The 56,749-nt window shown below is 40.0% G+C and carries 59 protein-coding genes and 1 tRNA gene (1 of these 60 cut by a window edge); 31 read left to right on the top strand and 29 right to left on the bottom strand.

Annotated features, from left to right (window positions below):
• Positions 1 to 1,263: the 3' portion of a DNA primase gene (dnaG, locus tag AB9K32_RS01895; RefSeq protein WP_369884183.1), read on the top strand. Its footprint begins 711 nt before the window's first position; only the last 1,263 of its 1,974 coding nucleotides appear in the window; the start codon falls outside the window, past its left edge; it ends in the stop codon at positions 1,261 to 1,263.
• A gap of 68 nt (positions 1,264 to 1,331) precedes the next feature.
• Here the strand turns inward: dnaG and AB9K32_RS01890 are convergent, their stop codons facing one another.
• A complete protein-coding gene (locus tag AB9K32_RS01890; RefSeq protein ID WP_224837541.1) occupies positions 1,332 to 1,961 on the bottom strand; it encodes a response regulator transcription factor in 630 nt (209 codons plus the stop codon).
• Positions 1,962 to 2,120: 159 nt separating this feature from the next.
• Positions 2,121 to 2,909, bottom strand: a complete 789-nt coding sequence (nadE, locus tag AB9K32_RS01885; protein ID WP_252080384.1) for an NAD(+) synthase — start codon at positions 2,907 to 2,909, stop codon at positions 2,121 to 2,123.
• A 66-nt stretch (positions 2,910 to 2,975) separates the two neighbouring features.
• Between nadE and gldB the strand changes: the two genes are divergently transcribed.
• On the top strand, positions 2,976 to 3,965 hold the full coding sequence (gene gldB, locus AB9K32_RS01880) for a gliding motility lipoprotein GldB (RefSeq protein WP_369884182.1): 990 nt from the start codon (positions 2,976 to 2,978) through the stop codon (positions 3,963 to 3,965).
• Positions 3,966 to 4,307 (top strand): gliding motility protein GldC, encoded by a 342-nt coding sequence (gldC, locus tag AB9K32_RS01875; RefSeq protein WP_224837544.1) that lies wholly within the window; start codon positions 3,966 to 3,968, stop codon positions 4,305 to 4,307.
• Here gldC and AB9K32_RS01870 read toward each other — a convergent pair.
• The 3 genes from AB9K32_RS01870 to AB9K32_RS01860 form a co-directional block, all read right to left on the bottom strand.
• Entirely contained in the window at positions 4,304 to 4,801 is a 498-nt protein-coding gene (locus AB9K32_RS01870) for a hypothetical protein (protein ID WP_252080382.1), read from the bottom strand. The two genes, gldC and AB9K32_RS01870, sit on opposite strands and share 4 nt — an antisense overlap.
• 187 nt (positions 4,802 to 4,988) lie before the next feature.
• Positions 4,989 to 5,603 (bottom strand): ribosome biogenesis GTP-binding protein YihA/YsxC, encoded by a 615-nt coding sequence (gene yihA / locus AB9K32_RS01865; protein ID WP_252080381.1) that lies wholly within the window; start codon positions 5,601 to 5,603, stop codon positions 4,989 to 4,991.
• 2 nt (positions 5,604 to 5,605) lie between these two features.
• Positions 5,606 to 6,370 carry an alpha/beta fold hydrolase gene (locus AB9K32_RS01860; protein WP_224837547.1) on the bottom strand — a complete coding sequence of 255 codons (765 nt, stop codon included), beginning with the start codon at positions 6,368 to 6,370 and terminating at the stop codon, positions 5,606 to 5,608.
• Between the two features lie 266 nt (positions 6,371 to 6,636).
• On the opposite strand from AB9K32_RS01860, the gene AB9K32_RS01855 reads away from it, so the two are divergent.
• The 15 genes from AB9K32_RS01855 (at position 6,637) to AB9K32_RS01785 (ending at position 22,711) form a co-directional block, all read left to right on the top strand.
• Entirely contained in the window at positions 6,637 to 7,092 is a 456-nt protein-coding gene (locus AB9K32_RS01855; protein ID WP_224837548.1) for a division/cell wall cluster transcriptional repressor MraZ, read from the top strand.
• On the top strand, positions 7,085 to 7,987 hold the full coding sequence (gene rsmH, locus AB9K32_RS01850; protein ID WP_338196337.1) for a 16S rRNA (cytosine(1402)-N(4))-methyltransferase RsmH: 903 nt from the start codon (positions 7,085 to 7,087) through the stop codon (positions 7,985 to 7,987). The genes AB9K32_RS01855 and rsmH overlap by 8 nt, the downstream gene beginning before the upstream one ends.
• 40 nt (positions 7,988 to 8,027) lie before the next feature.
• Complete coding sequence (locus tag AB9K32_RS01845; protein ID WP_369884181.1) at positions 8,028 to 8,345, top strand: FtsL-like putative cell division protein; 318 nt, start codon at positions 8,028 to 8,030, stop codon at positions 8,343 to 8,345.
• Complete coding sequence (locus AB9K32_RS01840; RefSeq protein ID WP_369884180.1) at positions 8,345 to 10,354, top strand: penicillin-binding protein; 2,010 nt, start codon at positions 8,345 to 8,347, stop codon at positions 10,352 to 10,354. The genes AB9K32_RS01845 and AB9K32_RS01840 overlap by 1 nt, the downstream gene beginning before the upstream one ends.
• Positions 10,351 to 11,814 (top strand): UDP-N-acetylmuramoyl-L-alanyl-D-glutamate--2,6-diaminopimelate ligase, encoded by a 1,464-nt coding sequence (locus AB9K32_RS01835; RefSeq protein ID WP_369884179.1) that lies wholly within the window; start codon positions 10,351 to 10,353, stop codon positions 11,812 to 11,814. The genes AB9K32_RS01840 and AB9K32_RS01835 overlap by 4 nt, the downstream gene beginning before the upstream one ends.
• A gap of 8 nt (positions 11,815 to 11,822) precedes the next feature.
• Positions 11,823 to 13,043: a phospho-N-acetylmuramoyl-pentapeptide-transferase gene (gene mraY, locus AB9K32_RS01830; RefSeq protein ID WP_338196328.1), complete on the top strand. Its 1,221-nt coding sequence runs from the start codon at positions 11,823 to 11,825 to the stop codon at positions 13,041 to 13,043.
• Positions 13,043 to 14,377, top strand: coding sequence for a UDP-N-acetylmuramoyl-L-alanine--D-glutamate ligase (gene murD / locus AB9K32_RS01825; RefSeq protein WP_369884178.1), 1,335 nt, complete (start codon positions 13,043 to 13,045; stop codon positions 14,375 to 14,377). The genes mraY and murD overlap by 1 nt, the downstream gene beginning before the upstream one ends.
• 3 nt (positions 14,378 to 14,380) lie before the next feature.
• The gene (locus AB9K32_RS01820) at positions 14,381 to 15,586 is read left to right on the top strand and encodes an FtsW/RodA/SpoVE family cell cycle protein (protein ID WP_293296445.1); all 1,206 of its coding nucleotides are present in this window, start codon (positions 14,381 to 14,383) and stop codon (positions 15,584 to 15,586) included.
• A complete protein-coding gene (gene murG / locus AB9K32_RS01815; RefSeq protein ID WP_369884177.1) occupies positions 15,573 to 16,661 on the top strand; it encodes an undecaprenyldiphospho-muramoylpentapeptide beta-N-acetylglucosaminyltransferase in 1,089 nt (362 codons plus the stop codon). The genes AB9K32_RS01820 and murG overlap by 14 nt, the downstream gene beginning before the upstream one ends.
• A complete protein-coding gene (gene murC, locus AB9K32_RS01810; RefSeq protein WP_369884176.1) occupies positions 16,658 to 18,007 on the top strand; it encodes a UDP-N-acetylmuramate--L-alanine ligase in 1,350 nt (449 codons plus the stop codon). The genes murG and murC overlap by 4 nt, the downstream gene beginning before the upstream one ends.
• Positions 17,997 to 18,716: a cell division protein FtsQ/DivIB gene (locus AB9K32_RS01805; protein WP_369884175.1), complete on the top strand. Its 720-nt coding sequence runs from the start codon at positions 17,997 to 17,999 to the stop codon at positions 18,714 to 18,716. Before murC ends, AB9K32_RS01805 begins: the two co-directional genes overlap by 11 nt.
• A 3-nt stretch (positions 18,717 to 18,719) precedes the next feature.
• Entirely contained in the window at positions 18,720 to 20,057 is a 1,338-nt protein-coding gene (gene ftsA, locus AB9K32_RS01800) for a cell division protein FtsA (RefSeq protein ID WP_338196312.1), read from the top strand.
• Positions 20,058 to 20,084: 27 nt separating this feature from the next.
• The gene (gene ftsZ / locus AB9K32_RS01795; RefSeq protein ID WP_369884174.1) at positions 20,085 to 22,076 is read left to right on the top strand and encodes a cell division protein FtsZ; all 1,992 of its coding nucleotides are present in this window, start codon (positions 20,085 to 20,087) and stop codon (positions 22,074 to 22,076) included.
• 99 nt (positions 22,077 to 22,175) lie between these two features.
• A complete protein-coding gene (locus AB9K32_RS01790) occupies positions 22,176 to 22,628 on the top strand; it encodes a GatB/YqeY domain-containing protein (protein ID WP_369884173.1) in 453 nt (150 codons plus the stop codon).
• A gap of 9 nt (positions 22,629 to 22,637) precedes the next feature.
• A tRNA-Arg gene (locus AB9K32_RS01785) sits at positions 22,638 to 22,711 on the top strand.
• Positions 22,712 to 22,722: 11 nt separating this feature from the next.
• Here the strand turns inward: AB9K32_RS01785 and AB9K32_RS01780 are convergent.
• Entirely contained in the window at positions 22,723 to 22,968 is a 246-nt protein-coding gene (locus tag AB9K32_RS01780) for a hypothetical protein (protein WP_369884172.1), read from the bottom strand.
• 85 nt (positions 22,969 to 23,053) lie between these two features.
• Between AB9K32_RS01780 and AB9K32_RS01775 the strand changes: the two genes are divergently transcribed.
• A complete protein-coding gene (locus tag AB9K32_RS01775; protein WP_369884171.1) occupies positions 23,054 to 23,296 on the top strand; it encodes a hypothetical protein in 243 nt (80 codons plus the stop codon).
• 36 nt (positions 23,297 to 23,332) lie between these two features.
• Here the strand turns inward: AB9K32_RS01775 and AB9K32_RS01770 are convergent, their stop codons facing one another.
• The 8 genes from AB9K32_RS01770 to AB9K32_RS01735 form a co-directional block, all read right to left on the bottom strand.
• Positions 23,333 to 24,235, bottom strand: coding sequence for a TolB family protein (locus AB9K32_RS01770; RefSeq protein ID WP_369884170.1), 903 nt, complete (start codon positions 24,233 to 24,235; stop codon positions 23,333 to 23,335).
• Positions 24,236 to 24,244: 9 nt separating this feature from the next.
• Complete coding sequence (locus AB9K32_RS01765; protein WP_369884169.1) at positions 24,245 to 25,198, bottom strand: hypothetical protein; 954 nt, start codon at positions 25,196 to 25,198, stop codon at positions 24,245 to 24,247.
• A gap of 48 nt (positions 25,199 to 25,246) precedes the next feature.
• Positions 25,247 to 25,687 carry a GyrI-like domain-containing protein gene (locus AB9K32_RS01760; RefSeq protein WP_369884168.1) on the bottom strand — a complete coding sequence of 147 codons (441 nt, stop codon included), beginning with the start codon at positions 25,685 to 25,687 and terminating at the stop codon, positions 25,247 to 25,249.
• Between the two features lie 14 nt (positions 25,688 to 25,701).
• Complete coding sequence (locus AB9K32_RS01755; RefSeq protein WP_369884167.1) at positions 25,702 to 26,304, bottom strand: short chain dehydrogenase; 603 nt, start codon at positions 26,302 to 26,304, stop codon at positions 25,702 to 25,704.
• Between the two features lie 10 nt (positions 26,305 to 26,314).
• Positions 26,315 to 26,746, bottom strand: a complete 432-nt coding sequence (locus AB9K32_RS01750; protein ID WP_369884166.1) for a GNAT family N-acetyltransferase — start codon at positions 26,744 to 26,746, stop codon at positions 26,315 to 26,317.
• A gap of 120 nt (positions 26,747 to 26,866) precedes the next feature.
• Positions 26,867 to 27,106 carry a hypothetical protein gene (locus AB9K32_RS01745; protein ID WP_369884165.1) on the bottom strand — a complete coding sequence of 80 codons (240 nt, stop codon included), beginning with the start codon at positions 27,104 to 27,106 and terminating at the stop codon, positions 26,867 to 26,869.
• Positions 27,107 to 27,178: 72 nt separating this feature from the next.
• Positions 27,179 to 27,919, bottom strand: coding sequence for a WD40 repeat domain-containing protein (locus AB9K32_RS01740; protein ID WP_369884164.1), 741 nt, complete (start codon positions 27,917 to 27,919; stop codon positions 27,179 to 27,181).
• Between the two features lies 1 nt (position 27,920).
• Positions 27,921 to 29,177: a S41 family peptidase gene (locus tag AB9K32_RS01735; protein ID WP_369884163.1), complete on the bottom strand. Its 1,257-nt coding sequence runs from the start codon at positions 29,175 to 29,177 to the stop codon at positions 27,921 to 27,923.
• 211 nt (positions 29,178 to 29,388) lie between these two features.
• Here AB9K32_RS01735 and AB9K32_RS01730 point away from each other — a divergent pair, with 211 nt between their 5' ends.
• The 7 genes from AB9K32_RS01730 (at position 29,389) to AB9K32_RS01700 (ending at position 35,591) form a co-directional block, all read left to right on the top strand.
• Positions 29,389 to 30,513, top strand: coding sequence for a sensor histidine kinase (locus tag AB9K32_RS01730; RefSeq protein ID WP_369884162.1), 1,125 nt, complete (start codon positions 29,389 to 29,391; stop codon positions 30,511 to 30,513).
• Positions 30,510 to 31,208 (top strand): LytR/AlgR family response regulator transcription factor, encoded by a 699-nt coding sequence (locus tag AB9K32_RS01725; RefSeq protein WP_369884161.1) that lies wholly within the window; start codon positions 30,510 to 30,512, stop codon positions 31,206 to 31,208. Before AB9K32_RS01730 ends, AB9K32_RS01725 begins: the two co-directional genes overlap by 4 nt.
• Positions 31,209 to 31,633: 425 nt before the next feature.
• The gene (locus tag AB9K32_RS01720) at positions 31,634 to 32,116 is read left to right on the top strand and encodes a RidA family protein (protein ID WP_369884160.1); all 483 of its coding nucleotides are present in this window, start codon (positions 31,634 to 31,636) and stop codon (positions 32,114 to 32,116) included.
• Positions 32,117 to 32,797: 681 nt separating this feature from the next.
• A complete protein-coding gene (locus tag AB9K32_RS01715) occupies positions 32,798 to 33,241 on the top strand; it encodes a YHS domain-containing (seleno)protein (RefSeq protein ID WP_369884159.1) in 444 nt (147 codons plus the stop codon).
• A 107-nt stretch (positions 33,242 to 33,348) separates the two neighbouring features.
• Entirely contained in the window at positions 33,349 to 33,834 is a 486-nt protein-coding gene (locus tag AB9K32_RS01710) for a DinB family protein (RefSeq protein ID WP_293296433.1), read from the top strand.
• Complete coding sequence (locus tag AB9K32_RS01705) at positions 33,822 to 34,541, top strand: NRDE family protein (protein WP_369884158.1); 720 nt, start codon at positions 33,822 to 33,824, stop codon at positions 34,539 to 34,541. The genes AB9K32_RS01710 and AB9K32_RS01705 overlap by 13 nt, the downstream gene beginning before the upstream one ends.
• A 6-nt stretch (positions 34,542 to 34,547) precedes the next feature.
• Positions 34,548 to 35,591 (top strand): D-alanine--D-alanine ligase, encoded by a 1,044-nt coding sequence (locus AB9K32_RS01700; RefSeq protein ID WP_369884157.1) that lies wholly within the window; start codon positions 34,548 to 34,550, stop codon positions 35,589 to 35,591.
• A 6-nt stretch (positions 35,592 to 35,597) separates the two neighbouring features.
• On the opposite strand, the gene AB9K32_RS01695 is transcribed toward AB9K32_RS01700, so the two are convergent.
• The 7 genes from AB9K32_RS01695 to rpsO all read right to left on the bottom strand — a co-directional run bounded on the left by AB9K32_RS01695 (position 35,598) and on the right by rpsO (position 42,234).
• On the bottom strand, positions 35,598 to 36,071 hold the full coding sequence (locus AB9K32_RS01695; RefSeq protein WP_252080353.1) for a glutathione peroxidase: 474 nt from the start codon (positions 36,069 to 36,071) through the stop codon (positions 35,598 to 35,600).
• A gap of 2 nt (positions 36,072 to 36,073) precedes the next feature.
• On the bottom strand, positions 36,074 to 36,493 hold the full coding sequence (locus tag AB9K32_RS01690; RefSeq protein WP_252080352.1) for a hypothetical protein: 420 nt from the start codon (positions 36,491 to 36,493) through the stop codon (positions 36,074 to 36,076).
• A gap of 92 nt (positions 36,494 to 36,585) precedes the next feature.
• On the bottom strand, positions 36,586 to 37,566 hold the full coding sequence (locus AB9K32_RS01685; RefSeq protein WP_252080351.1) for a YpdA family putative bacillithiol disulfide reductase: 981 nt from the start codon (positions 37,564 to 37,566) through the stop codon (positions 36,586 to 36,588).
• Positions 37,566 to 38,225, bottom strand: a complete 660-nt coding sequence (gene rpe / locus AB9K32_RS01680) for a ribulose-phosphate 3-epimerase (RefSeq protein WP_369884156.1) — start codon at positions 38,223 to 38,225, stop codon at positions 37,566 to 37,568. The genes AB9K32_RS01685 and rpe overlap by 1 nt, the downstream gene beginning before the upstream one ends.
• Before the next feature lie 188 nt (positions 38,226 to 38,413).
• Positions 38,414 to 39,277 carry an RNA polymerase sigma factor RpoD/SigA gene (locus tag AB9K32_RS01675; RefSeq protein WP_100817395.1) on the bottom strand — a complete coding sequence of 288 codons (864 nt, stop codon included), beginning with the start codon at positions 39,275 to 39,277 and terminating at the stop codon, positions 38,414 to 38,416.
• Between the two features lie 237 nt (positions 39,278 to 39,514).
• Positions 39,515 to 41,746 (bottom strand): polyribonucleotide nucleotidyltransferase, encoded by a 2,232-nt coding sequence (locus tag AB9K32_RS01670; protein ID WP_252080349.1) that lies wholly within the window; start codon positions 41,744 to 41,746, stop codon positions 39,515 to 39,517.
• A 218-nt stretch (positions 41,747 to 41,964) separates the two neighbouring features.
• On the bottom strand, positions 41,965 to 42,234 hold the full coding sequence (rpsO, locus tag AB9K32_RS01665) for a 30S ribosomal protein S15 (protein ID WP_224837571.1): 270 nt from the start codon (positions 42,232 to 42,234) through the stop codon (positions 41,965 to 41,967).
• 152 nt (positions 42,235 to 42,386) lie between these two features.
• Between rpsO and AB9K32_RS01660 the strand changes: the two genes are divergently transcribed.
• Positions 42,387 to 43,262 carry a hypothetical protein gene (locus AB9K32_RS01660; RefSeq protein WP_369884155.1) on the top strand — a complete coding sequence of 292 codons (876 nt, stop codon included), beginning with the start codon at positions 42,387 to 42,389 and terminating at the stop codon, positions 43,260 to 43,262.
• Positions 43,263 to 43,309: 47 nt separating this feature from the next.
• Here the strand turns inward: AB9K32_RS01660 and accD are convergent, their stop codons facing one another.
• Genes accD through AB9K32_RS01645 form a run of 3 tightly spaced genes read right to left on the bottom strand, consistent with a single transcriptional unit; the run spans position 43,310 to position 47,903 of the window.
• Positions 43,310 to 44,170, bottom strand: coding sequence for an acetyl-CoA carboxylase, carboxyltransferase subunit beta (gene accD, locus AB9K32_RS01655; RefSeq protein WP_224837573.1), 861 nt, complete (start codon positions 44,168 to 44,170; stop codon positions 43,310 to 43,312).
• Between the two features lie 27 nt (positions 44,171 to 44,197).
• Positions 44,198 to 45,265 (bottom strand): class II fructose-bisphosphate aldolase, encoded by a 1,068-nt coding sequence (gene fbaA / locus AB9K32_RS01650; RefSeq protein ID WP_224837574.1) that lies wholly within the window; start codon positions 45,263 to 45,265, stop codon positions 44,198 to 44,200.
• A gap of 52 nt (positions 45,266 to 45,317) precedes the next feature.
• On the bottom strand, positions 45,318 to 47,903 hold the full coding sequence (locus tag AB9K32_RS01645) for a BamA/TamA family outer membrane protein (protein WP_369884308.1): 2,586 nt from the start codon (positions 47,901 to 47,903) through the stop codon (positions 45,318 to 45,320).
• 24 nt (positions 47,904 to 47,927) lie between these two features.
• Between AB9K32_RS01645 and AB9K32_RS01640 the strand changes: the two genes are divergently transcribed.
• Positions 47,928 to 48,647, top strand: a complete 720-nt coding sequence (locus AB9K32_RS01640) for a TrmH family RNA methyltransferase (protein WP_369884154.1) — start codon at positions 47,928 to 47,930, stop codon at positions 48,645 to 48,647.
• Positions 48,648 to 48,652: 5 nt separating this feature from the next.
• Here the strand turns inward: AB9K32_RS01640 and AB9K32_RS01635 are convergent, their stop codons facing one another.
• Together AB9K32_RS01635 and ubiE are read right to left on the bottom strand one after the other, a co-directional pair.
• Positions 48,653 to 49,351 carry a porin family protein gene (locus AB9K32_RS01635; protein WP_224837576.1) on the bottom strand — a complete coding sequence of 233 codons (699 nt, stop codon included), beginning with the start codon at positions 49,349 to 49,351 and terminating at the stop codon, positions 48,653 to 48,655.
• A gap of 4 nt (positions 49,352 to 49,355) precedes the next feature.
• On the bottom strand, positions 49,356 to 50,084 hold the full coding sequence (gene ubiE, locus AB9K32_RS01630; RefSeq protein ID WP_369884153.1) for a bifunctional demethylmenaquinone methyltransferase/2-methoxy-6-polyprenyl-1,4-benzoquinol methylase UbiE: 729 nt from the start codon (positions 50,082 to 50,084) through the stop codon (positions 49,356 to 49,358).
• 194 nt (positions 50,085 to 50,278) lie between these two features.
• On the opposite strand from ubiE, the gene trkA reads away from it, so the two are divergent.
• Both trkA and AB9K32_RS01620 read left to right on the top strand, forming a co-directional pair.
• Positions 50,279 to 51,628, top strand: a complete 1,350-nt coding sequence (gene trkA, locus AB9K32_RS01625) for a Trk system potassium transporter TrkA (RefSeq protein ID WP_224837578.1) — start codon at positions 50,279 to 50,281, stop codon at positions 51,626 to 51,628.
• On the top strand, positions 51,628 to 53,118 hold the full coding sequence (locus AB9K32_RS01620) for a TrkH family potassium uptake protein (RefSeq protein WP_293296411.1): 1,491 nt from the start codon (positions 51,628 to 51,630) through the stop codon (positions 53,116 to 53,118). The genes trkA and AB9K32_RS01620 overlap by 1 nt, the downstream gene beginning before the upstream one ends.
• Before the next feature lie 89 nt (positions 53,119 to 53,207).
• Here the strand turns inward: AB9K32_RS01620 and AB9K32_RS01615 are convergent, their stop codons facing one another.
• Positions 53,208 to 54,392, bottom strand: coding sequence for a pyridoxal phosphate-dependent aminotransferase (locus AB9K32_RS01615; protein ID WP_224837580.1), 1,185 nt, complete (start codon positions 54,390 to 54,392; stop codon positions 53,208 to 53,210).
• Between the two features lie 13 nt (positions 54,393 to 54,405).
• On the bottom strand, positions 54,406 to 55,509 hold the full coding sequence (locus tag AB9K32_RS01610; RefSeq protein WP_224837581.1) for an acyl-CoA desaturase: 1,104 nt from the start codon (positions 55,507 to 55,509) through the stop codon (positions 54,406 to 54,408).
• Between the two features lie 114 nt (positions 55,510 to 55,623).
• Here AB9K32_RS01610 and rsmG point away from each other — a divergent pair, with 114 nt between their 5' ends.
• Positions 55,624 to 56,259: a 16S rRNA (guanine(527)-N(7))-methyltransferase RsmG gene (gene rsmG / locus AB9K32_RS01605; protein ID WP_252080344.1), complete on the top strand. Its 636-nt coding sequence runs from the start codon at positions 55,624 to 55,626 to the stop codon at positions 56,257 to 56,259.
• A 1-nt stretch (position 56,260) separates the two neighbouring features.
• Here the strand turns inward: rsmG and AB9K32_RS01600 are convergent, their stop codons facing one another.
• On the bottom strand, positions 56,261 to 56,383 hold the full coding sequence (locus tag AB9K32_RS01600) for a hypothetical protein (RefSeq protein WP_262902867.1): 123 nt from the start codon (positions 56,381 to 56,383) through the stop codon (positions 56,261 to 56,263).
• Positions 56,384 to 56,749: the final 366 nt, after the last annotated feature.

The following is a 56,749-nucleotide window of genomic DNA, read 5'->3' as shown; positions in this document are numbered from 1 at the left end:
TCCCCTGAAAGCGAAATCTACCACAAGAGCAAGGTGCTTTATGGGATTTATTATGCCAAACAGGCCATTGCCAAAGAGGACAACTGTTTTTTGGTGGAAGGGTACACGGATGTCATCCAGATGTATCAAAGTGGTGTGGAGAATGTGGTCTCCTCTAGCGGAACCGCCCTTACTCCCGAACAGATTCGTCTTATAAACCGGTTGACCAAGAATATCACTGTACTGTTTGACGGTGATGCCGCGGGTCTACGTGCATCGCTGCGTGGAATCGACCTGATTCTGGAACAGGGAATGAACGTGAAAATCTGTACGTTTCCGGAAGGCGAGGATCCCGATAGCTTTGCCAAGAACAATACTTACGAGGATTTAGTACAATACTTGAGTGAGAATGCCAAGGATTTTATTCAGTTCAAAACTTCATTGCTCGCAGAAGAAGCCGCAAGCGACCCTATAAAACGTGCAGATACGGTTAGGGATATTGTTAATAGTATTAGTAAAATCCCGGACCGAATTCGGCAAGAAATTTATGTGCAGGAATGCGCAAAAATTATGCAGGTTTCGGAAGATGTGCTTTATAATGCTTTGGCCCAGATTGATAAAAAACTGCAAACCGATACAGCCAAAAAAGTAAAGCAGGAACAAAAGGCCTTTGAAGTTGTGAAGACTGATCGGGTGGTGGAAAAGGTGGATGTGCAGTATGAACTGGAGCGAAAAATAATTGAAGTACTGCTGTTATATGGAAATCAAAAACAAGAATTTGAGGATTTAGTGCTCAAGGAGAACGAAGAAGGTGAACTCGTGCTCGAACCTGAGGTCATACAGGCGAAAGTATATGAAAAAGTATTTTTAGATCTTCAGGATGATGAAATTGAGCTTTCCAACGAACAGTTCAAGACCATTTATTATAAATTGATTGAAAAACTGAACGAGGATACCGATTTTTCTGTTAGTACATTTTTGTCCGAACTAGATCAAGAAACAGTATCGCAAGTGTCTTCCATTTTAATGGAAGAAGAGCAATATGTACTTCACGACTGGGAGCGAAGGGATATTTATCCGAAAGGGAAAAATATTGGGGTGGCCCAGTTGGTTGGAGAAACTATTTTGACCTTACGTTGTAATTTGATCAAAAATCGAATACAAAAGCTACAGGAAAAGACCCAGGACCAGCAAGGGGACAATACCGAGGTTTTGGAAGAAATAGTAAACTATCTCCAACTAAATAAGTTGTTGAACGCTAAGTTGAACCGAGTTCTTTCGTAAAATATTAAATCCCTTCCAATACAAGATTGAAAGGGATTTACCACAATAGTTGGTTTGGTTGGGTATTCCTAATATAATTCCAGTGCCTTTGCCTGTTGCAGTAAGTCCACCAAATTGTCCACATTCAGCTTTTTCATCAGCCTTGCCTTGTAGGTGCTTACTGTTTTTTCGTTTAGATTTAGGCCTTCGGCCACTTCCTTGTTTCTTTTTCCGCTGGCCAGTAGTTTTAGAACTTCTACTTCTCTGGACGATAGTTTTCTAAAGAACCTACGCGGTTTTTGGGTACTTTCGTCAAAAGCAAGACGTTGTGCCAGTTCATTTGTGATGAACATGTTCCCCTCGCTCACTTTTTTTACTGCAGATACAATGTAATCCAAGTCGGCAGTTTTGGAAAGGTAACCAAAAGCACCAGCCCTGATCGTGCTCAGAGCGTAAACATCTTCGGATTGCCCGCTGTACATCAAAGTTTTAATGTCGGGGAACTCCATTTTCATTTTTCTAAGGGTAGCAATTCCATTGATTTCGGGAATGTCCATTTCCAAAATCACTACATCGGGGGTTAAGTTTTTCAATGTATTAAAAAGCTCCTCGGTAGTTGAAACATCAGCAATAATCTCTATGTCTGTGCTGGATTCAAGTACCTTTTTGATACCAAGCCTTACAACAGGATGGTTATCAGCTATCAATACTTTTATCATTTTGTTAGGTTTAATTTAATGAATGGTTAGTGGCTAAATACCTACAATAACTAGCAGGCAAGATAACAATTAATTCATGTAAAACTGTAATTTTTTTCTTAAAACCACAGAAAAACTATGGTTTTTTTCGTCTTAAACTGGGGTTTTTGGGTTAAAGTGTTATTTTAAGTTAGTTGGAATATCGCAGATGGGAATGGGAATCATCTTGTGTTTGTTGGCGGTATTGAATTTTTTATAGATTAGAAAAACTTCTTTTTTCCTGCCAGAAAAATCATCGGCTTTTTTTCCTTTATCATCCATTTCCATGGCCCATTCCAGTTCGGGGTAAGATGCTCCGATTTGATCCTCATCTGTTCTGCTGTCGCCCCAGAGCCCGTCAGTTGGAGCTGCGTCCATAATATCTTGGTTTACCCCAAGAACCCTTCCTATTTCATAAACCTCTGTTTTTAAAAGATCGGCAATTGGGCTTAGGTCCACACCTCCATCACCATATTTTGTGTAAAACCCTATACCAAAGTCTTCGACCTTGTTTCCGGTACCAGCAACCAGATAGCCCTCAAGAGCTGCAAAATAGTAAAGGGAGGTCATCCGCAGGCGTGCGCGCGTATTGGCTAGTGACATAAATCGCTCTTCTTCGTTTTCCACTTTTGGAAAGGAATCCACGAGGCTATCGAACACGGGGGTAAGGTCGACCGCTTGACGGGAAACATTGGAAAAATTTTCCATCAGCCAATCTATATGTCTGTCTGCACGGGTCACTTGGTTTTTGCCTTGGTGAATGGGCATTTCCAAACACAAAAGGTCGAGACCTGTTTTTGCGCAAAGGGTCGAAGTTACAGCGGAGTCTATTCCTCCGGAAACACCGATTACAAAACCTTTGCATTTTGCATTTAAAGCATACTCCTTTAGCCACTTGACTATATGGTCGATTACCTTTTCTGTTTGCATGTTCTACTATTTAGATTCAATAAATTACCTTTGTGCCCTGTAAATTTAAACCCTGTGCCCTTAAAAATGAAGTGCTTGTTGAAATACTTTGGAAATACCTTTTATAAAAGCTTTTCTGTATTGGTGGTTTTTCTGTTTGCAGCATGTGCCGAAACGGATAAAACCGAAGAGGAAATCGAGAAAATTACGATAGATTTAAAGGTTTCCAGGTTTGACCAAGAATTTGCAAGGGCGTCCGAGACCGATATCCCTAAATTAAAAACAAAGTATCCATATTTGTTCCCCGAACAGTTTACGGACAGTGTTTGGGTGGCCAAACTAACGGATACCCTTCAGGTGGAATTATCGAACGAAGTTGAAAAGGCATTTCCCGATTTCGATAAGGAATCGGAAGAACTTGAATCCCTTTTTAAACATATAAAATATTATTTTCCGGGAATTCGAGTGCCCCACGTGGTAACCTTAACTTCGGATGTGAGATATGAAAATAGGATCATCTTAACAGATTCCCTGTTGTTGATAGGACTGGACAATTATCTCGGGGAAGACCATCATTTTTATGAAGGGATACAGCGGTATATTGCATCAAATCTGGATAAAAAGTATTTAGTGTCGGATGTATCCAGCGCATTTTCCAAAAAAGTACTTACGTATCCACGTAATAGAACATTACTTTCCCGAATGGTATACTACGGTAAAGAACTATACTTAAAGGATAAACTGATCCCGTTTGCAACTGATGCCCAAAAGATTGGATATTCCGATGAGGAAATGGAGTGGGCCGGCGCAAACGAAGAGCAAATGTGGAAATATTTTGTTGAGCGAGAATTATTGTACAGTACAGATGCAGGTCTGGATAGAAAGTTTTTAGATCCCGCTCCATTTTCCAAATTTGGATTGGAACTGGACAATGAGTCACCACCAAGATTGGGGCGATATATGGGCTGGCAGATTGTTAGGGCATATATGGAAAAAACCGGTGAAGATCTAAAACAGTTATTGGATAAGCCGGCAGATGAAATTTTAAAACAATCAAATTACAAACCAAAAAGATAAATGGCAGTAAAACATACTTCGGAGATTACATTGAAGGTTGGGCTGGACGAGAACAGAGTGCCCGAGGAGTTAAAATGGTCGGCACAAGATGGTGGAATTAACGAAGAAGAGGCCAAAGCCATGTTGTTGTCCGTTTGGGACAGTAAAAATCAAGAATCCCTAAAAATCGACCTGTGGACCAAGGATATGCCCGTAGATGAGATGAAGGTATTTTTTCATCAAACTTTGGAAACAATGGCCGATACTTTTTATAAGGCTACCCAAGATGAAAAAATGACGGCCACCATGAAGGATTTCTGCGACTATTTTGCGGAAAAATTGGAATTGAAAAAGGACCGTTAGTCCAAGGGAGCGTTTACACGGTCAAATTTTGCTTTGTCCTCGCCGGTTAGGGAAAGTGAATTTTCAATTTTTTGCTTGGTAGGATGGAGCAATGCTAGGTAAAAAACCACCAGGGCCCCAATGATCAAATAGATCAGGTTTTGTGTGTGGATAAAGACTACAATTCCGAGGATAGCAGCCCCTTCCAATAAGGCATATTTTATGATCGAGGCGGTTTGGAACCTTGCCAGCTTGGTGCGTAGATCTATGCTGTCCGGTAAATTGCGTGTCATTTTCTTGAAAACCAAGTCACCAAAAAAGATACTGCCAATAGCGCCCAAGGGTACTAACGCCAAAAAAAAGTCATCTGTACTGGAAATATCGAATATCGCATTATCAGTGTTGAAGTAAAAAAGTGTTCCTAAAACAATGGGCGTTGCTGAAATGCCCAAGTGCAATAATGACATTATCTTAATAAATCCTGCAGGGGAGAATCGTGTATCGTTGGATAGCATTTTTGTGGTTTAGGTGGTCTAAAGTACGGAATTGTGTGTTTGCTTTGCTAACTATTTTTATTAATCCAGTACTTTGTAAAACATATTTGCACTGAGATATATCAAGATAGAGACGGTCAGATTAACAAGTTGTGTATTGGGGATATAGAATAGGTGTTGTGTAATGGCCGAGTTGGTGCAGAAGAAGTCAGCTCTTGTTTTGAAAAAAATCTTGATTGATCCCGTCAATAAAATCCAAAAGCTCTTCTCGTCCCATTCGGTTGGAGGATGAAGTGGTAAAATGTGGGGGTGCTTCTTCCCATACGCCATCCAATAACTTTTGAAGATAGGCTGCGGTCTGTTTTTTTATTGCATTGGGCTTAAGTTTGTCCGCTTTGGTAAAAATTATGGCGAATGGAATCTGATTAATGCCGAGCCACTCCATAAACTCCAAATCCACCGGTTGTGGATCATGGCGAACATCTACTAAAACAAAGGCACAAACCAACTGCTTTCTTTTTTGAAAATACTCGGTAATGTATTTCTGAAAGGTTTTTTTGTCTTTTTTCGAGACTCTTGCATATCCATAACCCGGCAAATCTACAAGAAACCAATTGTTGTTGATCTTAAAATGATTGATGAGTTGGGTTTTTCCAGGCCTTCCGGATGTTTTTGCCAAAGCCTTCCGCTCTACCAACATATTGATCAGCGATGATTTGCCAACATTGGACCGTCCTATGAACGCATATTCTGGTATGGGTTCATTGGGGCATTTGGCAACATTGGAGTTGCTCATTACAAATTCTGCCGATGTAATTTTCATGTTTAGAAGTTACGCTTTTTGAGCCAAGCCTCAAGAATACGGTTAAACTCATTGGGGTGCTCCATCATGGGGGCATGGCCACACTTTTCTATCCAATATAGGTCCGAGTCTGGCAACAATTCGTGGAACTCTGTGGCTACGTTGGGCGGGGTTACGGTATCGTTTTCTCCCCAAATAATACAGGTTGGGGTGTTCATGTGCGGTAAATCTTTCGACATATTGTGTCGAATGGCACTTTTGGCAATGGCCAATGTTTTTACCAGTTTCATTCTATCGTTTACCGTGGCAAAAACCTCGTCCACGATTTCTTTGGTGGCTACTTTTGGGTCATAGAAAACATCTTCTGCCTTCTTTTTTATGAATTCGTAGTCGCCACGCTTTGGGTATCCGTCCCCCATGGCACTTTCGTAAAGTCCCGAACTACCTGTAATTACAAGTGCCTTTACCATTTCGGGGTACATTTTGGTGTGTAGGAGTCCAATATGTCCGCCCAAGGAATTCCCAAGTAATATTACATCTTTTAAGCCTTTGTGTTCAATAAAGCCTTCTAAAAAGGTAGCAAAGTTCTTTACCGTAGTCTTTAATAAAGGCATATCGTAAATGGGCAGTTCCGGGATAAGGACCTTGTATCCCATGGAGGGGAAATATTCGGAAACCCCTTGGAAATTGCTCAGGCCTCCCATTAAACCATGTAATATAATCATAGGAGTACCTTCTCCTTTTTCTATATACCGGTATTTGCCATCATCGATTAAATGCTCCTCCATCAATAGTTAGTTGGTAGTAAGAGCGGCAAATATAGGAATTTCATATCACAAAGATTTTAGGATTTTGTCATATCTAAAATAACTTTTCTTAATCCAGTGGTTCTTCTTCTAAAAAGAGGACCATGTTGCTCTTCTGATTTTTTCTCCTAGTTTTGCTGCTTTTTTCTTAAAAGTGGAGAATTTATTAACAAAAGTGGTGTTAAGTGGAGAAATGTGGAAATAAAATCTATATATTTGAGTTGTATTAACTAACCAATTGATTTCTAGTGACCCATATCATAGGACAACATGATTGCAAAGCAGACTCCAAGGGAAGGGTTTTATTGCCCATTTCTTTGAAGAATCAGCTTTTGCCTGTTCTAAAAGATGGGTTTGTGATAAAAAGATCGGTTTTTCAGCAATGTCTGGAATTGTATCCCAAAGCGGAGTTTGATGTTTTGATGCAGAAAGTGATGAAGAAAAGCAAGATCAATCGCAAATACGATGCGTTTGTCCGAAATTTTGTTGCCGGAATGAAAGAGGTGAGCATAGATGGTGATTCGGGAAGGCTGCAAATCCCAAAAAATTTGGTGGAGTTTGCTGCAATCGAAAAAGAAGTGGTTCTAAATGCGGTTTTTGATAAAATCGAGATCTGGAACAAGGATATGTACGAAAAAGTCTTGGCAGAAGGGGAGAAGGATTATGCCGATCTGGCCGAGGAGATTTTTGATGATGATGAGTAGTGCATATCACAATCCGGTTTTGTTAAAGGAATCGGTGGACGGATTGAATATTAAAGAAGATGGAGTGTATGTGGATGTTACCTTCGGGGGCGGCGGTCACTCCAAAGAAATTTTGAAAAGATTGGGGGAAAGTGGAAAGTTGTTCGCTTTTGATCAAGATGAAGATGCGCTCCAAAATGCGCTGGAAGATGGTAGGTTCCAGTTGATCAATCAAAACTTTCGCTATCTCAAACAATTTTTAAAGTTCTATGGCATTCGGAAAGTTGATGGAATCTTGGCGGATTTTGGGGTTTCCTCCCATCAGTTCGATGAGGCCGAACGTGGTTTTTCCATTCGGTTCAACGCAGATTTGGATATGCGAATGGACAAAAGCAACCAATTATCGGCCCATCAGGTGGTCAATGCCTATTCCCAAGAAGATTTAGCATCGGTTCTTTTTCAGTATGGTGAATTGCGAAATGCAAATACCTTGGCCAAAACTATTGTTGCGTCCCGGTCGGAAGAGCCTATCAAAACAACGGATGACCTTAAAAGGGTGCTCAAACGATTTTTGCCCAAGATGAAAGAGAACAAGATTTTGGCACAGATCTATCAAGCTATCAGGATAGAGGTGAACCAAGAAATTGAGGTGCTCAAGGAATTTTTGGAGCAAGTTCCCGAAGTGCTTGTCCAGGGTGGTCGGTTGAGCTTGATCAGTTATCACTCTTTGGAAGACCGGTTGGCAAAACGATTTATACGGGCAGGCAAATTCGATGGAGAGCCGGAGAAGGATTTTTACGGGAACATCAATGTCCCGTTAAAAAAAGTAGGGGGATTGATAAAGCCATCAGCAGAAGAAGTAAAGGTCAATAATAGGGCAAGAAGTGCAAAACTCCGCATTGCGGAACGCATATAGTAGATTCCCGCGAAGATGGGAATAACAAAACGAACACAAAATGAGAAAAGGATTGCTGGGCATATTAAAAGGAAAATTTTTGGTGAGCGGAGATGCTCCCAAGAATTGGATGTTCCTGTTGTTTGCCTCGTTTTTGGCAGCAATGATGATTTCCAGTAGTCATAATGCCGATAAAAAAGTATTGGAGATTGCTCAATTGAACGAGGAGGTCCGTAAACTTAAAAGTGAGTTTTTTGAAGCTCGTTCCAGTGTGCAACAGTTAAAATTGGAATCAACGTTGCGCGAGGTTGTAGCGGAAAAAGGTTTGGTGCCTTCTAAAAATCCACCAAAAAAAATTAAAGTTAAATCATCGGAATAGTGGCCATCACCGAAAAAAATATAATGAACAGATTGTACCTCGTAGCAACGGGGCTTGTTGTTTTGGCCATAGCAGTGGTGGTGAAATTGGTGGATATCCAAATGGTGCAGGGCGAAAAATACAAGGAATTGGCGCTCAGCAAAACCGAGAAGATGTTCACTATTGAACCAAATCGGGGCAATCTTTATTCAGAAGATGGTAGTCTGTTGGCGGCATCGGTTCCAAAATATGAAATCAGGTTCGATGCCAAGACCGTATCACAAGAAAATTTTGAGAACCACGTAGGTGCCTTGTCAGATTCTTTGGGCAAATTGTTCGATCGTCCATCTTCGTATTACAGACAATTGTTCCGTAAGGCCAGGGCCAATGGCAATAGGTATAAACTGGTGGCTCGTAATGTTGGTTATTTGGATTATGTTAGGATCAAACAATTCCCGCTCTTTAACCTGGGACCCTATAAAGGAGGTTTTGTGGAAACGCATCGTGTTGTGCGCGAATATCCTTTGGGTAAAATGGCCGCCCGTAGCATTGGTTACGAACGTGTTGACGAAAACGGTTACTATACCCGCGTAGGCCTCGATGGGGCATTTGGCGAAACCTATTTAAGAGGTAAAGAAGGCAAACGCTTAAAACAAAAAATAGCTAAAGGGCAGTGGAAACCCGTTGGTTTGGATAATATTGTGGAGCCACAGGATGGATTGGATGTGGTTTCCACAATCGATGTCAATATTCAAGATATAGCGCATCACGAACTATTAAAGCAACTGGAAAAATACAAGGCCGATCATGGCTGCGTAGTGGTGATGGAGACCCAAACAGGGGAAATCAAGGCGATTTCCAACTTGGGTAGAACTTCTGAAGGAAAATATTACGAGAAATTGAATTATGCCGTTGGCGAGTCACATGAACCAGGCTCTACATTCAAATTGATGTCCCTTGTCGCTGCTATGGAAGATAAGGTGGTGGATACCAGTTCTGTCATCGATACGGAAAAAGGAAGGTATCGAATTTATGATGGTGTGGTTAAAGATTCCAGATGGGGCGGGTATGGAAAAATTACCGTATCCAGAGCATTCGCCGTATCCTCCAACACGGCATTCGCAAAAATCATTAATGAAAATTATAAAGAAGAGCCCGAAAAGTTTGTAAACCGCCTAATGAACATGGGGCTTCACAAAAAGTTGGATCTACCCATTATAGGGGAGGGCGACCCGGTTATCCGTTATCCCGGTGACAAAGGATGGTCGGGGATATCTTTGGGATGGATGTCCCATGGTTACGAAGTATCGTTGACACCCATTCAAACATTGGCTTTTTACAATGCCATTGCCAATGATGGAGAATATGTGAAACCTCGTTTGATCCAAGAAGTAAAGGACGGCAACAAAGTGGTTAAGCGTTTTGATAAACAAGTGCTCAACTCCTCCATCTGTTCCAAAGAAACTGTGAAAAAAGCGCAACAATTATTAAAGGATGTGGTGGAGAAAGATTACGGGACAGGCCATAAATTATACTCCAAGAATTTTTCTATGGCCGGTAAAACAGGTACCACGCAGAAAAATTACGTAGATAAAAACCCGGACAAGTTGGCTTATATCTCATCGTTTGCGGGTTATTTTCCGGCAGACAACCCCAAATATTCCTGCATTGTCGTGATTCACGAACCAGATAAGGAAGAAGGGTATTATGGAGCCGATGTATCCGGTCCGGTATTTAAGTCCATGGCCCAGAAGATCCATGCCATTTCGCCCATGGTAGACGAAGTGTACGGTGGGAGTTTTAAAGATTCCGATTTGGACAAGGACTACCAACAATATTTTGCACAAGTACAAAAAAAACACAGCACCTTGCCCAATGTAAGGGGTATGAGTGGAATGGATGCCGTTTCCCTTTTGGAGAACCTTGGTATTCAGGTTGAGGTGCATGGAAATGGAAAGGTGAAGAAACAATCTGTTGATCAAGGCACCCGTCTTGATCAAGTAAAGAAAATAATATTGGAGCTTTCATGAAGTTATTGAAGGACATATTATATGGGGTAAGTCTTTCCGCAGTGAGCGGGGATACCGGTGTCATGGTGAACCAAATCCACTTCGATTCCAGAAAAGTGGAAATGGACGATGTGTTCGTGGCCATTCGAGGTACGGTCACAGATGGGCATGAATACATCCAAAAGGCTATAGATTTAGGTGCTAGGGCCATTGTCTGTGAAGAACTGCCGGAACTTGTTGTGAACGGTGTCACTTATCTTCAGGTGAACGATTGCAATAGTGCATTGGCGGTAATAGCATCCAATTTTTACGAAAACCCCTCCAAAAACCTAAAACTTATTGGGGTAACCGGCACCAACGGAAAAACAACGGTAACGACCCTGCTGTACAATCTGTTTAAAAAAGCAGGATTCAAGGTCGGGCTTATTTCCACGATTAAAGTGCTGGTGGATGATATCGAGCATAAGGCTACGCATACCACTCCCGATGTAATAACAATCAACGATTATTTGTCCAAAATGAACGATGTTGGTGTGGAGTATTGTTTTATGGAGGTGAGTTCTCACGGTATTCATCAAAAAAGGGCAGAGGGACTTTATTTTGAAGGTGCCATCTTTACCAACCTTTCCCATGATCATCTGGATTACCATAAAACATTTGCCGAATATCGGGATACCAAGAAAAAATTGTTCGATGGGTTGCCAAAAACGGCCTTCGCGCTGGTAAATATCGACGATAAAAACGGGCCTGTTATGTTGCAGAACACCAAGGCAAAAAAATACACTTACGCATTAAAATCCTTCGCCGATTACAGGGCGCAAATTTTGGAGAAACAGTTCAATGGTCAATTGTTGAAAGTTGATGAGAACGAACTATGGTCCAAACTTATTGGAGATTTTAACGCATACAATCTGTTGGCCATCTATGCCACCGCGGATATACTAGGTCTAGAAAAAATGGAGATCCTTAGGTTGATGAGCGAGCTGGAAAATGTGGATGGAAGGTTTCAATATTATATATCAAAAGAGCGAATAACGGCAATAGTTGATTATGCCCATACGCCGGATGCACTCAAAAATGTGTTGGTTACTATCAATGCCTTGAGGACTGGAAATGAAAACGTCATCACCGTAGTGGGGTGTGGTGGTGACCGTGACAAGTCAAAGCGTCCGGTTATGGGTCATATCGCTTCAGAAATGAGCGACCAAGCCATATTTACCTCCGATAATCCACGAACGGAATCCCCTAAAACCATTATAGAAGAAATGGAAACGGGTGTGGAACCTCAAAATACCAGAAAGGTGTTGTCCATTGAAAACAGGAGGCAGGCCATAAATACAGCTTGTAAATTGGCAATGGCCAACGATATAATCCTTGTGGCCGGAAAAGGCCACGAGACCTATCAGGAAACCAATGGTGTCCGGGTAGATTTTGATGATTTTAAAGAAGTGAAAGAAGCTCTTATGAGCCTAAAAAAATAATGTAGTCCATGTTATACTACTTGTTCGAATTTTTAGAGAAACAATACCAACTGCCGGGAGCAGGACTTTTTCAGTTCCTCACCTTTAGGGCTGCCATGTCCGTATTGTTATCGCTATTGATCGCCATGGTCTACGGAAAGCGGATCATCCTCCTGCTTCAAAAAAAACAGATAGGGGAAAGCATTCGGGATTTGGGTCTGGAAGGACAAAAACAAAAAGCTGGAACACCCACAATGGGAGGATTGATCATTATTATGTCCACCTTGTTGCCGGTAATTCTTTTTGCCGATATCAAGAATGTTTATGTGATTCTACTGATTGTGACCACCATATGGATGGGGATAATCGGTTTTATAGATGACTATATAAAAACCTTTAAAAAGGACAAACAGGGATTAAAGGGGCGCTTTAAAGTAATGGGGCAAGTTGTTTTAGGGTTGATTGTTGGCTTGACTCTGTATTTCCATCCCGAGGTTACCATTAAGGAGAAAGATACCACAACCATAACCGAGAATTTTCGGGTAGAAAATGTTTTTGGTGAAGAGACCAAGTCTGTACGGACCAATGTGCCCTTTTTTAAGAACAACGAGTTGGATTACGCAGATTTTATTTCTTGGATGGGAGAGGGAGCGGAAGATTATGCCTGGCTCATATTTATCCCGGTAGTGATCTTGATTGTAACAGCCGTGTCCAACGGAGCCAATTTAACCGATGGGATTGATGGTCTGGCCGCTGGTTCGTCCGCTATTATTGTGTTGACCCTGGGAATTTTTGCTTGGGTATCGGGGAACATTGAATTTTCCGATTATCTAGACATCTTTTACTTGCCCAGAGTGGGGGAATTGGTAGTTTTTATCGCGGCTTTTGTTGGCGCCCTGGTAGGTTTTCTATGGTACAATGCTTATCCGGCCCAGGTTTTTATGGGGGACACAGGAAGTTTAACCATAGGGGGAGTCATTGCAGTAATCGCCATTATAGTTAGAAAGGAATTATTGATACCGATTTTGTGCGGAATCTTCTTCGCGGAATCACTGTCGGTAATGTTACAGGTTGGGTACTTTAAGCATACCAAGAAAAAGTATGGCGAAGGTAGGCGAATATTCTTAATGGCGCCATTGCACCATCATTATCAGAAAAAATCCTACCACGAGAGTAAAATAGTGACCCGTTTTTGGATTGTTGGAATTTTGTTGGCCATAATTACCATAGTTACGCTAAAAATCAGATAATGGGTCGTTTGGTGATACTCGGTGGAGGAGAAAGTGGCGTAGGTACGGCCATATTGGGAAAAAAAGAAGGATTTGAGGTCTTTGTATCCGACAAAGGCGAAATAAAGGATAAGTACAAAAAAGTTCTTGAACATTTTGAGATTGAATGGGAATCGGGAAAGCATACCGAATCCAAAATATTGAATGCCGATGTAGTGATGAAAAGCCCGGGGATACCGGACACGGTGCCGTTGGTAAAGTTACTCCTTGAAAAAGGTGTGCCAGTTATTTCGGAAATAGAATTTGCATCACAGTACACAGGTGCGAACCTAATCGGGATTACCGGAAGCAACGGAAAAACCACTACCACGATGTTAACCTATCATCTATTGAAAAATGAAGGGTTGCATGTAGGTATGGCCGGAAATATTGGAGATAGTTATGCTAAAATGGTGTCCGAGGAGGACTACGATCATTATGTATTGGAAATAAGCAGCTTCCAGTTGGATGGTATTGTGGATTTTAAGCCCCATATAGCCATGATCACCAATATAACACCCGATCATTTGGATCGATATGAGTATAAATTCGAAAACTATATCGCTTCCAAGTTCAGAATAGCCATGAATCAAGATGAAAATGATTACCTGATCTACGATGCCGATGATGAAGTAATCCTTGATTGGTTAAAAAAACACCCAGTTAAATCCAAATTGTTGCCCTTTTCTGTAAAAAGAAAACTGGACGAGGGAGCTTGGTTAGAAAACAAAAAGATAAAAATGAAATTAGAACATAAAACCTTGGAGATGAACGAAGATATTTTGGCCTTGGAAGGTCAGCACAACGTAAAAAATACCATGGCGGCCAGTATGGCGGCTATGTTGGTAAAAGTTAGAAAAGAAACTATTCGCCAAAGTATCCAGTCGTTTCAGGGAGTACCCCACAGATTGGAGAAGGTACTTAAGATAAACCATGTGGAATACATTAACGATTCCAAAGCGACCAATGTAAATGCTACATTTTACGCTTTGGACGGTATAAAACGACCTATTGTTTGGATTGCAGGCGGTGTGGACAAAGGCAATGACTATTCCGAGCTTATGCCATTGGTGAGGGAAAAAGTAAAGGCCGTTGTTTGTTTGGGAGTGGACAACTCCAAGTTAAAAGATGCTTTTGGGAATGTAATCGATTTGGTGGTCGAGACCTTTTCCATGGAAGAAGCCGTAAAAGTGGCCTATAAGATTGCAGAACGTGGAGATGCCGTTTTGTTGTCCCCAGCTTGCGCAAGTTTTGACCTGTTTTCCAATTATGAGGATAGGGGAGATCAATTTAAAAACGCAGTAAAAAAGTTGTAAAAAGTGTTGAGAGTATTCAAAAATCTGAAAGGTGATAAAGCCATTTGGGGTGTTGTGGCCCTATTGGCGCTTTTCTCATTTTTGCCAGTGTACAGCGCCAGTACCAATTTGGTTTATGTTAATGGAGACGGAACAACCTTGGGTCACCTGGTAAAGCATGCTGTATTACTGTTTTTGGGTTTTGGGATAATCTATGCCGTACACAGAATTCCTACCCATTACTTTAAAGGGCTGTCCATAATAGCTATGCCTATTGTTATTCTGCTTCTGATCTATACTTTGACCGTGGAAACCCGCATAGGTGGGGTAACGGCCAACCGTTGGATAAAAATTCCGTTGGTGGGGGTCAATTTTCAAACATCCACCTTGGCGGCAGTAGTCTTAATGATTTGGATCGCCAGATACCTGACCAAGATCAAAGACGTAAAGATAACTTTTAAGGAAAGTATTCTGCCACTCTGGTTGCCGGTAGCTTTAGTAGTGCTATTGATTTTGCCAGAAAATTTCTCAACCGCAGCCATTATAAGTTTTATGGCTCTGGTTCTGTGCTTTTTGGGCGGATATCCCCTAAAGTATTTGTTTGCCATGGTAGCCACAGGGATTGTATTTGCAGGAATGTTCTTGTTCGTACTGTTCAAGGCGCCCGAAGTATTGCCGCAACGTGCCGGAACCTGGAAATCGAGGATAGAGACCTTTATCCATCCGGAACAAGCGGACAAGGACGATCTGCACCAGTTGACATTGGCTCAGATTGCCGTGGCGGAAGGGGGCATTGTAGGAAAGGGAGCGGGCAAGAGTGTGATGAAAAACTTATTGTCGCAGAGTACTTCCGATTTCATTTTTGCCATTATTATCGAAGAATATGGTTTGCTCGGCGGCGGAGCGTTGCTGTTTTTTTATCTACTGCTGCTTTTTCGCATTCTGGTAGTCGCACATTCGTCCAAAACAGTTTTTTCGAAATTACTGGTGATTGGGGTGGGTCTGCCTATTGTGTTCCAGGCATTCATCAATATGGCGGTGGTGGTCCAGTTGTTCCCTGTTACCGGTCAGCCGTTACCGTTGATCAGTATGGGAGGAACATCTATTTGGATGACTTGTATGGCGATAGGAATAGTTTTGAGCGCAAGCAATAAAAAGGAAAATTTGGAGGAGCAATCCCAAGGCATAGAAGATACAAACCCTTTAGAAGTATTAAGTGGGCAATTATAGATTTATACTATCTGGAGGAGGAACAGGTGGACATATATATCCTGCAGTGGCCATTGCGAACGAGCTAAAGAGGAGGTACCCGGATGCCAAGTTTTTGTTCGTGGGGGCAAAGGATAAAATGGAAATGGAAAAAGTGCCACAGGCCGGATATGAAATAAAAGGATTGTGGATTAGTGGAATACAACGGAAACTGACATTTAAAAATCTCATGTTTCCATTTAAACTGATGAGTAGTTTGTTAGGAGCGCGCAAAATAATAAAAGAGTTCAAGCCACATGTTGCTATAGGAACAGGTGGGTTTGCTAGTGGCCCTTTGTTGCGAATGGCCGAAAGTTCTGGCGTTCCATGCGTGTTGCAGGAACAGAATTCTTTTGCAGGTATCACCAACAAACTATTGGCGGGCAAAGCAGAGAAAATTTGTGTAGCCTATGATGGGATGGAACGTTTTTTTCCGAAAGAGAAAATAGTGAAGACCGGAAACCCCATCAGAACGGATTTGATAGAACTAAAGGAAAATAAACAAGAAGCAGCTAATTTTTTTGGATTAGATGACAATAGAAAAACTGTTCTGGTTTTGGGTGGTAGCCTAGGGGCAAGAAGAATTAACCAGTTGATCGAAAAAGAGTTGGGATTTTTTCAAAAAAACCAGTTACAGGTACTTTGGCAATGTGGAAAACTGTATTTCGATGATTACGAAAAACATAACTCCGAAGCCGTCAAAGTATCGGCTTTTGTCAACCGGATGGATTTAGCCTATTCAATAGCCGATGTAATTATATCTAGGGCAGGAGCGGGCTCTGTGTCAGAGCTTTGTCTGGTAGGTAAACCGGTGATATTTATACCTTCTCCAAATGTGGCAGAGGACCATCAGACCCAGAATGCCAAAGCACTGGTCGCAAAGGAAGCTGCCATGTTGATCAAGGAAAATCAGTTGGATGCTGTATTTGAAGACAAGTTTTCCGAATTGCTGAAGTCCGAAAGCATACAAGAACGGTTGGGGACAAACATTAAAAAAATGGCAATGCCAAAGGCTACGGAACATATTGTGGACGAAATTGAAAAGTTGTTGAAGTGAATTTGAAGGATATACATAGCGTTTATTTTATCGGTATCGGTGGAATCGGAATGTCCGCTCTTGCCCGTTATTTCAATTTTATAGGGAAAGAAGTGGCCGGCTATGATAAAACCCCAACCCCAATAACTGAAGGTTTGGAATCCTTAGGTATCTCGGTTCATTTTGAGGACAATGTGGATTTGATCGCGGATACGTTCAAGCACCCACAAACTTTGGTGGTGTATACTCCCGCAGTTTCAACTTCACATTCTGAATATCAGTTTTATAAAAACAACGGCTTTGATATAAAAAAGCGTTCTGAAGTGCTTGGGATTATAACCAAGGACTCATTCTGTTTAGCAGTGGCCGGGACACATGGTAAAACAACCACGACTTGTATTTTGGCGCATTTGCTCAAGGAGTGTAACTTGCCGATGACTGCATTTTTAGGGGGGATTTCGGAAGACTTCGATAGCAATTTTGTGCTGGATGGCACTGAATACTCTGTTGTTGAAGCCGATGAGTTTGATCGTTCATTTTTACGTTTGACACCGACGGTCGCATGCATCACATCTATGGATGCTGACCATTTGGATATTTATGGTAGCAAAGAAGAGTTGGAACGATCGTTTCATGAGTTCATTGGAAAAATCAAACCAGAAGGAAAGTTATTTGTGAGAAAGGGGTTGCCTTTGGTGGGAACCACTTTTGGGATAGAAGATGGAGCCGATTATTGCATTAAAAATATCGAAATTGAACAAGGAGCCTACATATTTGACATTGTGACGCCCTCGGAAGTAATCAAGAGAGTAACGTTCAACAAGCCGGGAAGACATAATCTGCTCAATGGATTGGCCGCTTTTGCAATGGCGGAACAAACCGGTTGCTCCTCGCATGCCCTTGCAAAGGCTTTAGGAACATTTAAAGGGGTTCAGCGTAGATTCTCGTATCAGATAAATACCAAGGATTTTGTTTTTATAGATGATTATGCACATCACCCGACCGAAATCAATGCAGTGCATCAAGCCGTCCGAGAAATGCATGCAGGAGAACAGGTCACTGTAATTTTCCAACCACATTTATTTTCAAGAACACAGGATTTTGCCGATAATTTCGCAGATAGTCTTTCGGATTTTGACCATGTCATTTTACTGGACATCTATCCGGCCAGGGAAGAACCCATTGAGGGAGTATCATCGGAATGGCTGTTGGAAAAAATAAAGAACCCCAATAAAAAGCTGATTTCCAAATCGGAATTGGTAGGGGAGGCAAGTAACTGCAAATCAAGAGTACTCGTAACTCTTGGAGCAGGGGATATTGGACTTGAGGTTCCAAAAATTAAAAAAGCATTGGGCTATGCGCATTAATTGGGATTACATAAAACTTACATTTTTGTCCGTGGCCGTAGTTGCACTCTATGGCTTTGCCGGACAAAGAAATCAACAGAAAAAAGTCGAAAATGTGACCGTGAAATTTGTTGGTGAAAGCAATTTGTATTTAACTGAGGATGCGGTTAATAAATTGTTAATACAAAATTACGGACCACTAAAAAATACGCCCAAAGAACAGTTAGTTTTGAATACCATAGAGGAGATTCTTTTATCCAACGATATGGTCAAAAATGCCCAGGTGTATCTTACTGTAAATGGGGAGCTTGTATCCAAGATTGTTCAGCGTAAGCCAATTGGTAGAATAGAGGGTGTCTCCAAGTTTTATTTGGATGATCAGGGCAAACGCATGCCGCTGTCAAAGTATCATTCGGCCAGGGTACCAATAATTACAGGAAAAATTACGGGAAAAACCCTCGAGGATGCCTACGTGATATTGGATTATATCAATCAAGATGATTTTCTGAGAAAGAACGTCATCGGGATACATATTGAGGAAGAAGGAAATTATCAGCTCAGATTTCGCATGGAAAATTTTGTTGTGAATTTGGGAGGAGTGGACAATTTGAACAAGAAGTTCAAAAATTTTATGGCCTTTTATGCAAAGGCGGCCAAGGACAATTCCTTGGAGGATTATGCAACAGTTAGTTTGGAATTCAACAATCAAGTGGTTTGCACCAAAATTTAAATTATGGAACAGGGTAATTATTCAGTTGGGTTGGATATTGGAACTACCAAGATCGTAGCGATCATTGGTAGGGAAAATGAGTATGGAAAGATTGAAATATTGGGTATAGGGCGCTCCAAAAGTTTGGGCGTTCACCGCGGTGTGGTCAATAATATAACACAGACCATATCGTCTATTCAGCAAGCTGTTGAACAAGCGGAGCTCAATTCCGGTTTAAAGATCGGTTCCGTTGTGGTTGGTATTGCAGGTCAACATATCCGGAGTTTGCACCACAGTGATTATATCACAAGACCAAATTCTGAAGAAGTTATAGATCACGTGGATTTGGATAAACTGTGCAACCAAGTGTATAAGTTGGTCATGCTGCCGGGCGAGGAAATCATTCACGTGTTGCCGCAAGAATATAAAGTGGATGGTCAATCCGAAATCAAAGAGCCTGTGGGAATGTACGGTGGGCGCTTGGAAGCTAATTTTCATGTAGTGGTGGGGCAAGTATCATCCATTAAAAACATTGGACGGTGCATTAAAAGTGCAGGTTTGGACCTAGGCAACATCACTTTGGAGCCTTTGGCATCTGCAGATGCCGTTCTTAGTCAAGAAGAAAAAGAAGCCGGTGTTGCTTTGATCGATATAGGAGGCGGAACAACAGACCTTGCCATTTTTAAGGATGGCATTATCCGTCATACCTCTGTTATCCCATTTGGAGGGAACGTAATTACGGATGACATTAAAGAAGGTTGCTCGATAATCGAAAAGCAGGCCGAGCTATTGAAGATAAAATTCGGTTCCGCATGGCCCGGCGAGAACAAGGATAACGAAATAGTTTCCATTCCAGGGTTAAGAGGTCGGGAACCCAAGGAAATTACTTTAAAGAATCTTTCCAAGATCATTCATGCCCGCGTGGTGGAAATCGTGGAACAGGTGTACGTGGAGATCAAAAACTATGGCCACGAAGAACAAAAGAAAAAATTGATAGCAGGTATTGTATTGACCGGTGGAGGCAGCCAATTAAAGCACCTTAAGCAATTGGTCGAATACATTACCGGAATGGATACCAGAATAGGATACCCCAATGAGCACCTTGCAGGGGACTCGGACGAAGAAGTAGCCAGTCCACTATATGCCACGGCGGTAGGATTACTGATGAATTCTTTGGAAGCAAAAAAGAAGAATCAGGAGGTGCGCCAAGAGGAAGTACACCAAGAAGAAGAAATTTTGGTAGGCCAAGAAAACGATTTGGGAGCACAGGCGAACAAAGCTACGGTGACCCAAACGGAGAGAAAATCCATTTTTGACAAATGGTCTGAAAAGTTGAAGGACTTTTTGGATAATGCAGAATAATAACCCCAGTAGAGAAACACGACTGTCATGAGTAAGAACACTGAGTTTGACAACATCGCTTTTGATTTGCCCAAGAACAAAAGCAACGTAATTAAAGTTATTGGCGTGGGCGGTGGCGGAAGCAATGCCATCAACCACATGTTCCAGGCCGGAATCAACGGTGTGGACTTCGTAATCTGTAACACCGATGCACAAGCATTGCAAAACAGTTCCGTACCCAATAAAATCCAGTTAGGGGTATCCCTTACGGAAGGGCTGGGAGCTGGTGCCAATCCAGAAATAGGCGAGCAAGCCGCATTGGAAAGTATGGAGGACCTTAAGGCCATGTTGGACAATAACACAAAAATGGCCTTTATCACCGCAGGAATGGGTGGAGGTACAGGTACCGGAGCTGCTCCTGTTATTGCCAAGTTGGCCAAAGAAATGGATGTTCTTACGGTAGGTATAGTTACCATGCCGTTCCAGTTCGAAGGGGCCATGCGTAATAAGCAAGCGCAAATGGGGATAGAGAAATTGCGCGCAAATGTAGATTCTTTAATAGTCATCAATAACAATAAGCTAAGAGAAGTATACGGAAATCTTGGGTTTAAGGCCGGTTTCTCTAAAGCAGACGAAGTTTTGGCCACGGCGGCAAGGGGTATCGCAGAGGTAATTACGCACCACTATACACAAAATATCGACCTTAGGGATGCCAAGACCGTTCTTTCCAACAGTGGTACGGCCATAATGGGGTCGGCTGCAGCCTCCGGTTCTGCAAGGGCCACCGAAGCCATTATGAAAGCTTTGGATTCGCCATTGCTGAACGATAACAAAATCAATGGTGCAAAAAATGTACTGCTGTTAATAGTTTCCGGCACGCAGGAAATTACAATAGACGAAATCGGGGAAATCAATGACCACATCCAGATTGAAGCCGGACATGGAGCCAACATAATTATGGGGGTAGGAGAAGATGAGAACTTGGGAGAGGCAATTGCTGTTACCGTGATCGCTACAGGCTTTAATGTAGATCAACAAGATAATATTGTTAACACCGAGTCCAAAAAAGTATTCTATACCTTGGAGGATGAGCAAACCGCAGAACAGGATTTAACTCCCGAATCCACTTCGGTGCACGAAGTGAATGTGGAGAATACGGTAACTCCAGAACCAACTCCCGAACCAGGGCCAAAAGTGGTGAAGCATACATTGGAAATGGAAGAGGAGCCCAAAATAGTCCCTCAAAAAATACAATTAAGAGACCCGGACTTGATACCGACCACTAGCTATATCAGAAACTTTAATGTTTTTTACGAAGAAGTGGTCGCAGAGAATGTGGAGGACGACTTTGTAATTATCGAGGCCAAAAATGTAATCAACAATATAAACGTTGTTGATGCGGAAGAGGTGTCAACAAAAAGCAATGAAGACCAATTTACCTTGAGTTTTGATATGCCATTGAACAATGAGGTAGAAGAAGAAGAAAAAGGGCATACCATAACGTTTAACCTAGATGATGATGGCTTAGGTGATGTGGAAGTAAACGACTACGTAGAAGTTAAGCCCGTTTTGGAATACAAGAAAGAAGGGGAGACCCGTTACGACTTGCAAGAGTATATGGAGTTGGAGGAAAAACTGACCGGAGCGAAGTCAAAAGCAGAGACCCACGAACCAAAAATGGTCGAAAACGAAATTGTATTCGAGAAAAAGACCATTAGGGTAGAAGAAAAAGATCAAGGAGCCGGTAAAAACGAGGAAACTACGGCCAATTTAGATCCGATGAACAGTTCCATCAGCGATATCCTAAAAGATAGGGCAGATGAGCGTAGGCGAAAGTTGAAAAACTTTAATTACAAGTTTCAAAACAATAGGAATAGCATAGACGATATTGAAAAGGAGCCCGCTTATAAGCGCCAGGGTGTCGATTTGAACGATGTTCCCAGAGAACAGAAAGTATCAAGGACTACCTTGGGCGAAGATAGCAACGATGATCTACAGTTGCGTTCCAATAATTCTTTTTTGCACGATAATGTTGATTAGTAGTGTTTAAATTAACTTCCATTTTTGTGGAAGGCATAAACCCGAAAGTAGACGTACTTTCGGGTTTATTTTTTATCTTCGCGATCTAAATCGGAATAGATGGGTTTGCAAGAAAAGGTAATGACAGAAATGAAAGCCGCAATGAAGGCCAAGGATACCGTTGCCCTAGAATCTTTGCGTGCTGTTAAATCGGCAATCTTGTTGGCCAAGACCGATAAAGGTGCGGGAGCAGAGTTATCGGAAGAGGACGAAATCAAATTGGTTCAAAAGTTGGTTAAGCAACGTAAGGATAGTGCGGCCATTTACAAGGAACAGGGCCGCGAGGATTTAGCAGAGCCCGAATTGGCGCAAGTGGCCGTAATTGAAAAGTTTTTGCCCGAGCAGCTTACAGAAGAAGAAATTGAAAAAGTAGTGGTGCAAACCATCGATGCCGTTGGAGCTTCCGGTATGCAAGATATGGGAAAAGTAATGGGAATTGTTTCCAAAGAATTGGCCGGACAGGCGGATGGAAAGACCATTTCTGCAATTGTCAAGGCTAAATTGAGTTCATAGATTATAAATGGCCCAGTAGTTCAACTGGATAGAACATCAGATTTCGGCTCTGAGGGTTGGGGGTTCGAATCCTCCCTGGGTCACTTTTTAAGTTTTAAACAAAAACCAAAACCTTGCATATTTTATTGGTATGCAAGGTTTTGACTTTTTTAAACTGTATTTGATATGGTTTGATTTGATCTTTTTTTGCTTGTAATTCGGTTAGTAAGATTTTTATTGATGGTGTTAACTGAATTAATTTGTAATTAACAGTATTACAAATGTTTGGCATTTGATTTTCGTAGTTTAAAATCGTTGGATTTAACACAAATCCTATGAGAACATGATCAATATTTTCCATTAGTTTTTGGATAAGTATAGCAAGGAGCGGTGGCGGAATGGTAAATATTTATGCCCGTATCACGGTCGATTCACAAAGGATTAACATGAGTTTGAAGTATACTATCCCGATAGTAATTTGGGATAGAAAAGGGTCGAGGGATTCGGGACATACCAAAGAGGCAAGGGAAATCTATACCTATCTAGTGTACAGAACTTTTCCGTTGCTACCGAGAATTATGGTATCTGCAGTGGCCAAGGTCTTGCCTATCGACCATCCAACAATCTTTCGATGGAACAGACCCTTGATCTCCGTCAGTTGCATCCATACCTTACCGGTCCTAAGATAGGTTATGTGGGATAACCCGCTATGGTGACGTTAGTTTTTAGTCTTCCGGATTTAGCTTTTCAATGAATTGAGCATCGACCCAAAATATATCTACATTTCGATCTTCTTCTGGGCCTACATTTCTATTGAAGAAAAGATATTTACCATCTGGTGTGACACTAGCTGAAGCTTCCCATGCTTGTGTATTTATCTTACTGCCCAAATTAACAGGCTCTCCCCATGTATTATCTTTTTGTCGAAAGCTTATGTAAATGTCTGAATCTCCAAACCCATTTTCCCTGTAACTATCAAATATAATATAGGACTCATCTGGTGCAATGAAGGGATGGAAACTTTTTCCGGTATTGATTTTATTATTAAGCAATTTAGGTTCTTCATATTTGCCTTCTATTATCCTTGAATATCGAATATCACCAGTAATGTCTTCCTTGAATTCATCAAAAAAATAGGTCCCCTTAGAAGAAGCCGTAAGCCGCATAATTCGTAAACTATCAAAGGGAGATCCTAAGCTTTTAACTCCCGACCATTCACCATTGCTGCGACGATTCATATACCGCTTCCCTAAATGCATGGTCTTTCCATCTGGCGCAACGAAGGGTTGTCCTTGACGAGAAGAAATGACTGTTTTCTCCCATTTATCGCCTTCACATTTGTAAACAACGAATTCCTGTTTTTTAGTGCTATCAACCCCGACTTCTCTTAGGAAATAAAATTCGTTCATATCTGGAGTAAAGACACCGCCATATTCCCATCCGCTCGTTGTAACCATACCTGGGGCGAAAGGTATAGGTGTTGATCCGGGAGGATTTTGTCCGAGTAAGGAATTTTCATTTGTAGAAAACTCATTTTCGCCAGTTTTCTTTTTCTCAGTTTTGCAAGCAATTATCACGATCGCCAGTGTTAAAACGCATAATTTAACTATATAATTTATTAATTTCATTTATAAAGTCTATCTCTCAATGTATAAATATTCTCCTGCAGCTTTGGCCATTTGTTTATAGTCATGGCCTACATTTGGTATTTCTACAAGTTTCCAGCTAAAATTTATCTTTGTTTTATTTGCAAATGTTTTGCTGAACTTATAAAAGTTTCTGCCTCTATCAATTCTACCAACTCCTTGCTTATCTACTGTTTTTGACCGTAACATTCTACCTCTTGTTTCAGTCTTATTATCTAATTCTCCAAGAAATAATATTAAATTCTTTTTAAAAGAATTTTTTAACCATTTCGTGCTAATTCCTGTGTTTTTAATTCCAAAAGGAAATTTTGTTTCATGATCAGGAAATGTATATGTGCCAGCATTCGAAGCTAGAATTTTATCGGCTTTTGAATTTGGATACAATAATGCAAATCGATGTAATATTTGACCTCCTGCAGAATGCCCAAACATATCATATGTTTTCTGATTAGACTTTGTAATTCTTTTTACTAATTTGAATATTCTATCGAAATCAGTAAAAATCCAATCTTTCTTATTTTCATTAAAATTAAACTTTATAACATCTTCATTTATATGCACCTGATTTGTGCCTTTCTTAAAAGAAACACCTCTTGAAAAATCTAAATCTTTTACAGTTCCGGCAAGGTGATAATTTCCATAATCATAAGTTTTCTCTGGATAAGAAAGCGCTATAATTAAAACATTATACTTTTCTGATATTTCAATCCAAGAATCCCTATAATCGTTTGCATTTCTACCAGCACCAGGAAGAACTATTAAATGCTTTGAATTTTTAGTAAACTTTTTAGGTTGATGATAAAAAACAGTAATTGAATCTTTTTCATGGTTTTCATTTCCTTTAACCCTAAAAAAGCCAGAGCCTTCATTAATTGAAATATTTTGTGCGAACGCTAATTGTGTTACTAAAGTGCAAACAATTAGCATAAAAATTTTGTGTTTCATTATACTATTGGTTTGTTGAGAGTGTTAGATATCATGAAGGTTAAAAAACTATGCAATAGAAATAAAAGTTTCCACCTCTGCATTCTTTCCATCAAAGTATTTTTTACCATGTACAGTAACATCCGCTCGATACGCTCTTTTTAATTTTTTATTTGTCCAAATCTCTGACCATGTTTTTAAAATTGCTTCGGGCATTTTTCCTTTTGATGTAAACTTTTCACTATTTCCTACTAAAATTTCTCGTCCTACAAAATCATTAGGGATATCATCTAAACTACTTACAGGAAATCCAATAATCAACGTGTACCTCATATAATCGCTTTCATAATCTGTATAAACAGCGTAAATATCTTCGTTTACTTTATTTGGTACTTGTGCTACTATGTTTTCGTTCCAAAACCTGTTCCAAAGCGCTTCAACATCTTGTATAGATTGTCCGTTTTCATTAGTTGTTTGGGTAGAAATTCCTATTATTTTAAAATTATTCATTTACTTTTTATTTTCTAATTATAAACTCTAATAATTTCTCCTTGTCCTTTTCCTTCCACACTTCTAACATAGCCACTTACAGCTTGCTTCATTGAAATTGGTAAATGCCCAGGAAAGTAATCTTTATATTTTTCATAAGCATCTTCAACCAGACCAAGTGAAACCGTATTTATTCTAATACCATTTTCTATTTCCAACGCCACAGCTTTAGTAAAACTATGTATAGCACCATTAACCATAGCGGCACTTGTTGTTTTTAATACAGGGTCATCAGCTAAAACACCTGTTGATAATGTTATAGACCCATTGGCATTTAAATAATCCTTACCAATGCGAACAAGATTAACTTGTCCCATTAGTTTACTCTTAATACCAATGTAGTAATCGTCTTCGGTCAGATTATTAAAATCGTCCCATTTAGCCTCACCAGCAATACAAATTATAGCGTCTACTTTACCAACAGTTTCAAACATTTTTTTTATAGATGTGCTATTAGTAATATCTACAATATAATCGCCTTTGGTTCTACTAGCAATTAACACATTATGCTTCTGCTTAAAATGTTCTGAGATTACTTTACCTATAGTTCCGTAACCACCAATTATTACTATTTTCATGTGATACTATTTAAAATTTATGTTCGAAATGAAATCCTAGAATGCTAAAATCCTCTTTATAATAGAATTTATGGGATCTTGAATTACTTACATAAGTATTTAAACCAATACATGTATATTCATTTTTTAATGCCCATTCTTTTATTTGACTTATTAAATACTTTCCTAATCCATTGGATTGAATTTTAGAATCAACAACCACATTGTCTAACTCCAAATGCTTACCGCTATACATACGAATTGTTGTCCAACCACCAGAGATTGCTACTAATTTGGCTTCACTAAATATTGCAAAACAATTATAGTTAGGAATCTTAACCACTTCATTTAAGGTATCCTCTAAAAAACTGACATCCTTATTTGGGTTTAATTGATGTACTAATTGTAACACATCCTTTTTATAATCTATTGGATTTATAAGTTTGAATTCTATATTTTCCATTGGCAATTTACCTTATGAATATTAAAAATTCATAGCCTATTTGTATTTGACATTAGTAATATTCAAGACCTACTATCTTTTGAAGATGAACGGTTAATTTACTATAACGAATTAATTATTTTATCTCTGCACTTCCCAAACCTTTATGGTTTTGTCTTTACTTGGTGTAGCTACAAATTTTCCGTTTGAGTTAACATCCACACCTAACCCTATGTCGTTATTATGAGCAGATAGTGTTTGTAAAACACGCTCTTTTTCAACATCCCAAAGCGTTGCAACTATGGGTTTTGTAAAACCAGTAAATTTAAAATGGTACTCTAAAAACTCTCCTATCGCTTTTTTGTCTGTTCCACCAGCCATCACGCGGTTATTATCAATAAAAACTACCGAATGAATGGCTTGATTGTCACCTTTTAAAGTATGTAAAAGTTCTCAGTTTTTTGTATCCCAAATTTTTACAGTTTTATCATCCCCAGCACTAGCTAAAAACTTTCCATTAGGGCTAAAATCCATAGATAATGGCACTTTCGAATGCCCTAAAATTGTTTTAACTAATTTACCTGATTGGGTATTATAGACTCTAATGGCATTATCGCTTCCTGAAGCTAACAACAACTTGCCTGAAGGATGAAATATTACCTCCCAAATATTGTGGTTAGCATCTTTAAACTCGTGGATTAACTCACCAGTTTCTACACTCCAAACAGAAACTTTATCGTCATTGCCACCAGCAGCAATTAGTTCTCCATTTGGGCTGTATGTTATAGACCATAATGTACCTTCATTTCCTTCTAAAACACGAATTAAATTTCCTGTTTGTACATCCCAAACTCTAGCTTTACCGTCATAAGAACCTGTACAAACTGTTTTTCCGTTTGGGCTAAAATCAACTGAAGGTGTTCCATATTCGTGTGGTAAATCATGTAATACTTCTCCTGTAATTCTATTCCAAATTTTAGCATTCTTTTCAAGTCCGCCACTAATCATTAGGCTATCATTTGGTCCGAACTTTACCTCCCATACTTCGTTGGTATGATGTGTATAGGTCTTAATCAATCTAATGTCATTGCCTTCAACTAATGTAGGTTGCTTAAATAATTGGAAATAAATAATAGTAACTAAAACTATTATTGCTGTGGATAAACTCCATTTTTTTAGTTGTTTCTTTTTCATCTTAACTCTTAGATTGTAACTTTTGAATCATACGTTTTGCTGACTCTAAATTTGGATCTAATGCTATCGCTTTTTTATAGGCTGTTAAGGCTTTTTCTAGTTGTTTGTTTACAACATAGGCTTCACCTAAACTATCCCAAGTATTTGCATCTTCAGGAAAAGACATGATATTCGCTTTAAAAATTAAAATGGCATCCTCTGTTTTACTTTCTTGTAACAAAGCATAACCAACCTGATTTAAAACCGATTGTTTATTTCTTTTTACCGTGTTATTTAGAGCTTCTAAATATGCTGTTGCAAACGCATTTTTTTTGGACGTTTTAATATTGGGTTCTACGCCAATTCCTTCCCAATTAGATTTTGTAACTGGATGGATTGCTTCTATATATGGGATTGAAATTGAAAACTGATTGTTAATAGTAATACGTTTAGTTCTATTGGCACCACCTTTGGTAACTTCCCCAACAACTATTGCTTTGTTATAATGCTTTAAACTATATGCAAATGCTTCAGCTGCAGAAAAAGTGCTCTTACTTGTTAAAATGTAAAGTGGTTTGTTAACCATTTTTGATTCTTTATTTGTGTTTAATGTATAAAGTTGTGTTTCGGCATTTGTTTTGCGCTCATAAAAATTGCTTAACAAAACAGGATTATCTTTAAAAAAATAGCTCGATAATAATTGAACCATACTTGGCACACCTCCTTTATTATTGCGCAAATCAATAATAATGGCATTGGTGTTGTTTAAAAAACTCATTGCAGCAGTAGCAGTTTCTTCTGCGTATTTTGTGTCAGCAAATAGGCGAAGATTTAAATAACCTATGTTACCGTGCAATATTTTAGTTTCCATAAAGCCAAAATTAATTTCAGCCATTTTTTTCGCCATCATTTGTTCTTTTTTCAGACGAATATCTTCTGAAGCTAACTGCTTATTTTTAGCTACTTGTTTGGGTTTATAGCTCAGTTTAAGATGCAAATCTTTACTAATATTTTGAAGGTCTTTTGTTAAGATTTTAGAAAATTCTGTTGGATTGTTTATTGCCTTATACTTTTTTGATTTTAGGTTAACATTCAAAACCTCAATCATTTTGTTGACTTTTTCTAGATTTACATAAGTAGTTTTTAAGTGTGATTGAATTGTAGTAACAATATTTTGCTTTTCATCTTGACTTAATACATAGTTCGCTTCCTGTGCTGAAATAGTTTGAAACCACAAACAGAATACAGTGATTACTATCAATTTAAAATAAAGCTTCATGACATTTTGAGTTTAAAATAATCTGAAGCAAACGTATTTCGGGACTTTTATTTCATAAACTATTTTTCACCAACACACACGCTTTAACCATAAAATACTCCATTGAACACACAGGCCTATTTTACGCATGAAAAGATACTGTTGACGACACCTTTTGGTGTGTTGGCGCAAATTCTAACATCATAAAGACAATTATCATTAATTTCCACTCATGATTGCCTTTTTAAAAAAATACAAAGCATTTACAATAGGGTTACTTTTATTTAGGTTAATTGTAGTGTGTTTATCCTACTTTGAAATTATTCATATCGACAATTCGGAAGTTTTAGCAAATACTTTAAGTTTCATTTTTGGTTGGCTAATCACATCTTTACCTATTCACTTTTTTCCTTTCTTAAAACAACATAAAACAATAAGCGTAAAACTTTTATTCTTAATTGTCTTATTTATTCTGGTAATGGCGAACGATAATCAATCACAAATAATTGATAATCCTTTAACTTTTGCTGGTTTAATTGTTATAGCTCTTGTTTTTTTTTCAATTATTGCTCCTTCTTTTTTTAAAAAATATGCCCTTATTATTATTGGATATTACGTTTTAAGCTTAAGCTACCTCTATTATATAAGAGTTTATATAAATGATCTAAATCGTTATTTACAGCAAGAAAAAGAGCTGAAAATTATATTATTTGTACCGCTTTTTGTGTTACTAATAGGTTGGATTTATCAGCAATGGAAATGGATGAAATCGGTGGAATCTAAAAAAGCTAAAGCAGAATTAGCCTTATTGAAAAGTCAAATTAGTCCGCACTTCTTTTTTAATACTTTAAATAATTTATACGGATTAACTATTGAAAAATCTGATGATGCACCCAATGTGGTTTTAAAATTATCAGATATGATGCGTTATACCATTTATATGGGACAAGAAGAAAAAGTATTCTTAAAAGACGACATAACGTATTTAAAAAACTACATTGATTTACATAAAATTAGACACCATAAATCTGTAGATGTTAGGTTTAAAAACAATAGTGACCCTACAATTAAAATTGCACCTTTGTTACTAATTCTTCCACTTGAAAACGCTTTTAAACACGGTATAGAACATTTAGCTGAAGAGGCTTATATTCATATAGATATAAAAACCGATAGCGGGATTTTATATTTTACAATTGAAAATAATTTTGATTCGAGTATTACAACTAAAAAAGCTGGTATTGGATTGGATAATTTAAAACAACGTTTAAAATTATTGTACCCAAATAAGCATAATCTTCAAATTGAGGTTAAAGAAAACAATTATAAACTCTCGCTTAAAATACACACAATATGATTCAATATATAATTATAGATGACGAACCTATTGCACACCGTATTATTGAAAACTATTGCGATGATTTACCACACCTACAAAAAAAAGGAAATTGTTACAATGCTTTTGAAGCTATGCAGTTTTTAAACGAACATGCTGTAGATTTACTTTTTTTAGACATTAATATGCCCAAATTATCAGGCTTTGATTTTTTAAAAACACTAGCTAATCCACCAAAAATTATTGTAACTACAGCTTATAAAGAATTTGCTTTAGAAGGCTACGAACTCAATATTTCAGATTATTTATTAAAACCATTTAGTTTTGAACGTTTTATAAAAGCGGTAAATAAAACTATAACTAGTACTAAACCACAATCCGATTTAACCGAAACCTCAACCACCAAAAATGTTAGTTTTTTTGTAAAAACCGATAAACAACAGCATCAAATTCATTCTGAAAATCTTTTATTTATTGAAGCTTATGGGCATTACACAAAAATACATTTAACAGATAAGATGATTTTAAGCAATTATAAAATATCAGCTTTAGAAACATTATTGCCTTCTGATCACTTTTTACGTGTACATAAATCATTCATCGTTTCCAAGGATAAAATAAAGTATATTGAAGGTAATCGAATTATAATCGATACATATAAAGTTCCAATTGGGCAGACTTATAAGAGTAAGGTGAGTATACTTTTAAGTTCTTAAACTTTCGATTACGCAACCTTGGTGTTATTTTAACAAATCTAAAATTAGTTTATTGGTTTCTTCTGTTTTTTCTTGTTGAATCCAAAGTCCACATCCTAAACCAAACACATCTAAATTTGGTGTAAATCTTCAACTAAAAATGGACGGGACTTGGTCTAAAGTTAAGTGATGGTTCTGTTATACCCCAATAAAACACATTCAAAACACAACGCCAAATCTATAAAATACTGTTTAACAGATTATTTTATTTTAATTAACCCTAAATAATAGCGTTAGAAAAAAGAGACCTTTTTGGTGAGTATATTTTAACCTAAAAAATATACGTCAACTTCTCGTAATTAATTGATTTAGGGTTGAATATAAATGTGACCTTCTTCTTTTTTATAACTTTATCCCGTTAAACCCGAGCAAAATAGAACTAAAAAATGAGTATAGACCCAAATAAAAATCTTTCTGAATTAGGATTGGAACTTCCGAGGGTGTCAATACCTGGTGGAAATTATGTTTCCGTAAATATCCGAGAAAATATAGCTTATGTCGCAATCCAATTTCCCATTCTAAACGAAGAATATTTACACCAAGGTAGATTGGGGAATGAAATAACAACTGAACAAGGATATAAAGCAATGGAGTTGTGTGCTTTGAATGTGCTCGCGCAGATGGACAAAATAGTTGGGTTTGACCAAATAATCGGACTGAATCATATCGATGCTTATTTTCAGTCGAGCAATAAATGGGACGAATCACCTAAAGTGATTGATGGAGCGTCTGATTTATTTGTAAAAGTGCTTGAAGAAAAAGGTAAGCATTCTCGCTCGATTTTCGGAGTTGAAAAATTACCGCGAAATTTTAGCGTTGGCCTAACCGCTTCATTTACGATAGAAAAAAATGAAAAATACTTACAATAACGACGATGAGCATTAGAACCGTTCTTGCTTGCTCTGGAAATCTCCTCGGAATTCAGTTTGGTACGGTTGTATCGAGAAAACCTTAAAAGTGCACATATCAAAAAGTGACTTCATGAGCTAAATCCGTTAAAATTACTAGCACGGTATTAAGCTCAACAAAGTGACCCAATTGGTAAATATGTATAAATCTATTTTTAGTCATTATTTTAAAAAGCTCATGAGCCAAAGTTTTACTTGTTACTTGTTGAAATACAGGTTAGGAGTCGTCACGAAATTGTAAATAGAAACCGATCAATGTGTCCATGGACGAAATAGGTTATGCAGCTGGCTTTAATAACTTATCTAGTTTATAATCTGATCTTTAAAAAAAATATGCTTACACCAAAGGAATACAAAGTGAACTATAAATAGAAAGCGGGTCATCACCATCATTATTCTTATGGTACTAAAAAGGCTAAGAACGCCGGACGTAGCATAATAAATTCGTAGGATAAAATCGAGCACCTTCTATTACGACAAAAAAACTTGAACCTCAAGTCTCAACTACTAATTGTTTAACTGCGCAGTTTTTGTTCGTAATAGCTTATATATCAAATCTTTTTTTCTAATCTTGAAAGGAACACCTTTATTTTTAGACAAAATCTTCAATACTAACAAGCAACCATAAAAATTCCAGAATTTATGAAGTATCGAATAATGGTTTTTCTGTTTTTAACAGGTGTTTTAGTTCAAGGGCAATCCATAGATTATAATACCAAAAAAGGGTATGCAGCTCATGGATATGATGTGGTCGCCTATTTTGATGGTATCGCGACCATGGGCAAAGACCAATTTACCGCCATGTTTGATGGGGTAAATTATAAGTTTGTCAGCGAGGCAAATCTGGAAAAGTTTGTTATACAACCCAATAGTTATGTACCACAGTATGGGGGTTATTGTGCCTATGCTGTCGCAGTAAATTCAAAAAAGGTTAATGTAGATCCCGAAACTTTTGAGATAAGAGGTGGAAAACTTTATCTATTCTTCAACAAAGGAAAGAACAATACCCTCCAATTTTGGTTGAACCAATCACCGAATTCCCTTATATCGAAAGCGGATATAAACTGGGAGAATATCAAGAATTGAATATCTTTAAGGGCATGAGATTTCTGAGAGTGGACAACCTTTTGTATCCTATCGCTGGATGAGTTGCTTTGTTCGCATATAAATACGTAAATAATTAAACAATAACTATGTTCAAATCAACCTTGGATACATTGGAACAGTTTAAACAGGTTCTTTTGGAACTGCCTAAAGATTGTTACTCCCGATCATGTAATATATTGTCCAATGCCAGTATAGGTCAGCATACAAGACATGTGATCGAGCTTTACCTTTGTTTGATCAAGGGGTATGATCAAGCAGATGTGTCCTACGATAGAAGAAAAAGAGACCGTAAAATTGAAAAAGACCTATCGTTTGCCATTGAGAAATTGGCTTTTATACAAATGCATTTAAAAAAGCCCAACAAGGCCATTCAGATCAGTTATGAACTTAATGGTGAAATACTTACATTGGATACCAATTACCACCGGGAAGTTATGTACAACTTGGAACACACCATTCATCATCAAGCGTTGATCAAAATTGGGATATGTCATTTTTCGGACCAGAAAGTGCCCGAAACTTTTGGAGTTGCTCCTTCCACCTTACAATTTAGAAAAGAATGTGCACAGTAAGTTTTATATCGTCCGGTGGACAACGTTTTATTACATCGAACAGGGACGAGCATGTTGATCGTCCTATGGCATTGCGGCCACAAGAAGAAACCATAGGTTCGGTGAAGGTACTTTTTCCAAAAGATCCCAAGGCGGGGGGTACCTGGTTCGCCATAAATGAAAATGGTTCGGTAGCTGTGCTGCTGAACGGTGGTTTTGTGGGTCACCCGCCCAATGGAAAATATGAAAGGAGCAGGGGACTGGTGCTTTTGGATATTGTTGTTTCTGACAATCCCTTAGCTTTGTTGCAAGAAATTGACCTATTGAGAATAGAACCCTTTACATTGGTGTTGTACACAGCCGAATTGCTGGAGTTTCGCTGGGACGGCCATCAAAAATACTTTAGGCCGTTGAACAAGGATAAAAATTACATATGGTCATCATCAACACTTTACCAAGATAAGGTAATCGAACACAGGCAAACGTTGTTTAAAAAGTTTGTTAAAGGCAACTCCTTCATAACTTCTCAAGATGTGGTCGATTTTCACTCGAACAATCATGACGATTTTGAGAACGGATTTATAATCAATAGGGCATCCGGCTTAAAAACCTTTAGTGTAACACAGGCCATATTGAACAAAGAGAGCGATGTTGTAATGCATCATTTCGACCTGCTCAACAAAGTTGATTATGAAGTGCCTTTTTCCACCGGTCAACTGATCAATTAAAACTATATGGGTCCATTAAAGCTCATTTGGCATAAAATCACACATTGGGAATATTGGCCTTTCTGGTTGATTTATTATCCGATGTTTCCAGTTTGGCTTTATTATTCGATAAAAGCACGTTCTTTATTCTTTTTTAATGCCGCCAATCCAGGCATGAAGAATGGGGGAATGGCCATGATATCCAAAATGGATATTTACAATATGATTCCTGCCCAATACATACCAAGAACAATATTTGTAAAAAATGACGAGACGGCCGACCAGGCATTGGAACGGGTTTTAAATTCCGGGATCGCATTTCCATTTATAGCCAAGCCCGATATTGGAATGAAGGCGTTTGGCGTGGAAAAAATCCATAATAAGGATGAATTTCAAAAATATGTAAAATGGAGTCCCTCCCATTTTTTGGTTCAGGAATTTGTTCCGTTCCAGAAGGAAGTTGGTGTTTTTTATGTTCGAAAACCCGGAGAGGCCAAAGGCAAGATTACTGGGGTCGTGTCCAAAGAATTTTTGTCGGTTACGGGTGATGGTAAAAGTACCTTATTGCAGTTGATAAAGAGTAATCCGAGGAGCCATTTTCAATTAAAGGTGCTAAAACAAAAGTTTGGTGATCAGTTAAACAATGTTCTCCCCTTGGGAAAAGAATTTGTTCTGGTGCCCTACGGCAGTCACACCCGAGGAGCCAAATTTGTGGACATCTGTCATTTGATCAATGCGGATTTGAACAATACCATAAATGAGGTATGCACACAAATGAGCGGCTTTTATTATGGTCGACTGGATGTTCTTTGCAATACCTTTGAGGAACTTTGTATAGGAGAAAAATTCAGTATTATCGAAATAAATGGGGCAGGCGGGGAGGCGACCCATATTTACGACCCCAAACATTCGCTGTTCTGGGCTTGGCGCGAAGTGGCCCGCCATTGGAACCATTTATGCGAAATAAGCATTTTAAATTATAAGCAAGGCCATTCATATCTGAGCTTCAGGGATGGTAGAACCATGCTCAAAGAGTCCGGAGCTCTTCAATCTCGGTTAAAAGTAGTTTAGCAGGGTTTATAAAATGCCACTGATAAAACTTTCCATGGCCTTTGGTTTTGATATGGGCGCGAATCGTTTTACAGGTTTTCCGTTTTTGTCTATTACAAACTTGGTAAAGTTCCATTTGACCTTACCTCCCAACAATCCTCTTAATTCCGATTTTAAATATTTAAAGATCGGGTGTGTGTCGTTGCCGTTCACATCGATTTTGGCAAACATTGGAAAACTGACCCCGTAGTTTATTTGGCAAAACTCCTTGATGTCATTGGCGTCTCCCGGTTCTTGGTTTCCAAACTGATTGCATGGAAACCCCAAAACCACCAATCCTTGGTCCTTATATTTTGTATAGAGGTCTTCCAGGCCCTCGTATTGCGGAGTCAATCCACACTTACTTGCAGTATTCACCACAATAATGGTTTTGCCTTTATAGGTTTTCATGGATTCTGTAGTACCGTCCAATCGTTCTGCTTCAAAATTGTAAAACTCCATGGTTATTTGTTTTTGTCTTTAAGGTGTTCAAATACTTTCGTGGACCAAAGGGCCCATAGAATTAAAACGGGCTGAAAAAACAACCGAACAAATCTCTTTAGATCGGTGTCCAGTCCAAATGCGTCAATGGCATTGGTGTATTGAGAAATGTTTCCGGGAAAAATCAAAACATAGAAAAAGGCAAGCGCAATGCCCACTTTTGCTTTGTATTTGGTCAATAAAACCATGGATAACCCCAATAAAATTTCTATCACACCAGAAGCTACCACTATAAAATCCATAAAAGCTTCGCTTGTGGGCAACCATCGGGGCACTTGGGCCTGAAACTCTTCCCTTTGAAAAGTGAGATGAGCTATTCCGGCCATCATCATTAAAAGGCCAAGGATGACCCTAAATACATTTTGCATCGTACTTAAATTCATTTAAAAACTTTTTATGTGTTGGTTTAAAGGTACTTATGTTAGGTTAAAAGCACTTTTGCAAAAGCTTTAAATGTTGACGCAAATCAACTTCTTTATGGTGTTGTGGACTTTAATTTTTGTCCAATACTTTTCATGATAATGGGCGCATGGATCCTAGAGTTTTCTATAAACCATTTATGGGTTTCCATTCCTCCGCAGATCACACCCGCTAAAAAAAGACCTTCAACATTGGTTTCCATCGTTTCAGGATCGTAGGTCGGCAATCGTTTGGGGTCACTGGAGAGTGTTATGCCAAGTTTCTCCAAAAAGGCGAAGTTGGGCATGTATCCGGTTAACGCAAGAACAAAATCATTTTCCAACGTTAAATCGCCTTCTGGGGTATTTAGTACAATTTCCGTTGGTTTTATCTCCTTGACCGTGGAGTTGTAATATGCTTTTATGCTGCCTTCTTCGATTCGGTTGATAATATCCGGACGTACCCAATATTTAACTCTTGAACCTACTTCTGGGCCACGGATAATCAAGGATACATCGGCGCCTTTTCGCCAACATTCCAATGCAGCATCTATTGCGGAGTTACTTGCGCCTACCACCGCCAGTTTTTGACTGGCATAATAATGGGGGTCGTTGTAATAATGTGAGACTTTGGATAAATCTTCTCCAGGAACATTCATTTTGTTGGGTAAGTCGTAAAATCCGGTCGCTACGACCACATTTTTTGCCCGATAGTCATTTTTGTCAGTCTTCACCACAAAAAAATCACCGTGCTTTATGGTATCCGTTACTTTTTCAAATAGATGGATGTCGAGTTGGTTGGAGGTCACAATTCTTCGATAGTACTCCAATGCTTCGTTGCGTTTGGGTTTGGCCTCTTTGCTGATAAAGGGAATGTCGTCTATTTCCAATTTTTCCGAAGAAGAAAAAAACTGCATGTTCACAGGATAATTGAAAAGTGAGTTTACAATAGTCCCTTTTTCTATTATGATATAGGATAAACCCTGTTTTTTGGCCTCGAGGCCGCATGCAATTCCAATAGGGCCACCTCCGATGATGATGACATCAAATTCCTGCATTACGCTGTTTCTGCTTTTAGTTTTTTAATGGTTTCGGCAGGGTTATCGCTTTTAAATACAAAACTTCCGGCAACCAACACATCGGCACCGGCATCTACCAGTTTTTTGGCATTGTTGGCATTGACACCGCCGTCGATTTCAATTAAAGTGGCGGCATTTTTCTTAAGGATCAATTCCTTTAGGTCCGCTACTTTCTGATAGGTGTTTTCTATAAAGGATTGGCCTCCAAAACCGGGATTGACACTCATTACAATGACCAAATCGATATCCTGAATGGTATCTTCCAATAATTTTACGGAAGTATGTGGGTTAATCGCCACACCGGCTTTCATACCTTCCGCTTTTATGGCTTGCAGTGTTCTGTGCAGATGGGGACAGGCCTCGTAGTGGACGGATAAATTATGAACCCCAAGATCCGCAAAAGTCTTGATATATCTGTCTGGATCTACAATCATTAAATGTGTGTCCAACGGCTTTTTTGCATATTTGGCAATCGCTTGCACCACTGGCATACCAAAGGAGATGTTGGGCACAAAAACACCGTCCATAACGTCCAAATGGAACCAGTCGGCATCGCTTTGGTTGACCATTTCGATTTCTTGCTGAAGATTGGCAAAGTCGGATGCCAATAACGAGGGGGCGATCATTGATTTGTTCATGTTACAAAGTTAGCCAATTACGGCCATCCATAAACGAAAAAAACTCCGGTAATCAGCCGGAGTTTATTCATCAATCAAAAAACGAACAGTCATGATAAACTGTTATATCTTACTAAAATACAACTTTCCTGCCAAAAATCAAATTTAAGGATAGTTTAACTGTACTTTAGTTGGTGACTTTGGGTGTTTTACCCTAAATATGTCTTTAAAATCTTACTTCTTGACGTGTGCTTCAACCTTCTAATCGCCTTTTCTTTAATTTGACGAACTCGCTCACGGGTCAAATCAAAAGTTTCTCCGATTTCTTCCAACGTCATGGAATGTTGGCCGGCCAATCCAAAGTAAAGTCTTATTACATCAGCTTCTCGAGGAGTAAGGGTTTCCAGGGCACGTTCAATTTCGGTACGTAACGAATCGTGCAAAAGTTCCTTATCAGGGTTTGGAGATTCGCCACTACGCAACACATCGTAAAGGTTGGAATCCTCGCCGTCGATCAAAGGCGCATCCATTGATACGTGACGGCCTGAGTTCTTTAAGGATTGTTTCACATCTTCCACGGTCATGTCCAATTCTTTGGCAATTTCCTCAGCAGATGGTGGACGCTCGTGCGCTTGCTCCAAGAAAGCAAAAGTTTTATTTATCTTATTGATGGAGCCGATCTTGTTCAATGGCAAACGAACAATACGTGATTGTTCTGCCAAAGCTTGCAAAATGGATTGGCGGATCCACCAAACAGCGTATGAAATAAATTTAAATCCACGGGTTTCATCAAAACGTTGCGCTGCTTTGATAAGTCCCAAATTGCCTTCATTGATCAAATCGGGCAGTGTTAACCCTTGGTTTTGGTATTGCTTTGCAACCGATACCACGAACCTTAGGTTGGCTTTAGTTAATTTTTCCAATGCTACCTGGTCGCCGGCTTTAATGCGTTGTGCCAACTCTACTTCTTCATCGGCGGTAATCAAATCAACCTTACCGATTTCTTGTAGATACTTGTCCAACGATGCGGTTTCCCTATTGGTAACCTGTTTTGTAATCTTTAACTGTCTCATCTAAAATTTCCCTTCATATTAAGTTTGTGAGCCGGAGCTCATTAGGTTATACGTTCAAAAAGTAAAAAAGTTACATTTTGGCAGCACTTTTTTAAAAAAACCTCATTTTTACGTATTGGGACCGCAAGTTTTCCATTGCGCTCGAAGGGACAGTGTTGGACGCTGACAATTCCTCAAAAAACAAAACCCCAAGGCGAGTGCCTTAGGGTTAGTTTATCGGATAAAGATAGGATTTACCTAATCTCTTCTTGGCTTTCTATCTCTGTTGCCGCCTCTACGATCACCGCCTCTACGATCACCACCCTTGCGATCACCGTCGGTTCTTGGTGGACGCTCTTTGTAACCTTCCGGTTTTGGCAACAAGGCCTTTCTTGATACTTTTTCCTTCTTGGTCCTTGGATCTAGACCGAAGTATTTTACATCAAAAACATCACCCATGTTCACTACATCGGATACGTTTTCGGTGCGTTCCCATGCCAATTCGGATACGTGAAGCAGTACTTCGTTGCCCGGTGCTTCTGTGTATTCCACCACTGCTCCGAAGTCAAGCATTTTTATCACTTTAACCTCATAAACACTTCCAACTTCTGGTTTGAACATCAAGGCATCGATTTTTGCCAATACGGCATCGATACCATTTTGATCGGTTCCCAAGATTTCCACAATACCTTCTTCGGTATCGGGGTCTTCGTTGATTACGATGGTAGTGTTGGTTGTTTTCTGAAGCTCTTGGATAACTTCTCCACCTTTGCCGATCAATGCTCCAATATATTCGCCAGGAATAATTCTGGTAACAATTTTTGGAGCGTAGGATTTAACTTCGGGTCTTGGCTCGGCAATTGTTTCGGTTAGTTTGCCCAAGATATGCATTCTTCCGTCTTTGGCCTGCATCAAAGCTTTTACCAAGATTTCGTAAGAAAGTCCTTTTACTTTAATATCCATTTGGCAAGCAGTGATACCATCCGCAGTACCTGTTACTTTAAAGTCCATGTCTCCCAAGTGGTCTTCATCTCCCAAGATATCGGATAGTACGGCATATTTACCGGTTTCTGTATCGGTGATCAATCCCATGGCGATACCGGAAACAGGTTTTTTCAACTGAACACCTGCGTCCATCAACGCCATGGTACCCGAACATACGGTTGCCATTGATGATGAGCCATTGGATTCCAATACTTCGGAAACAACACGAACGGTATATGGGCAGTCCTCTGGAATCATTCCTTTAAGTGCACGTTGTGCCAAGTTACCGTGTCCAACCTCTCTACGGGAAGTACCACGGATTGGTCGTGCTTCGCCAGTTGAGAAAGGAGGGAAGTTGTAGTGCAAATAGAATGTTTCTTCACCTTCGTAAGATGGCATATCTATTTGGTTGGCCTCTCTGGAAGTACCTAAGGTAACCGTTGCCAATGCCTGTGTTTCTCCTCGTGTAAAGATGGCTGAACCATGTACGGATGGCAGATAGTCTGTTTCGCACCAGATCGGTCTAACATCTGTTGTTTTACGTCCGTCCAATCGAAGCCCTTCGTTCAAAGTAAGGTTTCTAACGGCTTCTTTTTCGGTTTTATGGTAGTATTTGGAAACCAAGTCGCCAATTTCTTCCAACTCTTCTTCGGAGAAAGATGCTTTTATTTCTTCTTTAATGGCAGCAAAGGCTTCACCGCGCTCATGCTTGGAAGAACCTGCTTTGGCCACTTCATACACCTTATCGTAGGCCATGTCGTGGATTTTCTTCTGAAGCGCTTCGTCCTCGGCTTCTGGCTCGTACTCGCGAACTTCTTTTTTACCGAAAGCCTCGGCCAATTTTTCCTGAGCTACACATTGTACTTTAATGGCTTCGTGTGCAAATTTGATGGCTTCTACCATTTCCTCTTCGGAAATCTCGTCCATTTCACCTTCTACCATCATAACAGAATCTGCAGAAGCACCGATCATCATATCAATGTCGGATTCTTTCAATTGCTCCCTTGTTGGGTTGATGATGAACTCACCGTTTACCCTACCTACTCGAACCTCCGAAATAGCACATTCGAATGGGAAATCCGAAAGTTGAATGGCGGCTGATGCTGCCAAACCGGCCATTGCATCGGGCATAACGTCTTCGTCGTGAGACATCAATTGGATCATTACCTGTGTTTCGGAATGGTAGTCTTTTGGGAACAATGGTCTCAATACCCTGTCCACCAAGCGCATCGTCAATACCTCACCGTCACTTGGTCTTGCTTCTCTTTTAAAGAAACCGCCAGGGTAGCGCCCTGCGGCAGCAAATTTTTCGCGGTAATCCACGGTTAGGGGCAAAAAGTCGACATCTGCGGCTTTATAGTTGGAAACAACTGTACACAATAGCATACATTTGCCGGATTGTACAACTACAGAACCGTGGGCCTGTTTTGCCAATTTTCCGGTTTCGATAGAAATCTCTCTACCGTCACCAAGGTCTATGACCTCTTTGAATGTTTTTGGAATCATAAAATTAATCTTACCCGAATATTATTCCGGGTCGTTAAACATTTGGTCTACCGCCTTCCGGGCGGTCGGGTTGTGTTGTTGTTGTGTGTGCCTTTGGCACTTGACCAATGAAAAACTATTTGTAGCTTTTTGTGTTTGCCCGATTTCCCGGGACTTTTTGGTTGTTGAGAATCGATTCAACAAAAACAAAGGGGAAGCCAATGCCTCCCCTTGTATTTTTATTTTCTAATACCTAGTTCTTTGATCAAGGTACGGTATTTTGCAATATCTTTTTTCTTTAGGTAATCCAAAAGACTACGTCTTTTACCTACCAATGCCACCAACGAACGTTCGGTGTTAAAATCCTTATGGTTCCTTTTAAGGTGACCTGTCAAATGGTTGATTCGGTGCGTGAACAATGCAATTTGTCCTTCCGTTGAACCTGTGTTGCTCTCTGAGCCGCCGTATTTTTTAAAAATCTCGGCTTTAACTTCTTTCGTTAAATACATTCCAATATTATTTAAATGATTTTTATGTATTGATTGACCTTCAATCAGCGTGCAAAGATAGGCTCTTTTTTTTAATCTACGAATTTTAACATAAAATTAAACCTTTTGCTGTCATTCAAGTCAAAGAGGCAAACCTATTAAATTCAAGTATTATGAGAAAGGAACTAAAAATGAAGTTTAAAGGAATTGCTCCGATCCTTCTGGGAAGTTTAATGTTGACCTATGTTTCGTGCAGTACAGAATCCTCGGTTGAAGAAAATCTAACCAGTACGGAAGTAATTTCCTCGACAGAGCTAAAATACAGTGATGAAACTGAAATGGTTTCAGAGGAACTTATGGCCATTGCCGAAGATGTCTATACTGCAGATGAAATCGGAAGTACGTCAAAAATGAATTATGCTTCTGGTTATATGCCAAATTGTGTTGTAGTATCCGTAGTTCTAACGCAGAATACAAAAGAAGTCGTCCTGGATTTTGGCGAAGGTTGCGAACTATCTACCGGAAATACTGTTAGTGGAACGGTTAATTTAAGTTACTCTTTGGACTTGGAGGCCGCGTCCAATACCATTGAGATGACTTTGGACGGTTTTACTTTCAATGAAGTGGCAATCGATGGGGAGGCGCAAATTCTTAGGGTAAGAAGTAATGAAAATGGAAATCCACAAGGCACCTCGAACGGATTTTTTGAAGCAACTTGGCCTAGCGGGGAAACAGCTTCGTTTACCGGGACCAGAACTCGGGAGTGGATAGAGGGGTATGGATCCGGTTTTTGGGGTGACAATGTTTTTTTGATTACTGGAAAGCGAACTTATATCGGTATAGCAGGAAACGAGTTTGTGAAGGAAGTTACCACGCCATTGAGAAGAGAGTTGTCGTGTCGATTTATTGTGAGCGGAGTATTGGAAATATCCCGACTTGGCAATTCGGTAAGTTTGGATTTTGGGGATGGCAGTTGTGATGCCAAGGGAACTCTAACATATTCTGATGGTGCGGAAGAGGAAGTGGTCTTGCGCCGATTTAGAAATTGATGGAGTGATATATTATAAAGAAAAAGCCCCGATAATCGGGGCTTTTTTTAATTTCTTATGGGTTGATTGGTGATCAAATCAATGTATAAGTTGATTTTTTTCTTTAAATCCCTTCGATGGGTAATGAAATCCAAGAAACCATGTTCTTTCAGGAATTCGGAGGTTTGGAATCCTTCGGGAAGGTCTTTCCCCGTAGTATCCTTGACCACTCGAGGTCCTGCAAACCCGATCAGTGCTCCTGGCTCTGCAATATTTATATCGCCCAACATGGCATAGGAAGCTGTTGTACCTCCCGTTGTAGGGTCTGTACATAACGATATGTAAGGTATTTTAGCTTCGGCCAATTGGGCCAATTTTGCCGATGTCTTTGCTAATTGCATCAAGGATAGGGCTGCTTCCATCATACGTGCCCCTCCAGATTTGGAAATCATCACAAATGGGATTTTTTTCCTTTTGGCGACATCGATGGCACGCGATATTTTTTCACCAACAACACTGCCCATGGAGCCTCCAATAAAACTAAAATCCATACAGGCCACAACGATGTCCTTTCCTTGCGATTTTCCAACCGCAGTTCTAACGGCATCTTTTAAACCTGTTTTGCTTTGGGCTGCTTTAAGCCTGTCGGAGTATTTTTTGGTATCCACAAACTTTAAGGGGTCTTTGGAGGTCATTTTTGTGTCGAGCTCACTGAACTTGTTGTCATCAAAAAGTATTTCAAAGTACTCCTTGCTACCTATCCTCACGTGATAGTCATCTTCCGGACTTACGTAAAAGTTTTTGGCAAGATCTTCTGCTTCTACGATCTTTCCGGTAGGGGATTTGTACCAAAGCCCTTTGGGAGTGTCTTTTTTCTCCTCGGTGGCTGTTTGTATTCCTTTTTCCTTTCTTTTAAACCAAGACGACATGGAATCAATATTTAGTTAAACTAAGGTTTATAAGGTGTTAATGTTGTTTAGGTCTTCGAAGGCCTTTTTTAAGCGTTCGCTAAAGGTTTTTTCTCCTTCTCTGAGCCAAACTCGAGGGTCGTAGTACTTTTTGTTGGGTTGGTCGTCACCGTCTGGATTTCCGATCTGGGCCTGAAGGTATGCTGATTTACCTTGGATGTAATCCCTTACCCCTTCCAAGAAAGCGTATTGTAAATCGGTGTCGATGTTCATTTTAATAACACCGTAACCAATAGCTTCCCTGATTTCTTCAACTGTTGAACCAGAACCTCCGTGGAATACAAAATCGATATGGTTGTGTTTCACGCCATATTTTTCTGTGATGAATTCTTGGGAGTTCTTAAGGATTTTAGGTGTCAATTTTACGTTTCCGGGCTTGTATACACCGTGTACGTTCCCAAAAGCAGCTGCAATGGTAAATCTTGGGCTTACTTTGGAAAGTTCTTCATAGGCATAGGCTACTTCCTCTGGCTGTGTGTACAATTTAGAGTCGTCCACATCGGTATTGTCAACACCATCTTCTTCACCCCCGGTAATGCCCAATTCTATCTCCAAGGTCATGTCCATTTTGCTCATTCGCTCCAAATATCCTTTACAGATTTCGATGTTTTCCTCGATGGGTTCTTCGGAAAGGTCGATCATGTGTGAACTGAACAAAGATTTTCCTGTTTCTTTATAATGTGCTTCGCTGGCATCCAAAAGGCCATCTATCCAAGGCAACAATTTTTTGGCACAGTGGTCTGTATGCAGAATCACGGTTGCACCGTAGGCCTCTGCCAATTGATGAACGTGTTTTGCTCCGGCCACTGCTCCAAGAATGGCTGCTTTTTGACCTTCGTTGGAAAGTCCTTTGCCTGCGTTGAACTGGGCGCCTCCGTTTGAGAATTGAATGATTACGGGTGAGTTCAACGCTGCTGCAGTTTCCATTACGGCATTGATGCTATCCGATCCGATTACATTGACCGCTGGTAGGGCATATCCATTTTCTTTGGCGTGATCGAATATTGCTTGAACTTCGTCACCGGTAGCAACACCGGGCTTAATATTGTGGGACATATTATTAGTGGTTTCGAGTTAAATAGGAAACAAAAGTAATAAATTATTTGCTCTAGAAAGGATAATTGATTCCGATGTTGAAGACGGCTCTTTTAAAGTTATAACCATCGAACCAGCGATCGGATCCAACTTTGGCGGGATTGTAGGTCTTAAAACCTACATCCAGCCTAAATACGAAGTAGGTGAAATCGTAACGAAGCCCGAGACCAGTTCCCAGGGCCAAGTCGCCCAATGATGAAAAACCATTGAATGTGGCATCGGGGTTGGTTTCGTTATCGAAAACGTTCCATATGTTCCCTGCATCTGCAAAAAGAGCGCCTTTTACGTCGCCGGCGATCGGGAATCTATATTCCAGGTTAAATGCCAGCTTGAGATTGGCCTCGTTGAAGTCGTTGATGTTGTCGGTTTTTCCAGGGCCCAGTTCGTAAGCGTTCCAAGCCCTATTGTCGTTGGAACCTCCTGCAAAATAACTGCGAACAAAGGGCACGTTGTCCGAATTACCGTAGGGAATGGCCAGTCCTGTAAAACTTCTGAACGCGATTACCTGGGATTCTCCAATTTTCCAGTGTCGTATATAATCGAACTCGGTTTTGGCATATTGTGAAAAGGGTACCCCGAAAACTAGGCTCTGACCCTCTTCGTTTTTATTAAAAGGGATTACGTTGGTGAGCATGGACAGCATAGCACCGGCACTCTCCAATTTGATTCGGTATTGATAAAAGTCAAGGTCGTTTATTCCGGATTTACTGTTTTTGGTATGTGTAAAATTGGAAGCGAAAATGAGGTTGTTCTCTGTTAATCTCCTTCTTCTTTCCTCAATACTGTTTACGGTTTGAAAATCATCTTCGGTTACGGTAAGTGTCCCATTCAATACATCTTGGGCAAAATTATTGGCACCCGTGGGGATATCAAGTCGTGGTTCATCTCCTTCATTTTCCACCGCACTAAAATATTCGGAATATTGGGGGTCGTCCTGAAAATCATCCGCGATATCGTCCAAATTGGAAAAAGTGTTTCGGTACACATTATAGAAGTTGTCTGTGTTAACGTTGCGTACAAATTCGACATTCAGCAGTTCGATGTTGTTTTTAAGACGATCGGACGGGGACCAATTATAGGATAAAATGGAATTTAGGGATTGTTTGTCCAAGCCAATGTTCCGCTGGAAGTTGGTACCTACCGATAAACGACTTTGCGGCAGCATATAATAGGGTATGATCTTTTCGGTGTTCAACGGGAACCAAATACGGGGAAATGTTATGTTGATGTCCCCGCCAAGTTCAGATGTAAAGGTTTCGTTGGATAGGGAGGCATCACTTAGCAGGCCTATGGACCCTCTTGCAGAAACGTTCAATGTTTCGGCACCTCCAAAAACATTTCGGGTAATTACCGAAGCACTAAAAGCGGTTCCTACTTGTTGGATGTTGGAGTGGGTTACATCAAAATTTAGGTTGAGCGAATATTTTGGTTTGGCAGCAAGGTATATGTTGGATTCCAGTTGTGTTTGAGTGGAATCTGGTATAAACCCAATATTGGGATATTTAAAGGTATTGAGGTTGGTGATCTGGCGATAGGTCCTTATCCTGTCGAGATCACGATACACACTGTCTTTTTTAAAGAATATGGCATCGGTAAGCGCTTTTGGCTTGTACCTGAGCTTTCCGCTATAGTAAATATTATAGTTTGCGTAGGTCAGGCTTTTAAGGGTGTCGGTGGTGCCGTTTATGTCATAGTCTGCATAAATGTTTATTTTTTTATGTCGTGCTACTTTATAGGGAGTGCCCACATCGGTGCTGTCCGCGGAGCTTCTAAATTTATTGATGTTGAGCAGCACGTCCATTAGTTGGTCATCTGCAGTAACAGTGGTATCCCTTAAAACATCGTAGTTAATGGAACTTTCCTGAAAATTATATACCCCCGAATTACGAAAAAGAGTGGTAAGCCGTTCCCGCTCCAATGTAAATTTGTTCAGATCAAATCGTTCTCCTGGTTTGATCAAACTTTTGTTGGCGGTCTTTAGGTAGATGGAATCCAGTTCCGGTGAAGTAATATTTTTTTGGACCGTATCTACGATGTAGGGTTTGTTCAATGTTATGTGGTACGATATCGAAGCTTTCTTGTTTTTTACATCGACTATTTCGTAATTCCCCTCGTTGTTAAAATACCCTTTACTGTTGTAAAATGCTTTAAGTCTCCTAATGGACTTGTTGGTTTCCGCTGTATCGATAATTACCGGAGGTTCGCCAATTCTTTTTAGGAATTCACTGGCTCCAGAGACCATAAAAGATTCGCGTAATCGATTTACCTGTTTCTCGGAAAGTAGTTTGTTTAGGCGTTTCTCCCTTTTTTCTTTTCGGTTAAGCCAATCCTGGAAAGAAGAGTCTGGATTTTCCTTTGCCAGATTATAGAGATTCAATTTTAAAGGGTAGCCCAGTACGCTGCTGTTGGGTTTCTGGGAAATTAGGCCCTTTATTTCACTGTTGTTTACTTTTTCATCATCAACAAAAATGGAGTTTTTGGTGAGCAATAATTCATCCTCCCCAACTTTTTTTAAGGTATTGCAACCCGAAATGCATAGCAAAAGAAACAATAATCCTATTTTTGCCCAGTTGCAGATTAGACCTAAAGAACCCCTCATAGACGCCAAAAATACACGATTTAGATGGTTACAAAAAACCAAATTAAACTAGTTGTTAGCTTAAAGCAAAAAAAGTACCGATCTCAACATGGACTCTTTGTTGTTGAAGGGGAAAAAGTTGTAAATGAGTTGCTGGAAGCGGGAATACGGCCGTTCAAAATTTTTGTGGACAAAGCCGATCAGATCCAAAAATTCGGGGATGCGGAATTGGTATCCAAAAGGGATTTAAAGCAAATGAGCAGTTTGGTACATCCCAATGGTGTACTCGGTGTTTTTTATATGATTGAATTTGGGACTGATGACCTGCAAGATTGGGTAGTGGTTTTGGATGCTGTTCGTGACCCGGGCAATTTGGGCACCATTATCCGGTTGTGCGATTGGTTTGGAATACAGCAATTGGTTTGTTCCAAGGATACGGTGGATTGCTATAATCCCAAGGTTTTGCAAGCGACCATGGGGTCAGTTGCCAGGGTAAATATTGTCTACACAGATTTGATAGGGTATTTTAAAAATACATCACTTCCTGTTTATGGGGCTTTTATGGACGGCGATTCTGTTTATGGGCTTGATCTTCCAAAAAAAGGAATATTGGTAATGGGCAACGAAGCCAATGGCATTTCCGATGAAGTGGATGAGTATATTACTTCCAAAATAGCCATTCCTCAATTTGGAGCTGCCAGTGCCGAAAGCTTAAATGTTGCCACGGCAACAGGTATCTTGCTAAACGAAATTAGAAGGCGATAAATGGTTTACTCGAAAGTAAAATTGATGAAAATCCCTCGGGTGCGCATGGCATTTATATTTCCTGTCCATGGGCTGTTCGGGTCATTGTCCGGTACCAATTCGTCGGTCAGGGCAAAAACTCCTCTGATGGATGGAGTGAACTTAAAATATTCTGTATAAAAATCGATGCCGAAGCCAACTTCGTACCCGTAAACATTTTGTTTCATCCGAAACTGACCGGTGCTGTTGTCGTCCAAACTATCTTCGTTGCTCCCCAGGTTGATGGATGTGTACACGCCACCAACAATAAAAGGCCTCCAATTGCCAATTCTACGTGTGCTGGCTTTTAACAGAAAGGGAAAGCGAATATAGGTCGAGCGCACTTCGCGAATTGCTTCTGCTTGCGTGGAAAATCCGGGAAATCCTAGTGTTCTTGAAGTGTAGAGCAAACCTGGCTCAAAACGGGCGTCAAGAAACTCGTTTATTCTCAGCTCGCCGATCAAACCTACATTAAAGCCTAAAGTTTTATCCACCAATATGTCCCGGCCAACATCCTCTTTGTACTCAAATTGAAAATCGTACTGATTAAAACCAAGGTAGTAGCCCCAGTTCAAAAATTTCTTATCCTCGTTTTGCAGGTTCAAGATAGGGTCGCCACCAAATTGGGCAACAACATTGGTACCGGACAAAACTATCAGTCCAAAAAGGATAAGGAGATTTTTCATTAATCTATTTTGATGCGACATAAATGGATGCTACACCCATGGTCTGTGGTTTGTTCTCTACTCCTATAAACCCGATTTTTCTCAAAATATTGTTGAAAGCCTCGCCATGTGGAAAAACTGATGCCGATTCACTCAAATATTTATAGGCGGACCTGTCTTTGGAGAACAGTTTTCCTATGGTGGGCAATATGTATTTTGTATACGCTCTGTATCCCTGTTTGAAAGGGGGTTTGGTGGGTACGGAGGTCTCCAGGACCAAAAAATGTCCTTGTGGTTTCAATACACGATAAATTTCTTGTAGACCCTTCTCCAGATTTTCAAAATTCCGAACCCCGAATGCAACCGTGATGGCATCAAAGGAGTTATCCTCAAAAGGAAGGTTCTCGCTGTCGCCCACCACCATTTCAATGATGGATTGTAGATTTTTGTTGACCACTTTATGCTTTCCTACTTCCAACATGCCCGGAGAAAGATCAAGTCCTACGATTTTTTCCGCTCCGGTTTGCGTCATGGCAATGGCAAGATCGCCTGTTCCCGTAGCAATGTCCAGAATGGAATTTGGGGATTTGTCTTTAAGGTAGGCCACGATTCGTTTTCGCCACTTTATGTCCGTTCCAAAAGAAATTACTCGGTTAAGGCCGTCGTAATTTTTGGAAATGGTATCGAACATTTGCTTTACCTGTTCTTTTTTTCCAAGTTCGGATTCTTTGTATGGGGTAACCTTTTTAGACATTGCGTTAATTTGCTCGCAAATATACAACTTAGCATAAGGGATGCGGACAAAAATATTTGTGTAATTTTGCCCACAAAAAGGAATCATATACCGTATTTGGTTGTAAATATGTAATTTACGTATCGCATGCCATTCCTTGTGTTGTTTGTTACGGTCAAATAGAGTTTATTTAAGAACACATCCTATTTTAATTAATGAGAATCATTATTGCAGGTGCTGGTGAAGTGGGGTTTCATTTGGCAAAATTACTGTCCTATGAAGCCCAGGAGATTACCTTGATCGATACCGATAAAGAAAGATTGTCCTATGCAGATAATCATTTGGACATTAGAGTGCTCAGAGGAGATGCAACTTCCATCCAAGTGTTACAAGATGCACAAGTGGATGGGTCGGATCTGGTGATCGGGGTAACAGCTTCCGAAACTACCAATTTAACCCTTTGTGTTTTGGCAAAACAGTTGGGGTGCAAACGCACCATTGCCAGAATTTCGAATACGGAATTTATGGATAACCGCGAGTTGGTCAAGTTTGAGGAGTTGGGTATCGATGAATTGATCTCTCCGGAACGCTTGGCGGCTACGGAAATACAGTTAATGTTAAATCAATCCGCATTCAACGATACGTATCAATTTGAAGAAGGCCTATTGACCATGTTCGGCGTTATTTTGCCCAAGAACGCACCATTTGTGGGTAAAATGGTCAAAGAAGCGGCGCGAATCTTTCCCGAACTCAACTTTATGCCCATAGCTTTACAGCGTACGGGAACTCAATTTACTTTGATTCCCAGAGGGGATACGGTTTTTAAAGAAGGCGATCAGGTATATTTTATTACCTCGGACAAAGGAGTGGAGGAGTTGTACAAGTTGTCCGGAATGCAAAAGCAGGATATTAAGAACGTAATGATACTCGGCGGGAGCAAGGTAGGATACAAAACGGCAAGGGACCTTTGTTCAAATAAGTTCAACGTAAAACTTATAGAAAAGAATAAGGAAAAAGCCTTCGATATTGCGGATGATCTGCCCCACGCACTTGTAATAAATGGAGATGGTAGAAACGTAGAGCTGTTGGAAGAAGAGAATTTGGAATCCATGGATGCCTTTATAGCCGTAACCGGAAATTCCGAAACCAATATAATGTCCTGTTTAGTGGCGAAGAATAAAAAAATAAAGAAGACCATCGCACTAGTGGAAAACATGGATTATTTCCAATTGTCCCAATCCATTGGAGTGGATACGCTCATTAATAAAAAACTGTTGGCCGCCAATAGCATTTTTAGGTACATCCGTAAGGGAGAGGTGCTGGCCTTGACCCGATTGAACAACTTGAACGCAGAAATTTTGGAGTTCGAAGTAAAGGCCACCTCCCTGGTAAACGGAGAAATAATACGGGAACTTAATTTTCCGAGGGAAGCAAGTATTGGTGGTGTGATCCGTAACGGGGAAGGGATTATTGCTCTTGGTGATTTTAGGATAGCCGAAGGCGATAAGGTAGTGGTGTGCTGTTTGCCCAAGGCCATACCGCGCATAGAAAAGTTGTTTCTATAATGAAGCTCAATACAAGAATCATAATCCATATAATGGGGCTATTGTTGCTGTGCAATGGCTCTTTTATGCTTTTGGCCGCTTTGGCCAGTGGCATTTATAAAGATGGTGTGACCATGGATATTATGCTGGCCGCAATTGTGACCATGCTTTTTGGAATGATGGCCATGTTCTACACCCGGGGACATAAAAAGGAAGTGAAACGCAAAGAAGGCTACATCGTAGTAACCTTTGGATGGGTCGTAATGTCCCTATCGGGCATGTTGCCCTATCTTTTTTCCGGCTCCATACCATCCATAACCGATGCATTTTTCGAAACCATGTCCGGTTACACGACTACCGGCGCTTCAATTTTGGACGATATCGAGGCGCTTCCCGAAGGAATTCTCCTTTGGAGAAGCCTTACCCATTGGATCGGGGGAATGGGAATTATTGTATTGGCCATAGCCATATTGCCGCTGTTGGGAATTGGGGGCATGCAGTTGTTTGCGGCAGAGGCACCGGGACCGGGAGGGGATAAACTTCACCCAAGGATCACGGATACCGCTAAGAGGTTATGGTTGATCTATGTAGGGTACACTGTACTGGAAACATTCTTGCTGAAATTTGCGGGCATGTCATTTTTCGATGCCATAAACCACTCATTGGCCACTATGTCCACAGGTGGGTTCTCCACCAAAAATGCCAGCGTTGCCTTTTGGAACGATCAACCACTCATTCAATACATTATCGCATTGTTCATGTTTTTGGCAGGTAGTAATTTTGTACTCAGTTACTTTGCCTTGACCGGTAAGGTGCAACGTATCCTCAAGGACGAAGAGTTTAAATATTATCTCGGATTCATTGTTGTGTTCACCATAATTGCCGCATTGGGCGTGTATTTTAGGGCGGATGTTCCTATTTCCGATTTTCATCCCATGGTTTTGGGCAAGGTGGAAAGTACCGTTCGCCACACCTTATTTCAAGTAATCGCGGTGATTACCACAACAGGGTTTGTTACGGCGGATTTTACATCATGGACTCCATTTTTAACTGTTTTCTTTTTTGGATTGATGTTTCTTGGAGGCTCCGCAGGTTCCACTGCTGGTGGAATCAAGGTAATGCGTCACCTTTTGATTATAAAAAACGGTATTCTGGAATTTAAGCGAACCTTGCATCCCAACGCGTTGATACCGGTACGATACAACCAGAAGACCGTAACAGAACACATTGTCTATAATGTAATCGCCTTTTTTGTGCTGTATATGCTCCTATTCATAATCGGTTCTTTAGTGCTGGGTTTCTTGGGGTTGGATTTTATTTCTGCAGTTGGCGGTTCAGCCTCTTCTTTGGGAAATGTAGGCCCAGCTTTGGGCAGTTTAAACCCCGTGAGCAATTATAATGGCCTTCCTGCAGCAGGAAAATGGTGGTGCGCTTTTTTGATGCTTTTGGGACGATTGGAACTGTTTACCGTACTCATTGTACTTACCCCATATTTTTGGAGAAAGACTTAATTAAAAAACCTCCCGGAGTTTATTTTCGGGAGGTTTTTTAAATGGACGGCGAAATGCGGAATCAAAGTTCAGCAAAGCTACCCCATATTTTACAGAACAGCCTTTATACGGGCAATCGCTTCTTTTAGTTCTTTTTCGGATGCCGCGTAAGAAATTCGGATACAATTCGGGTTTCCGAAAGCCTCACCTGTTACCGTGGCCACATTGGCATGCTCCAATAAATACAAGGAGAAATCGGAAGCATTGTTAATGGCAACACCGTTCAAGGTTTTGCCAAAGAAAGCGGATATGTCCGGAAACACATAAAATGCGCCTTCGGGCACGTTGAGGTTAAAACCTTCTATTTCCCCTAATAATTCTAAAACAAGATCCCTTCTTTCGTGGAACTTGTCGATCATATATTGGATTTTGCTCACTGGAGCTTCCAATGCGGTGATCACAGCTCGTTGAGCAATGGCGTTGGCACCACTGGTCACTTGCCCTTGTAATTTGGTACATCCTTTGGCAATCCATTCCGGTGCGCCGATGTAACCAATTCGCCAGCCCGTCATGGCAAACGCCTTGGATACCCCGTTCACGGTAATGGTTCTGTCGTACATTCCATCGATACTGGCAATGCTCACATGGCCACCCGCAAAATTGATATGTTCGTAAATTTCATCCGATACAACATAAATATCTGGGTGCTTTTTCAGCACTTCTGCCAGACCTTCCAATTCGCTTTTACTGTATACCGAACCACTTGGGTTGCAGGGTGAACTAAACCAGATCATTTTGGTTTTAGGTGTAATTGCAGCTTCCAATTGAGCGGGGGTCATCTTAAAATCGGTATCGATTTGTGTGAGAACTTCCACAGGTACTCCTTCGGCCAACTTTACAATATCACTGTAGCTTACCCAGTATGGAGCGGGCAGGATTACTTCGTCACCCGGATTTAAAACCACCATCGCCACATTGAACAAGGATTGTTTTGCGCCTGTGGAGACCACAATTTGATTCAATCCATAGTCAAGGTCATTATCTCTTTTAAATTTGTTGGAGATAGCGGTCTTTAGTTCGGCGTATCCATCAACAGGGGTGTAACTGCTATAGTTTTCGTCGATGGCGTTTTTTGCGGCATCTTTTATAAAATCGGGAATATTAAAGTCCGGCTCGCCCAAACTCAATCCGATAATATCCTTTCCTTCACTTCTTAATTCTCTGGCTTTGGCTGCCATGGCCAAGGTTGCTGACGTGGACATATTCTTGATCCTGTCAGATAGATGGTTGCTCATTTGTACTTCTTTTTTACTGATATTGAAGGGTAGGTTTTTTGCCTAGCTCCTTAAGGTGTTTGAAGTGTGAAATTATAGCTTTTCTGGTAGTTTTGTACTCGTGATACGGTAAATTGAACTCCTGAGCCGTCTGTTTCACAATTTTGGAAATATTTGTGTAATGTATATGGCTGATGTTGGGAAAGATGTGGTGTTCCACTTGGTGGTTCAACCCTCCTGTAAACCAGTTGACTATTCTATTTTTGGTGCCGAAGTTAACGGTTGTGAACAATTGATGGATGGCCCAGGTGTTTTTCATGTTTCCTTCATTGTCCGGTAACGGTGTATCGGCATGGTCCACAATATGGGCCAATTGGAATACCACGCTAAGTATTACTCCAGCTACGTAGTGCATAATAAAAAAGCCTAGCAATACCTGCCACCAAGCAATATCAACAAAAATCAATGGAAGTATGATCCAGATGGTCAAGTAGATTATTTTGGTGATCACCAAAGTGCTCCAATTGATTACCGGATTGGGTAATTTACCATAGCTCAATTTTCTCTTCATGTAACGGTACATTTGTTGAAAATCCGTGGTTATTGCCCAATTGAATGTCAATAATCCGTAAAGGAAAATAGAGTAATAGTGTTGGAATTTGTGGTGCTTCCTCCACTCTGCATGCTTGGAGAACCTTAAGATCCTGCCTGCTTCCATATCTTCGTCGTGCTCATGGATGTTGGTGTATGTGTGGTGCAGAACATTGTGTTGTACTTGCCAGTTGTACACATTTCCGGCCAAAATGTAAATGCTACTTCCCATGAGTTTGTTTACCCATTTTTTATTGGAATAGGCACCGTGGTTTCCATCGTGCATCACATTCATCCCAACGCCGGCCATCCCAACTCCCATGGTTATGGAGAGCAATAGGTAGCCCCAAAAAGGCAGGTCCAGGGTCAACATTAAGAAATAAGGGGTCAAAAAGATGGCGAACATCACTATGGTTTTCAAGTGAAGTTTCCAGTTCCCGGTTTTCTTGAGGTTGTTTTCTTTAAAGTATTCGTTCACTCTCTTGTTCAGTGTCCTGAAAAATTGTGCGGAATCCTTTCGTGAAAACCGGATGGTATTCTTATCCATAAAAAAAGTTTTTTACAAATGTAATTAAAATGCTTCTTTCGAGCTTACACTGTTGTGTTAGAACGGTGTTAAGCACGTTAAAAGTATTAAATTTGTAAAATTAACGTTTGGAGAATGAATTCGGGACTTATATTCAAATATTTTACGACGCTCAACGATGAGCAAAAAGAGCAATTTGCCAAGTTGGAAGAGCTCTACCATGATTGGAACCAAAAAATAAATGTGGTTTCCAGAAAGGATATCGATGAGCTGTACCTGAGGCATGTGCTTCATTCTCTTGGAATCGCAAAGATCCAGGTATTTAATGAGGGGTCCAGTGTTTTGGATGTAGGTACAGGCGGTGGATTTCCGGGAATTCCTTTGGCGATATTATTTCCGAACGTGAAATTTACCCTTGTTGATGCCATAGGCAAAAAAATAAAAGTGGTAAACGAGGTGGTGGAAGGACTCGGGCTTCAGAATGTACAAACGCACCATTCCCGTGTGGAGGATATCCCTGGGCAGTTCGATTTTATTGTGAGTCGTGCAGTGGCCGCAATGCCCACCTTTGTTCATTGGACCAAGGGGAAAATCAAAAAAGATTCCGCCCATCAACGTAAAAATGGTATTCTTTATCTTAAGGGCGGAGATCTCTCTGATGAACTGAAAGGTTATGAGACCGTTCAGGTCTTTGATTTAAACGAGTATTTTGAAGAGCAGTTTTTTGAGACCAAAAAGGTAGTGTACCTGCCTCAAAAATTTAAAGGCTAGTTTAGATACTGTACATTCTCTTATATACCAATCTGCATTTTCTGGCGTAATTCTTGGCGTAGAGCCACAATTGCTGGTATTTTCTTGCCATCAATCTCGTCCATGCATTAATTCTATCTATCATAACTAATTGATTTATGTCATACAAATATAGTTGTATTACGTTTAATTTACAATTAGTTAACGTAAAATTTACATTGAAATTGTGTTTTGATGCTTTATGATATTTTGTTTATGTGTGTAAATCACATTAAATGAATGTGTTGAGGTGTTGAAAATGTCTTTGTGATTACTGTTTGGATTTGTTAATAGAGGTTAACGGAATTTCGGTTAACAATCAATGGAATGGTAATTTCAGTGCATAAAAAAGGCCGTCATTTTTTTAGAGTGACGGCCTTTGTGCAGTTTTTTCGTCTGTTCTTTAACCCAGGAAAGGATATCGATAATCCTCCGGGGTAACAAAAGTTTCCTTGATCAACCTTGGCGATAC

Source organism: Allomuricauda sp. XS_ASV26 (assembly GCF_041224615.1).
GTDB lineage: Bacteria > Bacteroidota > Bacteroidia > Flavobacteriales > Flavobacteriaceae > Flagellimonas > Flagellimonas alginolytica.
This window is presented reverse-complemented; position numbering and strand designations above follow the sequence as displayed.

Bases quoted from the DNA above. Each gene is read 5' to 3' on its own strand.
- AB9K32_RS01890 (WP_224837541.1), bottom strand. From the start codon at position 1,961: ATGATAAAAGTATTGATAGCTGATAACCATCCTGTTGTAAGGCTTGGT.
- nadE (WP_252080384.1), bottom strand. From the start codon at position 2,909: ATGCAAACAGAAAAGGTAATCGACCATATAGTCAAGTGGCTAAAGGAG.
- gldB (WP_369884182.1), top strand. From the start codon at position 2,976: ATGAAGTGCTTGTTGAAATACTTTGGAAATACCTTTTATAAAAGCTTT.
- gldC (WP_224837544.1), top strand. From the start codon at position 3,966: ATGGCAGTAAAACATACTTCGGAGATTACATTGAAGGTTGGGCTGGAC.
- AB9K32_RS01870 (WP_252080382.1), bottom strand. From the start codon at position 4,801: ATGCTATCCAACGATACACGATTCTCCCCTGCAGGATTTATTAAGATA.
- yihA (WP_252080381.1), bottom strand. From the start codon at position 5,603: ATGAAAATTACATCGGCAGAATTTGTAATGAGCAACTCCAATGTTGCC.
- AB9K32_RS01860 (WP_224837547.1), bottom strand. From the start codon at position 6,370: ATGGAGGAGCATTTAATCGATGATGGCAAATACCGGTATATAGAAAAA.
- rsmH (WP_338196337.1), top strand. From the start codon at position 7,085: ATGAGTAGTGCATATCACAATCCGGTTTTGTTAAAGGAATCGGTGGAC.
- AB9K32_RS01845 (WP_369884181.1), top strand. From the start codon at position 8,028: ATGAGAAAAGGATTGCTGGGCATATTAAAAGGAAAATTTTTGGTGAGC.
- AB9K32_RS01835 (WP_369884179.1), top strand. From the start codon at position 10,351: ATGAAGTTATTGAAGGACATATTATATGGGGTAAGTCTTTCCGCAGTG.
- mraY (WP_338196328.1), top strand. From the start codon at position 11,823: ATGTTATACTACTTGTTCGAATTTTTAGAGAAACAATACCAACTGCCG.
- murD (WP_369884178.1), top strand. From the start codon at position 13,043: ATGGGTCGTTTGGTGATACTCGGTGGAGGAGAAAGTGGCGTAGGTACG.
- AB9K32_RS01805 (WP_369884175.1), top strand. From the start codon at position 17,997: ATGCGCATTAATTGGGATTACATAAAACTTACATTTTTGTCCGTGGCC.
- ftsA (WP_338196312.1), top strand. From the start codon at position 18,720: ATGGAACAGGGTAATTATTCAGTTGGGTTGGATATTGGAACTACCAAG.
- ftsZ (WP_369884174.1), top strand. From the start codon at position 20,085: ATGAGTAAGAACACTGAGTTTGACAACATCGCTTTTGATTTGCCCAAG.
- AB9K32_RS01790 (WP_369884173.1), top strand. From the start codon at position 22,176: ATGGGTTTGCAAGAAAAGGTAATGACAGAAATGAAAGCCGCAATGAAG.
- AB9K32_RS01780 (WP_369884172.1), bottom strand. From the start codon at position 22,968: ATGGAAAATATTGATCATGTTCTCATAGGATTTGTGTTAAATCCAACG.
- AB9K32_RS01775 (WP_369884171.1), top strand. From the start codon at position 23,054: ATGAGTTTGAAGTATACTATCCCGATAGTAATTTGGGATAGAAAAGGG.
- AB9K32_RS01770 (WP_369884170.1), bottom strand. From the start codon at position 24,235: ATGAAATTAATAAATTATATAGTTAAATTATGCGTTTTAACACTGGCG.
- AB9K32_RS01765 (WP_369884169.1), bottom strand. From the start codon at position 25,198: ATGAAACACAAAATTTTTATGCTAATTGTTTGCACTTTAGTAACACAA.
- AB9K32_RS01760 (WP_369884168.1), bottom strand. From the start codon at position 25,687: ATGAATAATTTTAAAATAATAGGAATTTCTACCCAAACAACTAATGAA.
- AB9K32_RS01755 (WP_369884167.1), bottom strand. From the start codon at position 26,304: ATGAAAATAGTAATAATTGGTGGTTACGGAACTATAGGTAAAGTAATC.
- AB9K32_RS01750 (WP_369884166.1), bottom strand. From the start codon at position 26,746: ATGGAAAATATAGAATTCAAACTTATAAATCCAATAGATTATAAAAAG.
- AB9K32_RS01745 (WP_369884165.1), bottom strand. From the start codon at position 27,106: ATGGCTGGTGGAACAGACAAAAAAGCGATAGGAGAGTTTTTAGAGTAC.
- AB9K32_RS01740 (WP_369884164.1), bottom strand. From the start codon at position 27,919: ATGAAAAAGAAACAACTAAAAAAATGGAGTTTATCCACAGCAATAATA.
- AB9K32_RS01735 (WP_369884163.1), bottom strand. From the start codon at position 29,177: ATGAAGCTTTATTTTAAATTGATAGTAATCACTGTATTCTGTTTGTGG.
- AB9K32_RS01730 (WP_369884162.1), top strand. From the start codon at position 29,389: ATGATTGCCTTTTTAAAAAAATACAAAGCATTTACAATAGGGTTACTT.
- AB9K32_RS01725 (WP_369884161.1), top strand. From the start codon at position 30,510: ATGATTCAATATATAATTATAGATGACGAACCTATTGCACACCGTATT.
- AB9K32_RS01720 (WP_369884160.1), top strand. From the start codon at position 31,634: ATGAGTATAGACCCAAATAAAAATCTTTCTGAATTAGGATTGGAACTT.
- AB9K32_RS01715 (WP_369884159.1), top strand. From the start codon at position 32,798: ATGAAGTATCGAATAATGGTTTTTCTGTTTTTAACAGGTGTTTTAGTT.
- AB9K32_RS01710 (WP_293296433.1), top strand. From the start codon at position 33,349: ATGTTCAAATCAACCTTGGATACATTGGAACAGTTTAAACAGGTTCTT.
- AB9K32_RS01705 (WP_369884158.1), top strand. From the start codon at position 33,822: ATGTGCACAGTAAGTTTTATATCGTCCGGTGGACAACGTTTTATTACA.
- AB9K32_RS01700 (WP_369884157.1), top strand. From the start codon at position 34,548: ATGGGTCCATTAAAGCTCATTTGGCATAAAATCACACATTGGGAATAT.
- AB9K32_RS01695 (WP_252080353.1), bottom strand. From the start codon at position 36,071: ATGGAGTTTTACAATTTTGAAGCAGAACGATTGGACGGTACTACAGAA.
- AB9K32_RS01690 (WP_252080352.1), bottom strand. From the start codon at position 36,493: ATGAATTTAAGTACGATGCAAAATGTATTTAGGGTCATCCTTGGCCTT.
- AB9K32_RS01685 (WP_252080351.1), bottom strand. From the start codon at position 37,566: ATGCAGGAATTTGATGTCATCATCATCGGAGGTGGCCCTATTGGAATT.
- rpe (WP_369884156.1), bottom strand. From the start codon at position 38,225: ATGAACAAATCAATGATCGCCCCCTCGTTATTGGCATCCGACTTTGCC.
- AB9K32_RS01675 (WP_100817395.1), bottom strand. From the start codon at position 39,277: ATGAGACAGTTAAAGATTACAAAACAGGTTACCAATAGGGAAACCGCA.
- AB9K32_RS01670 (WP_252080349.1), bottom strand. From the start codon at position 41,746: ATGATTCCAAAAACATTCAAAGAGGTCATAGACCTTGGTGACGGTAGA.
- rpsO (WP_224837571.1), bottom strand. From the start codon at position 42,234: ATGTATTTAACGAAAGAAGTTAAAGCCGAGATTTTTAAAAAATACGGC.
- AB9K32_RS01660 (WP_369884155.1), top strand. From the start codon at position 42,387: ATGAGAAAGGAACTAAAAATGAAGTTTAAAGGAATTGCTCCGATCCTT.
- accD (WP_224837573.1), bottom strand. From the start codon at position 44,170: ATGTCGTCTTGGTTTAAAAGAAAGGAAAAAGGAATACAAACAGCCACC.
- fbaA (WP_224837574.1), bottom strand. From the start codon at position 45,265: ATGTCCCACAATATTAAGCCCGGTGTTGCTACCGGTGACGAAGTTCAA.
- AB9K32_RS01645 (WP_369884308.1), bottom strand. From the start codon at position 47,903: ATGAGGGGTTCTTTAGGTCTAATCTGCAACTGGGCAAAAATAGGATTA.
- AB9K32_RS01640 (WP_369884154.1), top strand. From the start codon at position 47,928: ATGGTTACAAAAAACCAAATTAAACTAGTTGTTAGCTTAAAGCAAAAA.
- AB9K32_RS01635 (WP_224837576.1), bottom strand. From the start codon at position 49,351: ATGAAAAATCTCCTTATCCTTTTTGGACTGATAGTTTTGTCCGGTACC.
- ubiE (WP_369884153.1), bottom strand. From the start codon at position 50,084: ATGTCTAAAAAGGTTACCCCATACAAAGAATCCGAACTTGGAAAAAAA.
- trkA (WP_224837578.1), top strand. From the start codon at position 50,279: ATGAGAATCATTATTGCAGGTGCTGGTGAAGTGGGGTTTCATTTGGCA.
- AB9K32_RS01620 (WP_293296411.1), top strand. From the start codon at position 51,628: ATGAAGCTCAATACAAGAATCATAATCCATATAATGGGGCTATTGTTG.
- AB9K32_RS01615 (WP_224837580.1), bottom strand. From the start codon at position 54,392: ATGAGCAACCATCTATCTGACAGGATCAAGAATATGTCCACGTCAGCA.
- AB9K32_RS01610 (WP_224837581.1), bottom strand. From the start codon at position 55,509: ATGGATAAGAATACCATCCGGTTTTCACGAAAGGATTCCGCACAATTT.
- rsmG (WP_252080344.1), top strand. From the start codon at position 55,624: ATGAATTCGGGACTTATATTCAAATATTTTACGACGCTCAACGATGAG.
- AB9K32_RS01600 (WP_262902867.1), bottom strand. From the start codon at position 56,383: ATGATAGATAGAATTAATGCATGGACGAGATTGATGGCAAGAAAATAC.